Origin of the sequence: Shewanella marinintestina, from assembly GCF_023283845.1 — a bacterium.
In the GTDB taxonomy this organism is placed as follows: Bacteria; Pseudomonadota; Gammaproteobacteria; order Enterobacterales; family Shewanellaceae; genus Shewanella; species Shewanella marinintestina.
Genome location: NZ_JAKILC010000004.1, coordinates 57,672 through 115,342, shown reverse-complemented (window position 1 = coordinate 115,342; position 57,671 = coordinate 57,672). Strand labels below are relative to the sequence as shown.

Annotated in this window: 47 protein-coding genes, 1 tRNA gene and 1 pseudogene (2 of these 49 cut by a window edge); 26 read left to right on the top strand and 23 right to left on the bottom strand. The window is 43.2% G+C overall.

Features of this window, described 5'->3' with window-relative positions:
• Positions 1 to 730, top strand: the final stretch of a protein-coding gene (locus L2747_RS05895; RefSeq protein ID WP_248998160.1) for an aldehyde ferredoxin oxidoreductase. Its footprint begins 1,490 nt before the window's first position; the window shows 730 of its 2,220 coding nt (coding positions 1,491-2,220); its start codon lies off the left edge, out of view; its stop codon occupies positions 728 to 730.
• Positions 731 to 734: 4 nt separating this feature from the next.
• On the top strand, positions 735 to 1,253 hold the full coding sequence (locus L2747_RS05890; RefSeq protein WP_248998159.1) for a hypothetical protein: 519 nt from the start codon (positions 735 to 737) through the stop codon (positions 1,251 to 1,253).
• A 239-nt stretch (positions 1,254 to 1,492) separates the two neighbouring features.
• Here L2747_RS05890 and L2747_RS05885 read toward each other — a convergent pair whose 3' ends face one another.
• Entirely contained in the window at positions 1,493 to 2,425 is a 933-nt protein-coding gene (locus L2747_RS05885; protein ID WP_248998158.1) for a LysR family transcriptional regulator, read from the bottom strand.
• A gap of 151 nt (positions 2,426 to 2,576) precedes the next feature.
• Here L2747_RS05885 and L2747_RS05880 point away from each other — a divergent pair, with 151 nt between their 5' ends.
• The 5 genes from L2747_RS05880 (at position 2,577) to L2747_RS05860 (ending at position 7,876) form a co-directional block, all read left to right on the top strand.
• Entirely contained in the window at positions 2,577 to 4,547 is a 1,971-nt protein-coding gene (locus L2747_RS05880) for an alkyl sulfatase dimerization domain-containing protein (protein WP_248998157.1), read from the top strand.
• Between the two features lie 48 nt (positions 4,548 to 4,595).
• Positions 4,596 to 5,093 (top strand): hypothetical protein, encoded by a 498-nt coding sequence (locus L2747_RS05875; RefSeq protein ID WP_248998156.1) that lies wholly within the window; start codon positions 4,596 to 4,598, stop codon positions 5,091 to 5,093.
• Positions 5,094 to 5,120: 27 nt separating this feature from the next.
• The gene (locus tag L2747_RS05870) at positions 5,121 to 5,618 is read left to right on the top strand and encodes a magnesium transporter (protein ID WP_248998155.1); all 498 of its coding nucleotides are present in this window, start codon (positions 5,121 to 5,123) and stop codon (positions 5,616 to 5,618) included.
• A 4-nt stretch (positions 5,619 to 5,622) separates the two neighbouring features.
• Positions 5,623 to 6,612: an efflux RND transporter periplasmic adaptor subunit gene (locus L2747_RS05865; RefSeq protein WP_248998154.1), complete on the top strand. Its 990-nt coding sequence runs from the start codon at positions 5,623 to 5,625 to the stop codon at positions 6,610 to 6,612.
• A gap of 67 nt (positions 6,613 to 6,679) precedes the next feature.
• Positions 6,680 to 7,876, top strand: a complete 1,197-nt coding sequence (locus L2747_RS05860; RefSeq protein WP_248998153.1) for an OmpP1/FadL family transporter — start codon at positions 6,680 to 6,682, stop codon at positions 7,874 to 7,876.
• A 313-nt stretch (positions 7,877 to 8,189) separates the two neighbouring features.
• On the opposite strand, the gene L2747_RS05855 is transcribed toward L2747_RS05860, so the two are convergent.
• Positions 8,190 to 8,274, bottom strand: a tRNA-Leu gene (locus tag L2747_RS05855).
• 338 nt (positions 8,275 to 8,612) lie between these two features.
• Between L2747_RS05855 and L2747_RS05850 the strand changes: the two genes are divergently transcribed.
• Complete coding sequence (locus tag L2747_RS05850; RefSeq protein ID WP_012153859.1) at positions 8,613 to 8,747, top strand: DUF3149 domain-containing protein; 135 nt, start codon at positions 8,613 to 8,615, stop codon at positions 8,745 to 8,747.
• 101 nt (positions 8,748 to 8,848) lie between these two features.
• On the opposite strand, the gene L2747_RS05845 is transcribed toward L2747_RS05850, so the two are convergent.
• Together L2747_RS05845 and tcdA are read right to left on the bottom strand one after the other, a co-directional pair.
• Complete coding sequence (locus L2747_RS05845; protein ID WP_248998152.1) at positions 8,849 to 9,466, bottom strand: superinfection exclusion B family protein; 618 nt, start codon at positions 9,464 to 9,466, stop codon at positions 8,849 to 8,851.
• A 184-nt stretch (positions 9,467 to 9,650) separates the two neighbouring features.
• Complete coding sequence (gene tcdA, locus L2747_RS05840; protein ID WP_248998151.1) at positions 9,651 to 10,472, bottom strand: tRNA cyclic N6-threonylcarbamoyladenosine(37) synthase TcdA; 822 nt, start codon at positions 10,470 to 10,472, stop codon at positions 9,651 to 9,653.
• A 382-nt stretch (positions 10,473 to 10,854) separates the two neighbouring features.
• On the opposite strand from tcdA, the gene L2747_RS05835 reads away from it, so the two are divergent.
• A complete protein-coding gene (locus L2747_RS05835) occupies positions 10,855 to 11,913 on the top strand; it encodes a porin (RefSeq protein WP_248998150.1) in 1,059 nt (352 codons plus the stop codon).
• Positions 11,914 to 12,464: 551 nt separating this feature from the next.
• On the top strand, positions 12,465 to 13,529 hold the full coding sequence (locus L2747_RS05830; protein ID WP_248998149.1) for a porin: 1,065 nt from the start codon (positions 12,465 to 12,467) through the stop codon (positions 13,527 to 13,529).
• Positions 13,530 to 13,638: 109 nt separating this feature from the next.
• Here L2747_RS05830 and L2747_RS05825 read toward each other — a convergent pair whose 3' ends face one another.
• Both L2747_RS05825 and L2747_RS05820 read right to left on the bottom strand, forming a co-directional pair.
• Positions 13,639 to 14,298 carry a thiopurine S-methyltransferase gene (locus L2747_RS05825; protein ID WP_248998148.1) on the bottom strand — a complete coding sequence of 220 codons (660 nt, stop codon included), beginning with the start codon at positions 14,296 to 14,298 and terminating at the stop codon, positions 13,639 to 13,641.
• 261 nt (positions 14,299 to 14,559) lie between these two features.
• Positions 14,560 to 14,901, bottom strand: a pseudogene (locus tag L2747_RS05820) (hypothetical protein).
• A gap of 247 nt (positions 14,902 to 15,148) precedes the next feature.
• Here L2747_RS05820 and L2747_RS05815 point away from each other — a divergent pair.
• Positions 15,149 to 16,984, top strand: coding sequence for a protein kinase domain-containing protein (locus L2747_RS05815; protein ID WP_248998147.1), 1,836 nt, complete (start codon positions 15,149 to 15,151; stop codon positions 16,982 to 16,984).
• A 4-nt stretch (positions 16,985 to 16,988) separates the two neighbouring features.
• Here L2747_RS05815 and L2747_RS05810 read toward each other — a convergent pair whose 3' ends face one another.
• Positions 16,989 to 17,606 (bottom strand): FxsA family protein, encoded by a 618-nt coding sequence (locus L2747_RS05810; protein ID WP_248998146.1) that lies wholly within the window; start codon positions 17,604 to 17,606, stop codon positions 16,989 to 16,991.
• Positions 17,607 to 17,890: 284 nt separating this feature from the next.
• Between L2747_RS05810 and cutA the strand changes: the two genes are divergently transcribed.
• The 7 genes from cutA (at position 17,891) to L2747_RS05775 (ending at position 29,373) form a co-directional block, all read left to right on the top strand.
• Positions 17,891 to 18,214, top strand: coding sequence for a divalent-cation tolerance protein CutA (gene cutA / locus L2747_RS05805; RefSeq protein WP_248998145.1), 324 nt, complete (start codon positions 17,891 to 17,893; stop codon positions 18,212 to 18,214).
• Entirely contained in the window at positions 18,211 to 20,031 is a 1,821-nt protein-coding gene (locus L2747_RS05800) for a protein-disulfide reductase DsbD (RefSeq protein WP_248998144.1), read from the top strand. Before cutA ends, L2747_RS05800 begins: the two co-directional genes overlap by 4 nt.
• A gap of 237 nt (positions 20,032 to 20,268) precedes the next feature.
• A complete protein-coding gene (locus L2747_RS05795) occupies positions 20,269 to 21,927 on the top strand; it encodes a cation:proton antiporter family protein (RefSeq protein ID WP_248998143.1) in 1,659 nt (552 codons plus the stop codon).
• A gap of 67 nt (positions 21,928 to 21,994) precedes the next feature.
• Entirely contained in the window at positions 21,995 to 25,234 is a 3,240-nt protein-coding gene (locus tag L2747_RS05790) for a glycoside hydrolase family 2 TIM barrel-domain containing protein (RefSeq protein WP_248998142.1), read from the top strand.
• Positions 25,235 to 25,389: 155 nt separating this feature from the next.
• A complete protein-coding gene (locus L2747_RS05785; RefSeq protein WP_248998141.1) occupies positions 25,390 to 26,811 on the top strand; it encodes a solute:sodium symporter family transporter in 1,422 nt (473 codons plus the stop codon).
• 356 nt (positions 26,812 to 27,167) lie between these two features.
• Positions 27,168 to 28,322, top strand: a complete 1,155-nt coding sequence (gene galK, locus L2747_RS05780) for a galactokinase (protein ID WP_248998140.1) — start codon at positions 27,168 to 27,170, stop codon at positions 28,320 to 28,322.
• A 22-nt stretch (positions 28,323 to 28,344) separates the two neighbouring features.
• The gene (locus L2747_RS05775) at positions 28,345 to 29,373 is read left to right on the top strand and encodes an aldose epimerase family protein (RefSeq protein WP_248998139.1); all 1,029 of its coding nucleotides are present in this window, start codon (positions 28,345 to 28,347) and stop codon (positions 29,371 to 29,373) included.
• A gap of 61 nt (positions 29,374 to 29,434) precedes the next feature.
• On the opposite strand, the gene L2747_RS05770 is transcribed toward L2747_RS05775, so the two are convergent.
• Both L2747_RS05770 and L2747_RS05765 read right to left on the bottom strand, forming a co-directional pair.
• Positions 29,435 to 29,851, bottom strand: coding sequence for a hypothetical protein (locus tag L2747_RS05770; RefSeq protein ID WP_248998138.1), 417 nt, complete (start codon positions 29,849 to 29,851; stop codon positions 29,435 to 29,437).
• Between the two features lie 679 nt (positions 29,852 to 30,530).
• The gene (locus L2747_RS05765) at positions 30,531 to 33,044 is read right to left on the bottom strand and encodes a S8 family serine peptidase (protein ID WP_248998137.1); all 2,514 of its coding nucleotides are present in this window, start codon (positions 33,042 to 33,044) and stop codon (positions 30,531 to 30,533) included.
• A gap of 450 nt (positions 33,045 to 33,494) precedes the next feature.
• Between L2747_RS05765 and L2747_RS05760 the strand changes: the two genes are divergently transcribed.
• Together L2747_RS05760 and L2747_RS05755 are read left to right on the top strand one after the other, a co-directional pair.
• On the top strand, positions 33,495 to 33,920 hold the full coding sequence (locus L2747_RS05760) for a curlin (RefSeq protein WP_248998136.1): 426 nt from the start codon (positions 33,495 to 33,497) through the stop codon (positions 33,918 to 33,920).
• Between the two features lie 14 nt (positions 33,921 to 33,934).
• The gene (locus tag L2747_RS05755; protein WP_248998135.1) at positions 33,935 to 35,446 is read left to right on the top strand and encodes a curlin; all 1,512 of its coding nucleotides are present in this window, start codon (positions 33,935 to 33,937) and stop codon (positions 35,444 to 35,446) included.
• Between the two features lie 112 nt (positions 35,447 to 35,558).
• Here the strand turns inward: L2747_RS05755 and L2747_RS05750 are convergent, their stop codons facing one another.
• The 6 genes from L2747_RS05750 to L2747_RS05725 form a co-directional block, all read right to left on the bottom strand.
• On the bottom strand, positions 35,559 to 36,224 hold the full coding sequence (locus tag L2747_RS05750) for a helix-turn-helix transcriptional regulator (RefSeq protein ID WP_248998134.1): 666 nt from the start codon (positions 36,222 to 36,224) through the stop codon (positions 35,559 to 35,561).
• Between the two features lie 278 nt (positions 36,225 to 36,502).
• Positions 36,503 to 37,264, bottom strand: a complete 762-nt coding sequence (locus tag L2747_RS05745; RefSeq protein ID WP_248998133.1) for a CsgG/HfaB family protein — start codon at positions 37,262 to 37,264, stop codon at positions 36,503 to 36,505.
• 3 nt (positions 37,265 to 37,267) lie between these two features.
• Entirely contained in the window at positions 37,268 to 37,654 is a 387-nt protein-coding gene (locus tag L2747_RS05740; RefSeq protein WP_248998132.1) for a curli assembly protein CsgF, read from the bottom strand.
• A 10-nt stretch (positions 37,655 to 37,664) separates the two neighbouring features.
• On the bottom strand, positions 37,665 to 38,060 hold the full coding sequence (locus L2747_RS05735; protein ID WP_248998131.1) for a curli production assembly/transport protein CsgE: 396 nt from the start codon (positions 38,058 to 38,060) through the stop codon (positions 37,665 to 37,667).
• Between the two features lie 304 nt (positions 38,061 to 38,364).
• On the bottom strand, positions 38,365 to 39,036 hold the full coding sequence (gene ssb / locus L2747_RS05730; RefSeq protein WP_248998130.1) for a single-stranded DNA-binding protein: 672 nt from the start codon (positions 39,034 to 39,036) through the stop codon (positions 38,365 to 38,367).
• 32 nt (positions 39,037 to 39,068) lie between these two features.
• Positions 39,069 to 40,436 carry an MFS transporter gene (locus L2747_RS05725; protein WP_248998129.1) on the bottom strand — a complete coding sequence of 456 codons (1,368 nt, stop codon included), beginning with the start codon at positions 40,434 to 40,436 and terminating at the stop codon, positions 39,069 to 39,071.
• Positions 40,437 to 40,701: 265 nt separating this feature from the next.
• On the opposite strand from L2747_RS05725, the gene uvrA reads away from it, so the two are divergent.
• The 6 genes from uvrA (at position 40,702) to L2747_RS05695 (ending at position 49,070) form a co-directional block, all read left to right on the top strand.
• The gene (uvrA, locus tag L2747_RS05720) at positions 40,702 to 43,542 is read left to right on the top strand and encodes an excinuclease ABC subunit UvrA (RefSeq protein WP_248998128.1); all 2,841 of its coding nucleotides are present in this window, start codon (positions 40,702 to 40,704) and stop codon (positions 43,540 to 43,542) included.
• Positions 43,543 to 43,561: 19 nt separating this feature from the next.
• Positions 43,562 to 43,894, top strand: coding sequence for a hypothetical protein (locus L2747_RS05715; RefSeq protein ID WP_248998127.1), 333 nt, complete (start codon positions 43,562 to 43,564; stop codon positions 43,892 to 43,894).
• Positions 43,895 to 43,949: 55 nt separating this feature from the next.
• On the top strand, positions 43,950 to 44,909 hold the full coding sequence (locus tag L2747_RS05710; protein WP_248998126.1) for a M28 family peptidase: 960 nt from the start codon (positions 43,950 to 43,952) through the stop codon (positions 44,907 to 44,909).
• Positions 44,910 to 45,137: 228 nt separating this feature from the next.
• Positions 45,138 to 46,997, top strand: a complete 1,860-nt coding sequence (locus tag L2747_RS05705) for a DEAD/DEAH box helicase (RefSeq protein WP_248998125.1) — start codon at positions 45,138 to 45,140, stop codon at positions 46,995 to 46,997.
• A gap of 181 nt (positions 46,998 to 47,178) precedes the next feature.
• Positions 47,179 to 48,003, top strand: a complete 825-nt coding sequence (locus tag L2747_RS05700; protein ID WP_248998124.1) for a tetratricopeptide repeat protein — start codon at positions 47,179 to 47,181, stop codon at positions 48,001 to 48,003.
• 233 nt (positions 48,004 to 48,236) lie between these two features.
• On the top strand, positions 48,237 to 49,070 hold the full coding sequence (locus L2747_RS05695) for a tetratricopeptide repeat protein (RefSeq protein WP_248998123.1): 834 nt from the start codon (positions 48,237 to 48,239) through the stop codon (positions 49,068 to 49,070).
• A gap of 57 nt (positions 49,071 to 49,127) precedes the next feature.
• Here L2747_RS05695 and L2747_RS05690 read toward each other — a convergent pair whose 3' ends face one another.
• From L2747_RS05690 to metB, 8 genes are all read right to left on the bottom strand, one after another.
• Positions 49,128 to 50,090 carry a DMT family transporter gene (locus L2747_RS05690; protein ID WP_248998122.1) on the bottom strand — a complete coding sequence of 321 codons (963 nt, stop codon included), beginning with the start codon at positions 50,088 to 50,090 and terminating at the stop codon, positions 49,128 to 49,130.
• Positions 50,091 to 50,160: 70 nt separating this feature from the next.
• Positions 50,161 to 50,409: a cysteine-rich CWC family protein gene (locus L2747_RS05685; RefSeq protein WP_248998121.1), complete on the bottom strand. Its 249-nt coding sequence runs from the start codon at positions 50,407 to 50,409 to the stop codon at positions 50,161 to 50,163.
• 449 nt (positions 50,410 to 50,858) lie between these two features.
• The gene (locus L2747_RS05680) at positions 50,859 to 51,911 is read right to left on the bottom strand and encodes a c-type cytochrome (protein ID WP_248998120.1); all 1,053 of its coding nucleotides are present in this window, start codon (positions 51,909 to 51,911) and stop codon (positions 50,859 to 50,861) included.
• A gap of 10 nt (positions 51,912 to 51,921) precedes the next feature.
• Positions 51,922 to 52,515, bottom strand: a complete 594-nt coding sequence (locus L2747_RS05675; RefSeq protein ID WP_248998119.1) for a c-type cytochrome — start codon at positions 52,513 to 52,515, stop codon at positions 51,922 to 51,924.
• 68 nt (positions 52,516 to 52,583) lie between these two features.
• Entirely contained in the window at positions 52,584 to 52,964 is a 381-nt protein-coding gene (locus L2747_RS05670) for a hypothetical protein (protein WP_248998118.1), read from the bottom strand.
• A gap of 178 nt (positions 52,965 to 53,142) precedes the next feature.
• Complete coding sequence (metF, locus tag L2747_RS05665; protein WP_248998117.1) at positions 53,143 to 54,033, bottom strand: methylenetetrahydrofolate reductase; 891 nt, start codon at positions 54,031 to 54,033, stop codon at positions 53,143 to 53,145.
• 201 nt (positions 54,034 to 54,234) lie between these two features.
• A complete protein-coding gene (locus tag L2747_RS05660) occupies positions 54,235 to 56,628 on the bottom strand; it encodes a bifunctional aspartate kinase/homoserine dehydrogenase II (protein ID WP_248998116.1) in 2,394 nt (797 codons plus the stop codon).
• 15 nt (positions 56,629 to 56,643) lie between these two features.
• On the bottom strand, positions 56,644 to 57,671 hold the 3' portion of the coding sequence (metB, locus tag L2747_RS05655; RefSeq protein ID WP_248998115.1) for a cystathionine gamma-synthase. It continues 133 nt past the right edge of the window; only the last 1,028 of its 1,161 coding nucleotides appear in the window; its start codon lies off the right edge, out of view; the stop codon is at positions 56,644 to 56,646.

Below are 57,671 nucleotides of genomic sequence, written 5' to 3'. Positions count from 1 at the left end.
TAAAGGCGTAAAAGTCTTTAACCGTTCAATGGTAGGTGGCACCCATCACGCTAGCGAAACAGCAGGGCAAGTAGGAGCATTACTCAATACAGTCTTTAACCGTGATCCTCAGTGCCACTCTCACATCAACCTAGTTAACTGTGGTCTGCCTTACGGCAAGATCTCAGAAGTTGCCGATAAAATGTGGGGCGCAGGTGCTTTTGACCCAGTCAAACACTACAAACCTATGAATATCCCCAAGGCTAAGTTCGCTAAATGGTGTCTAGTAAAAAACGTACTTCATGACTCATTAACCTTGTGTAATTGGATGTTCCCTTTGATCGTCTCACCAGACGTAAAGAAAAACTATCAAGGTGATAGCTCGATTGAGGCGCAAATGTTTAGCCTAGTTACTGGGATCCAAACTAGTGAACAAGAGCTAGATGACAAAGCTGAAGGTATTCTGCAGTTGCACAGAGCACTGTCGGTATTACAAATGCAGGAAATAGATCAGCGTAATAAACATGACGTACTAACTGAGTGGGTTTACGACCTTGATCCGGATAAAGTATTTGGCGATGAAGGAACGATCAAGATGAGCCGAGAGGATATGCAGTTAGGCCTTGACCTATTCTATGCCGAAATGGGCTGGGATCAAGCAACTGGTACACCGACTAGAGCAACTTTAGAGAAATTCAAGCTTGGTTATGTTGCAAACAAATTAGAAAGCCTCGGCTTATTACCTGCGTAAGCCTATGGAATCTTTAGTCGATTTTATCCGCCTATTGAGTCAACACGGCCGTCTCGCGACGGCCAATCAATTGATTGCCATTGCAGGGTTGGAGCTTGAAATAAGTGATGTAAATACAGAGTACCAGCAACTAATTGAAGATGAAAAATACCAAGATATTCTGCTTATACAGGGGGAGCTCGATAGCTATTTTTATTCCGATAGGTACATAGTTAATAGCTATGCGCAGCAGTGGTTAGGTGTCAACGAAGATAAACTTAATGCAACTATGGCAGAATATATAAGACGTTACTCTGCTCTAGGGGAGTTAGTACCGGAGGATAACTTTATCCACGCACCTTACAACCTAGCACAAGCGGATCTAAAAACTCTGCCTCAGCAGTTCATAGCTATCGCAGAGTTTGCCGATATTGGCTACCAGCAAGGAGATAATGGTATCGGGCATTACTTCTCAACGGAAAGCATCAAACCAAGCTACGCTAAAGTCTTAGCCAATCACGACCCATTTGAATGGTCAGTATAACGAGTCAACTGTCATCCCGAGACTAGGCAGAAATGCCTAGTCTATAAATATCGAACACACGAGAATACTCGAGATTTCCCTCAAAACCTCAATTTCAAGCATAAAAACTGCCTCATTAATTACTAATTAATGCAAGAGCATACCTTCCCACGATTTCTATACTTTATTTTCAATCTCTATTATTAATCATCAGTACTCACTCAAAAGCCAATACGTTCAGTGTCAATCAGCACATTGGCTTACTCTGGCAAGTTGTCTTGCAAGTAGTTAGTGATCTTATTAGATATGCTCAATAGCTCTTCACGCAGCCAAGTGTGGGCGGGATCCTGATTGAGTTTTTTCAGCCATATAAGGTAGTTAGTGACTTTTTTATATTCAAAGGGAGGCCGAAACACCTGCAGCTTTAACTGTTCTTTGAACTGCAGCGCTAACGACAGCGGAACCGCGCTGATATAATCCGACTGGCTAACAACCAATAAGTTACTGAATAATGAGCGTCCATGATAAGCCACCTTACGCTTAGACAAATCCAAGTTTGTATAGTGGCTCAAACTGTAGAGGTGGTTGCGGGTTCTTTCCAAAATAGCATGGGACTCCTGCATGTACTGCTCCACTGTAATGCTCCCTTGTATTCTTGGGTGTTCCTCACTGCAGATCACCACAAACTCACTATCAAACAGTTTTAGGCTTTCAATATTGGGGTGGTCAAACGGTAAAATATCAATCATCAGGTCAAATTTTTGCTGCAGTAACACTTCATAAAACCCTTCGTCGTTATCCATTTGATCAAAAACTTCTAACGATATTTCTTTATTCTCAATTAACGAAAACTGCTTTAACAACACACCTTGTAAATGCTCTGGGGCGGTTATCACAAACCTACGGTGAGAACTGGATGAATCGAACTTCCAAAAAGACGTGAAAACACCATTAAGCTGATTTATCGGTGCTTGGATCTGTTGATATAAGCTAATTGAGTAACTGGTCGGGACTACCCCACGCCCTTTCCGAATAAAAAGATCTTGACCAATCTCCTCCTTCAACCTGCTTAACATAGTGCTGACTGTCGACTGATTGGTGTTCAGGTTTTCTGCCGCTTTACTCAAACTGCCATCTTCCATGACCTGAGAAAACACCGCGAGCAAATTAAAGTTTGGAATATCGTTTTTCATCTGCAGTCCAAGATCTTGAGTTTAGCTAGGAGTTGCCAATACATCGTAATTTCGATATTACGAAATCGTAATAGCCTATATATCGAAGACTACTCCCCAATTAACATTAAGTAAAAGAAATTCACATCAATTCAAAACACTGAGGTATTACATGACTTCTTCACTGAAAAAACTTTTACTTTCTGTCGCGATAAGTGCTGCTTTAGTTCCTGTATCAGCATCATTTGCGACCCCAACAACTGAAGCGACATCAACTAACGGTCAATCGCTGCAAACAAGCTCAGCGGCTCACTATCAAAATATTGACTTCGAAAAGCGCTATAACAATGGCGTATTGTTTGAACATGAATCAAACCTATTCTGGGGTAAAGGCGAGCGCATCAAGGTGCTTTCAAAAACAGGCGATACTCTTGCTTACGTAGAAGATTCTCCCCTTGTTCATGACGCACTGACAAAGCATGGTCGTAAGATGGACCAAGCCATTGTCCAAGTCGATGATAACGTATACCTAGGCTACGGTTTTGGTCTAGATACCCCGGTTATGATCGAGGGTGATGATGGCATTATTATCGTCGACCCAGGTGAATCAGTTCAAATGGCAGCGTCTGTAAAAGCGCAGTTTAGGAAAATCACCGACAAGCCAGTGAAAGCCATTATTTACTCTCATAATCACATTGACCATATTTCAGGCGTTCGAGCATGGGTCACCGATGAAGAAGTGGCATCAGGTGAGGTCAAAATCATTGCTCAAGAAGGACTAACCGCAGCCGTGGCTAACTGGTCATCTAATCTAGGCACACTATTTGGTCACCGTACCTCTTACACCGGCGCAAAACATGTGGAAGAAGGTGAACATGGCACGGTGAATGATGGTTTAGGGCCTCGCTTCATGCAAGGTGATATCTCTTTCATAGAGCCAAACGTGACCCTGAAAGATCGATTAGACATCACCATTGCTGGTGTGGAACTGCAAATCGTCAATGTGCCTTCAGAGACAAAAGATGAGGTCGTGGTTTACTTACCTAAGCAAAAAATCCTGCACGCTGCTGAAGTATTACAAGGTGAGAACTTTCCAAACTTGCACACTATTCGTGGCACCAAGTTTCGCGACCCAGCTATGTGGTTCAAAGGCATAGATGTGATGCGCCAATTTGATACCGAAGTGATGATCAACTCTCACGGCCGACCAGTAGAAGGTAAAGCGGCGGTAGCCAATGTATTAACAGCATACCGTGACGCCATTCAGTTTACCCATGACCAATCTATTCGTTACATGAATAAAGGCATGACACCGGACGAGTTAGTTGAAGTCGTGAAACTGCCTAAGCATCTAGCAGAGCACCCTTGGTTAGGCGAGCACTATGGCACAGTTGCTCATGCAGTACGCCAGATTTATGTTGGCTATGTAGGGTTCTTTGAAGCCGACCCATGGCAGCTAGAGCCAATGGCATACCAGCAACGCGCCAAGGCATTTGTTGAGCTAATGGGTGGCAGAGACAACATCATCACAACGGCAAAAGCGGCAATTGACGCTGAAAACTACACCTTTGCAGCAGAGATATTGTCGTACCCCATCACCATCAATAAACAAGATACTGAAGCACGCGAATTGAAAGCTAAAGCCTACAAAACATGGGCTGCGGATCAAGTGAACATCAACTGGCGTAACTGGGCACTTAATGCCGCTGCAGAATTAGAAGGCACACGCGACTTTTCTAACATGATTAGCTTCGCTTCCGTCGATGTATTAACCGCGCTGCCTAGCGAACAAATTTTCGACATGATGACGGCAACGTTAATTGCAGAGAAAACGCTCGATGTTGAAATGGCAATGACCTACAACTTTGCCGACACCAATGAGTCGATGACTATCGAGATCCGTAATGGTATCGCTCAGCTACATACAACGCCTTATACCGGCGCAGATGTGCAGATTGAAACCACTCGTGAAGTGTTAAACCAAATCCTGATTGCTGGCCCTAAGTCGCAGCAGGTGATTGGTAAGAACTTGAGCTCAGGCAAATTCAACTTTGCTAATGGTGACATACAAGCCTTTGGGTTATTCATGAGCTACTTCGACAAGCCGATGACGCCTGAAGAGTTGAAACTAATCGTTCGATAATACGTTAACCCGAGGGGCTACTTAGCCCCTCCGTTTTAGGTGGTCACTATGTCTCGTCTATTACTAATGCTTATATGCTTGCTGCCGTTTTTCGCCAATGCATGCGGAGTGCATCAAAATACAGGTTTATTCCTTATTACGGAGCCCGGATCGCTCCCTGTATTTGAACGCACCGTAAACCAAAGACAAAACGGCATGCTCAGCCACTCAACCCGTTCTGAAAACGTCATGGCAGACCATTTCATCAATGCACTAACAGACAACGGTCAACAAATACCTTTTAGTCTATTTCAACCGGTAAAAGGCCATTACAGCAACGTATTGTTTGCTGAACAAGCCAAATTACAAGACCGAGAAACACGACCTTCGTCTGCAGAGCTTTTATTGATAGCTGAATTAGACGTGCTTGAAGCGTTAGCCATTAAACAGCTTAGTTGGACAGATGCAAAGACCCTCGGTTTAGTGCGCATCAATGGACAAGCCCAAGACATAGCAATGCTCGAACGCTGGTTAGCAACTCTATTTTCATCGACTCGCGTTAATTAATGCATATTGCATTTGCTAAGGAATCTTATGAAAACCATTTTATCCAAAATCGCTACCATCTTATTGGTACTTATCAAGTTCTTGTCTTTTATGGCATTGATGCTCTGCGGTGCTTATCTACTCGCGCCGATGGGACTCATTAACTCTAAAGATATCGATATGAGCCTTTTTACCAATACTCCAAACGACACCATGATGGTGATCTTTAACTCTGAGTATTTCAGCGGCTACCTATTCTCAGTAACTATTGCTCTTGTGGTCTTTGTCTTATACCTACTTTGGTCACTGCATGAAGTTGCTGTTCACCGAGCTGAAAAAAAGCGCAGTTCTCACGTTCAATTGGTGTTTGCACTGTCATTGTGTGGCCTATTTATTCATAAAGCCTGGTGGGTGTTAGCCATCATCATCGCGTTTGCTAACTGGTCGCAAATTGGCGACGCGCTAAGCGGCGTAATAAGAAATAGCCGTAATAAAAGCAATGACTTAAAAGCTAGCAACAATGAACTTCACAAGGTAGAGGAATAACACTATGAAAGAAGTCATGATCCCTTACATCTTAATTATGTGGATCCTTGTTTCGACAGGCGTCGTCAAGTGGACCTTACGCAACGGCTTTTGGATTGTATCTGGCGGAGTATTTATTCTGGTGATATTAGGGGTACTTTCCCGCCTTTGGGCTCCCGTTGATTTGACGTATTCCTCAACCATTAAGGCTCCACATTCCGTGATGTCACCTTTATTTGGAGAGGAAATCGATGAGGTCCATGTTGTGCATAATCAAATCGTCAAACACGGCGATATTATTTACTCTCTTGTCGACACTAAATCTAGCGCAGAAGTTGCGAAAATAAAGTCTTCAATCGTTACTCAAGAAGAAGCTATTGCTCAATTTATTAGGGACTTAGAGCGCACAAAAACATCGCCAGAGATATTCAAAAAACGTGATGTTGAGTATTACCAGTCGCAACTGCGTATTGCCGAGGCGACGCTCATCTCGCTTCACGCTGATTTAGATAAAACCCATTTTGAGCAAAGTCGCAAAACAGTGCGTGCCCAATTTGATGGTCAAGTTGCGGTAGTAAACGTCGCTGATGGTAGCCGCGTCGGTAATATGCATATTTACAACACTGGCAAAAAGTTTCTTGAAATGCGTATACCCGATCAAACTTTTCGCTACGTTGAAAAAGGCCAATTTGCAGAGTTTTATGTCGATGCTTATCCAGGTGAAATATTTCGCGCTCGCGTCCACAGTTTTACCGCAGGCACAGGCGAGTCGTCGATTTCACCAATCCAAGGTCCGCAAAGCGTTAGGCAACATGTTGGCGCGAATACCAGTAGTCATGGTCGTACTGTGATCCTCGAAATTTTTGAGCCAGATGGCAAGGTTATTCCTATTGGTGCTACGGGTTCAGCTTGGATTGCAGCTAATAAACCACATCCATTTTTTAGCTTCATTGATGTCATTGGTGCAGCAACCGTGCGTCTTCACTCTTACAAGTCTTACTTGAACGCAATGTAACTGGCTCACTCGCCTCTAACCCGAGGCGAGTCTCCTCAAATTTGCTGACTATTTATTAAGGTTATTTATGAATACCAAAATTACCGTACCGTTAGTACTTTCACTGTTGGTCGCCCACAATGCAATGGCTGGCGCTTACATGTTCCCTGAGCTCGGTGGGGTTAATGTCAGTACTGCGGGCGCAGGCGCTCAAGCACTGGCAGAAGGCGCTGAAACCGCTTTTGCAAACTCTGCGGCAATGACAAAGCTCACAGAACCTACCTTGGCATTTAACCTACAAGGTATGGCGTCAGATATTCAGTACACCGACACGGGATCCGATGGCATATTTTCTGGTGGAGAAGCAACAACTCAAGCAGGAACCGCAATGCCTGCAGGAGCCATGTATTATGTCACGCCAATTAATGAGCAGTGGAGCGCAGGTATCGCGTTAGTATCTACCGGCGGCTCAATAATTGATTACGGAGCTGACTTTTCAGGCGCGCTGTTATTACAAGATGCCAAACTCATCACCGCACAGCTAAACCCAAGTGTTGCTTACAAGGTTAATGAGCAATTATCACTGGGTGTGGGGCTTGTGGCTGAATACGGTAAACTAGAGCAAAACTTTGCAGGAACAGACAAGTTTCAAACCGAAGCGACTGGCAGTGATCTCGACTTTGGTTATACGCTCAGTGCCTTCTATGAGTTTAGCGATAATCACCGACTCGGTTTTTCATATCGTTCTGAAATAGAACACGATATGGATGGCAATTTAACCATAGCCCATCAAGGGCTAGACTCCTCGGTTGGTATTATTATGCCAGCCAATGCATCCTTAAGTGGTTACCACAATGTCACCGATAAAGCCGCTTTGCTATGGAGCTTAGGTTGGACACAATTTAGTACGATTGAGACCACCAATATTGCGCTGGATCAGCGAGTTATCGAGATCCAAAGACAGTGGGATGACACGGTAACGGCAAGCTTAGGCGGTTATTACCGACTCAATGAGAAATGGCGATTAGAAGGCGGTGTATCTTACGAGTCATCACCACAAGATGACCCTACGATGCAGTATCCCGATGTCCCCACCGGCGAGCTTTGGAAATATGCCATAGGTGCAACGTACGACATCAACCAGAGCTGGCGTATGAACATTTACTATGAGTATCTTGATGTTGGAACGCCGAGTATTGAATTTCAGTTAGCGAACTCAACACTCAGAGGAGACTACTCTGCAGCAATCCATTTCTTTGGAGTGATGACTAACTATCGGTTCTAGCCCTTAGTTTGCTAACCAATAACTGACTGGCAATTTATTGCTAGTCAGTTTTAGATACGCTTAATACCAATTATCAACACGACATCAATGTCGCACAATATTACTGCGTCACTGTGGCAGAAGATGACTTAAGTCTATTTATCCTTTTGCGGTAACATAACTGCTTCGACTAATTATAATTTGGCAAGGTTTACTCGCTAATATCGCTAAAGCAAATGTGGGGATTGGTAGAAGGATACTTAACTAGGTTGCTAAAATAGCCAAATTTCAGGCATAAAAAAACCTGCTCGATGGCAGGTTGCTTTGTTGATAATGGTACCTGAGGACGGACTTGAACCGTCACTTCTTTCGAAATCGGATTTTGAATCCGACGTGTCTACCAATTCCACCACTCAGGCATTATCAATAACACTTACTTAAATCTGCTCGACCTCAGTAAGTGAACGGAATTATACCTACAGAGAAACGAATGGCAAGTACTTTGAATTGAGTTTTGTATCAACTGAGCATTTTTCATGCTCAACAGTCAGGAAGCGCTTACTATCCGTGCAAATTGCTTAGATTTGGATTAATCGTTATAGACATCAAAAATTAGCAAAACGTGATCTACACCATATTCATTAACAACAAACGCCCAATTAATTAATAACCGAGTTCGTTTTTGACTCAGATCAAAAAACAACCGACTGTACACGGGTATTGTTACTAGGAATTAAAAAGAAAGAGGATTTCGCAAATGGCATTCTGGTTAGATTTGATGTTTGGCAACCCAATTGGATTGCTATCAATGATTGTTATCTTTAGTACTATTGGCATCATTTCATATCTGATGTGGATGTTCTATACCAAGTCTGCGGATCCCGAGAATTAACACTGAGTTGTTCTTTCTAATGCAGGGGGCTTATTGCCCCCATTTTTTTGTCCGTAAATTTAAGAGCTACACCACTTAAAGCTAAGTATCCAATAAGCCCATTAAGCAGCTTGCTTGCGTGGAGCGGCAAAACTGTTCACAAAATGTGGACGTGCTTTAATTAAGTTTTTCATCTCTTCAGCACTTGGTTCTCCCACAGGAAAACGCAGAACTTGGCGGTTCAAATGTGTACGGGCACGCATTGATATCTTGAAATCTGCAGTAGAAGCTTGAATTGCATAATTTTTCTGATTACCTAAACATTCCAAAATGCCAGCTTTTAATAAGCTATTCACAGCGGGTTCTTGTTCAGGCAAGGTCAAAATCGTTTCGCCTTGTAAGAAAAACTCTCTTAATAATGCTCTTTCAGTTGGATCCAATAATTTGACTTTCTCTTCGATGATCTCCACTGAACGCTTGTCGCTTAAGTAACTAATAGCTTCATCTAGGAAATAGCTTAAAATTTGTGTTAATAAATAAGCAGCGCCAATAATCAGCCCTAGTCCGATAAAGTGTGCATATTGCTGTGAAAAATCATGCAAACTTAATGACGTAAGCAAAGCTTCTGGGGCAAACAATAAAGCGCCACATGCCAATGCTTGCCACAGCATTGCTGTGAAGAAGAATTTTTTAGCCGACATCATTTTAAAAGAAGACAATTTAAAAGCTACGTTTTGCATACCCAATGTACCCAGTGTCAGAAATCTGTTCCTAGTCAATTAAAAGCAATAATGATGCCAATACATCATCTTCCAATTAATAATTTCACATATAGCTAAAACGCTAATTTAACGGGCATAAATCAAATATTAGGTATAAAAAAAGCGCCACTATAGCGCTATTTTTAACCACATCAATGCAAAACTACTTAGCGTTCGCCTTAGCGGCCAATTTGGTTAATACACGGCTAGTTGCAACAAAACCAAATGTACCTGTAACGACTGTCACAGCGCCAAATCCTGAAGCGCAGTCCATACGCATGCTGCCTTCAGCAGTGGCCTTAGTGCTGCAAACGCTACCATCAGCTTGTGGGTATACTAATTGTTCAGTAGAGAACACCGCTTCAATAGAAAAACGACGTGCTACATTCTTAGAAAAGTTATATTCACGCCTAAGCATGTTACGCACCTTAGCTAATAGCGGATCTTGGTAGGTTTTAGCTAAATCTGTAACCTGCACCTGAGTAGGATCCATCTGTCCGCCAGCACCACCAACGGTTACGATTGGCAATTTTTGACGCTTACACCAAGCAATTAGTGCTGTTTTCGCTTTTACAGCATCAATACAATCAACAACATAATCGATATTGCCGCCCGCTTTTTTACCTTGAAAATACTCTGATAGGTTTTCAGGAGTAATAAAGTCTTCTATTTCATTGACGATACATTCTGGATTAATCTGCTTTAAGCGATCAGCCATAACTTCAACTTTAGACTCACCTATGGTGTCTTTTAACGCGTGGGCTTGTCTGTTGGTGTTAGTTACACATATATCATCGAGGTCGATTAAAGTGATCTGCCCAATCCCACTTCTTACTAAAGACTCTGCTACCCAAGTCCCTACTCCACCAATACCAACCACCACCACATGGGCTGAAGCAAAGTAGCTAAGAGCTTGTTGGCCATATAAACGGCCGATACCAGCAAAACGATTTAAGTAAGCGTCAGATAAAGTGTGATTATTCAAAGTGATACTCAATGTAGGAAAAAACAGACAAAGTTATAAGCTCGATATGTAACTATTTTATCTTAAACCTGTGCAAAACTCTAAAATAAATCATCCGACAAAACACACATTTGTGAATGATTGGTAACCATGCCAACAACTAGACACCTGACTTGTTTTTCGCGTTGCATTTATTTTAAGTCATTGTTTAAAAGCGGTAAATACCGATGACTTTCATCACGAAAGATCTGCTAATCATGATCTAGATCACTAACTACTTTTATGTTTCCGTGCAAAAATCTCGCCCGACAAATACAGCTTCAGCTTGTTGGCCTATAAATCCGGGCTAACAAATATTGATAGCCTGCAACTATAAATAGCGATTCGCTACAGGAAGATGAAAATGAAAAAAACTGTTCTGTCTGCCACGATTGTTTCTGCACTAGCCGCCACTTCTTTTACAGCATTAGCTGATGGCCCAAATTTCTATGGTCGTGCTGATCTTGCAATTACAAACTCTGATATGGGTATTGCAACTCAAAATCAAAAATCTGGCACCATCATTGAGAACAACTTCTCATGGTTAGGCGTTAAAGGTACTGAAGCGATCAATAACGATCTTGAAGTGGTTTACCAAATGGAGTTTGGCGTTAGCAACTTCGATAACTCAGGTAACACTTTCTCTGCACGTAACACTTTCTTAGGTCTTAAATCAGCTACTGCCGGTACTATTCTTGTTGGTCGTAATGACACTGTATTTAAAGCTGCTGAAGGTGGTTTTGACCTTTTCGGTAACTCTAACTCAGATATCGATCTTTTAGCTGCTGGCCAGTCTCGTAGCGCTGACGGCTTCACATATTACTCGCCAAAGATCGCTGACCTAGTCACACTAAATGCGACTTATTTGATGGACGACAACTACGCGCAAAAAGTAGGCGATGAAGTCATCGACGCTGACAATATGTATGCACTTAGTGCAACTATTGGTGATAAAGCACTTAAAGCACAGAACTACTATGTGTCTGCAGCTTACAACGACAGCATTGATAACGTAAAAGCTTACCGTGGTGTTGCTCAAGTTAAACTCGGCCAAGTAATCTTAGGTGGTTTCTACCAAAACAGTGAACACGTTGATAGCAAGTACGCCAATCTAGAAGGTGACACTTACTTCGTAAACGCGGCATATGTTATGGGTAACCTAAAACTTAAAGCTATGTACGGTAGCGATGATTCTGGTTTAGGTAAATACGTTAGCCGTTATGTTGGCGACGTAAATGGTGGTCTAGAAACTGTTAGCGACGTTGATCTACAGCAATTCAGCTTAGGCGCTGATTACCGCTTAAGTAAAAATACTTTAGTATATGGTCACTACACGAAGTACGACGGTGACATTAAGCTAACTGGTGTTACACAAGATCTAAGCGATGACATCTTCACTGTTGGTATGCGTTTCGATTTCTAAGTTGATTGAAAGGTAAACCTGCACAGTTTGTGCAGTTCGAATTTTGCATATAAAAAACAAAGGCAGCTAAGGCTGCCTTTTTAATGCCTATTTTTTAAGCATCTTTAGCAAGTCTAGATAAACAAAGGGTCTACAACAAAAAAGTAACATTTATACTGGTTATTAGGCTTTTTCCGGCCCAATTGCTTACTGGTCAATTTATCTACACACATTCAAACCAAAAATCAACATTTACACAACCTTAGTAAGTCCTTAAAAAGTAAAAGCTATTATATTTACAAGCCGCATAAATACTACTTTAGAGATAGTCTTAAGTGTTTATTTTTACAGATATTCCCAATTAATCAGTCAAAGTTCCCCAATCGTCACAAAAAAGTATCAATAAAGGCCTTGAACCCCGAAAACATGATCTAGTCCACAATCTTAATGCCATAAAACTGTAATATTTAGCCCCACAATTGTTATGAGCTTGGATGCAAGTAACAAAAACAAAAGTTTATGTAAAAAACCATAAGAAACGAATAGGAACTTAGGTTCTGGGAGCAAATGAAATGAAAAAGACACTAATCTCTGCATCAGTGGCATCAGTTTTAACCCTAGCTTCTTTCGGCGCGCTAGCCGATGGTCCAGGCTTTTACGGTCGTCTAGACCTAGCTGTTACAAACTCTGATCAAGGTGCGACTCTTCAAGGTGGCACTCACGGTGTTGAAGTAGGTCAAAGTGGTACATATTTAGAAAACAACTTCTCTCACATCGGTGTTAAAGGTAGCGAAAGCCTAACTAGCAACATCGACGTTATCTACCAAATGGAATTCCAAGTAGAAAATACTTCATCTTCTAGTGATGTATTTAAAGCGCGTAACACTTTCCTAGGTCTTAAGTCTCAAGCTGGTACTGTACTTGTTGGTCGTAACGACACTGTATTTAAGCAAGCTGAAGGTGGCATCGATGCATTCGGTAACACTAACGCAGATATCGACCGTCTAGTATCTGGTCAAACTCGTGCTGCAGATGGTATCTGGTACTACTCTCCAAAGATCGCTGACCTAGTTACATTGAACGCGACTTACCTAATGACTGACAACCAAGATGCAGACACTGGTTCTGAAGCTCAGTACGCGTTAAGCGCAACTCTTGGTGACAAGAAGTTCAAAGCACAAAACTACTACTTCGCAGCAGCTTACAACAAAGGCATTTCAAACATTGATGCATACCGCGCTGTAGCTCAAGCTAAGTTTGGTGACTTTAAAGTGGGTGGTTTCTTCCAAAATTCAGAAGGTGTGATTACTTCTGGCGATAAGAAGAATAGCAACCTAGACGGTAACACTTACTTTGTAAATGCTATTTACAACCTAAACGGTGTTAACTTGAAAGTTCAATACGGTGTTGATGAATCAGGCTTAGGTTCTTACTTTAAGAAATCTGGCGGTGTTCACTTAGATACATCTGATGTTAACGTTCAAAACATCACAGTAGGTGCTGACTACAAGATCTCTAAATCAACTATGGTATATGGCCACTACGCTATGTACGAAGGCGATTACAAAATCGCTGGTGCTAAAATTGATCTAGAAGACGATAGCGTATTCACTGTTGGTATGCGTTACAACTTCTAATCGATTGAGTCTGTAGACTCTGCGATTTTAAGCCATAAAAAAGCGACCTAAGGTCGCTTTTTTATTTTCGCTATTGGCTATTTTCGATAGTTCACTTTTAGCGGCTTAACTAGACTTTACGGGTTAACTTGTACACACTTTCAGTTAGCCAAGACACCTGCTTTTTAACAAAGCGCGGATTATCACTAAGTACATCCTCGCTTGCTAAGCATTCAATCTCAAAATCATCGCTAAGATTTGCATTAATCCAATCATCAGATACAGCAAACGGCGGACCATTTAATTCTGCTTGTGGGTAATCTAAAGTAATAAGTAAACCTACACTGTTAGCCGGAATAAGCTTAGCCAGCTGTTTAGCGTAAGCAATACGCATATCTTCAGGCCAAGCAATCAATGCGGCGCGATCATAGAAAGCTTCAATATTTGGTAATGTTAGCGCATCAAGAGTGAAAATATCGCCTTGATAAATAGTAACCTGCTCAGTTGAGAACTTTTGGTGTTCGCCAACTTGACTAACTTCTAGGGGTAAGCCGTTTTCTTGGTAAAACTGCTTTACAGCTAGCTCATTTAGCTCGCAACCAACAACATCATGGCCTTGCTCTGCGAGAAAACACATATCCAATGATTTACCACATAAAGGTACCAACACCTTGCTAGTGGGGTTAAGACCTAATTGTGACCAAAACTTAACTAATAACGGATTAACTGCATCTAAATGAAAGCCTATCTGCTGGGCATCCCACTTTTCATGCCAAAAACTTGGTTGCATAATCGAAGTCCTAACGAAAAAACTTAGCTAAATTAGGTATGACTGTGCGCTTGAAGGGAACTGGGAAGAGAGTAAAGCCTCACTCCTAAACAAGTGATACTTCAAGACTTGGCATACCGCTATGGACATTACTGTATAGACAGAGCTAACCATAAGCAAAAGAATAATCTAATGAATAACCGTAGCAACCCGCTAACCAAGTCTTTAAAGGATAGGTGCTTTCATCTGTTTACTCATTTTGAGTACTCAGAATCAGTAAATCTAAATATTCAGTGTTTGTTGGACCTTTCTAAGCCAGATGCAGTTTTCACATTCACAATTACGTCGAGATAGATGATGCGGCGTTAAACTTGAATCAATAAAATCAACCGCGACCAATAATTGCTGTCTCAAGTCCTCTACAGACTTTCTTTCAACGGCAATAGTTTCATCGTTATGGTTCATCCAAGTACACTCCATGCCTTGATGGCAATTAATGCACTCCATATCCGTTGGGTTAAAAAAACCTGCATGCGGACAATAATTTAATTCCATCGACTACAAAATACGCCGTCTTGGATACTCAAGTAATTTTATTAGTTCGGATTTATCTAGTCCTGACATAAAGCCACCTCGGGTTGATATCTAAGCCTTTTCTTTGGCTTATACCATTTATACTAGCACTGCGTTTAAGATTACCTTTGTCTTATTCTGGTAGATTTGATATGCATCAATATCTAATCCAAAAATATTAGTTAGGTGTCACCAAAATCGTATTTTTATGCCCTCGAACAAGCACCATCCAGTCAATCTGCTTGGACTTTATTATCTCTAATTGATTTAATGGAATTAAATAAAGAAGGGGACTCTATTGCAAACACCTGAACTGCAGCATTTTTACATCTCAGAAGAGCAATCTATCTATCTACTGGGTGCTAATGATGCACGTAAACACAAAGCTTGGATCCGTCTGTGTAAGCAACAACTTGGCCAGCTTGGTTATACGGATATAGAGCTAGTGGGTAAAGGTGCATACGGCTTTGTATTTGCAGGCATCAATCAGCAAGGTGATGCTCATGTGTTTAAATTCTCCCGTCTAACCTTACCGCAGCATATTCAAGATAGGCTCGAAGAAGAAGCCTTTATGCTATCGCAAGTAATCCACCCCAATGTGCCACCAGTGATTAAGTTTGAACACGTCGGTAAGCAAGGGATTTTAGTGATGGCTAGAGCGCCAGGGGAAGATCTAGAACAGCTGTGCGTTAGAGTTGGTGCTCTCCCCGTAGCAATGGTGATGAATATTGCCCGACAGCTCGCCGCAGTTTTGCAGTACCTTCATAATGGCCGTCCGCTTATCCACGGTGATATAAAACCCTCTAATTTAGTCTACGACATTAATACAGGTCACCTGTCATTAATTGACTGGGGCTCAGCAGTATTTGCTCAGCGAGACATTGAAGGTAATCCGGTTAATGGCAGCGTGATGGACTTAATGTCGAGCGATCATCAACATACCAACGCACGCATGGGGGATGTTTATTTTATCGGTGATGAGCAACTCAATGGTGCGCTGTCTAGTCCACGATTTGATGAACAAGGCGTTGCCGCAACCTTATATGCTCTAGCTTCAGGGCAAGCTAGCCGTTTTGGCAGTAAAGTTATTCCTCCCACCAGCATAGGCTTACCAGTTGAACTTGCACGCACCTTAGATGCCATGCTCAGTGAAGATCCTGCACAACGGAAAAAAGCGGGTGACTACTTTTTAAAAAGTATGGCCCACAGCCATAGATTGCATTTACCTGAAGTCAACCATGGCCCGCTCATACCTGAAATACCAATATGGAATCTGCCACGAGATAAAGAGGTCGAAACCGTTAGCTATAGCTCGCGTAAAGCTTTCTTAAAAGAACACAATAGCGATGACCCCATTGCTAAAATGGACGATCTGCAATTAGAAAAATACTACCGCAACTTTATGGCTGGCATGGGGGATACAGAAAAAGGTTTTATTGCTGCGGTGGGCCGCCTAAGTCAATATGCCATTGTCGGCGGGCTAGCAATTCACTGGCGCGAAACGGGTGTATTTATTGATTCTAACCTAGCGATTTACAAGGCTGAACAAAAGCACGCTATTACAATTGCCGTTAATAACATGGTGACCTTAGCCCGTGGGATCCGTCGTATTGGTGTATTTAAGGCTTGTTTCTTTAATGCACGCGACACGTTGCATATTGAAAGAACAAACAGCTCACAGCCCTTTGTTTGTGGCAGTGATCAACAACTGCCTTTTGAAGTCGGGGACGTGCCGTCATTGGAAGATAAATCGCGCTTACATTCTTACTTTGAAGATGGTCGAGATCCAGAAGAGAATTTAGAGCTCCCCAAAGAAATTATGACTGAGCTTGGCTGGATAAACCAAATTCACCACACCGGTTGCATTATTTTTGAGGTCCTGCCTAATCACATGAAGATCCACAGCTATTTACGATTGCTCAACCCCAGAAAACAGGCAGCCTTTAGGGCCAGTCTTGACAGGATCTTATCTCATGTCGATAAGATCCAAGGTAAAGGAGTCTCGGGTTTTATGAAACTCCCCTATAAAAACACCCGAAAATTTAACCTAATAGAGCGCAGAGCAGACCGCTTTTATCCGCGCAATCCTAAGCAATTAGAACATGAAAAACCGGACAAGATCACGGCCAGATAAAGTGTTAAGGTTTTGGTTGTTTATCGTCAGCAGCTTTATCAGTGTCATCACTAGCCTTTTCACCTTCAAAGGTTGTCCCTTTTACTTGATGACTCTCAGGGCGTTTATCACTTGGGTCGTCTTTACGCTCAAAATCACCATCAAAGGTATTACCTTGATCAAATGGCGACTGACCTCCCTGACCAAATGGGTTTTGTCCTTGCGGTCCCATTCCTGGGCCAAAGCCCGCGCCAAACCCTGACTGGAAACCACCATTAGCTTGCACTTTTAGCTGCATACGTTGGTAGAAAAACTTCGCTACGGGAATACGTGTAAATGGCGTTAATAATACTAGGCCAATAAAGTCAGTCACAAAGCCTGGTATAAGCAATAAAAGCCCAGCAACCGCTAACATCATGCCTTCAACAATTTCTTGTCCTGGCGCCTCACCACGAGCCAATTTTTGCTGAACCTGCATTAACGTACTAACACCTTGGCTACGCACTAGCGAAACCCCGACTACAGCCGTAAAAATCACCAATGCAACAGTTGTCCAACTACCGAGTACTTCGCCCACGCGGATCAGTACTGATAGTTCCATCACAGGAACGACAACAAATATTAATAACAAAATAAAAAACACACTGACCTCACATTTTTTGCTGGTGATGAAAACTAAATTGGGGTTACTCGGTCTATTTTCAAGCCGTAGCTTGATGGGCTGAGTTAATTAACAAAAATAATTGCCTCAAACGTGCCCTTTAACCCAGTAATTGTAAGCAAAAACTACTGGCATCACTATTTTAGCAATGCCTTAATGCAAGGCTAAGTTAAAACACGTAAAGTAACAATTAGCTTTATTATCAGCCATTGTAACTTATTTGGCTTAATACAATTTTAATCTGTTGGACAATAGAAATAGTTTAAATGCAAAACCAATTTTTGTTAGTTATCACAACATGCCCTAGCGCCGAGCATGCTAAAAATCTTGCCCGGGAGCTGGTCAAAAACAAACTTGCCGCCTGCGTACAGATCTCACAAGCGATTACGTCCGTATATGAGTGGCAAGGTGAGTTGTGTGAAGAGCAAGAGTTTAATTTGCAAATTAAATGCTTAGCGCAGCATTACAGTGCCATAGAGCACACACTCTCTACGCTGCATCCTTATGATGTACCCGAGCTAATTGCGGTCCCTATTACCCAAGGACTGCCAGCCTATTTTGATTGGATAAAAGAAACTACACAGCCATGAAAAGAATCATTAACCTGTTTTTAGCCTCGTTATTGCTATTAACTCCTTTGGTCCATGCAGAGGGGATTTTCAGCAGTAATAAGTTTGACTTTTTAAAGGGTGAGCCCGAGCTCATGCCGGTTGATCAAGCCTTTGTTTTCGATTTTAAACAGCAAGGCGAACAAGTCAAAATAAGCTGGGTCATTGCCGACGGTTACTACATGTACCGCGACAAACTGAAATTCGAAACGAGTGACGGCGCCGTGCTGGGTGAAATAGCCCTACCTCAAGGTAAAATGCACAATGATGAGTATTTTGGCGAGCAACAAGTCTATTATTCTTATGTTGATATTCCTGTTGCAATTAAACAAGCCGCTACTGGTGCCAGCTTAAATGTCACTTTTATGGGTTGTGCTGAAGGCAAACTCTGCTTTCCACCGACCAAACGCACAGCGGAGTTAACCGCTGTCGCAGCCAATGACGGCACACTTCCTCAAGCTGATACGGCTCTTGCTACTGACAATACAGCGACAGAAAACAGCGCCCCAATTACTCAACAAGACAGCTTAAGTGCCATGTTATCGGGCGATAGCCTGATTTGGACCTTGGTAATATTCTTCGGTTTAGGTATTGGCCTTGCCTTAACACCTTGTGTATTCCCTATGTACCCTATCTTGTCTGGCATTATTGTCGGCCAAGGGGAAAAGCTGTCTACCGCTAAAGCATTTACGCTTTCAATGGTATACGTTCAAGGTATGGCAATTACCTACTCTCTAGTAGGTTTAATCGTTGCCTCTGCGGGGATGAAATATCAAGCAGCCTTGCAACACCCTGCTGTGCTTATCGGCCTAGCAATACTGTTCTTTGTGCTTAGCTTATCGATGTTTGGCCTATACGATCTTAAACTGCCATCGAAGTGGCAAGAAAAGATGAATGCATTTTCGAATAACCAAAAAGGCGGCAACGTGATTGGTGTATTCGTAATGGGGATAATTTCAGGCTTAGTTGCCTCGCCTTGCACCACAGCTCCCCTATCAGGCGCACTGATTTATGTGGCGCAAACCGGTGATCTATTGCAAGGCTTTTTAGCACTGTACGTACTGAGTATGGGTATGGGCCTACCGTTACTGATTATCGGCACTTCAGGCGGTAAGTTGTTGCCAAGAGCAGGTAGTTGGATGGATATCATCAAGACTATTTTTGGCTTCTTACTGATTGCGGTATCAATCGTGATGATAGGCCGAATTTGGCCAGACTTTATCTCAGATCTGTTATGGTCAATCTGGGCTATTACTTTAGTCGGTTACTTGATGCACCAAAACAAACTCAGCGAATTTAACTGGAAGCAAACCGTGCGTTCAGTACTACTGATGTTAGCGTTACTGGGTAGTTTCTCTTACGGTATGCAAGCGGTCATGACCAAGCTTGGCTTTAATACTCACACCAATGTAGCCACTAATAGCACTGCTGAAAATCATGGTTTTATCCGTATTAAGTCACTTCTCGACCTGCATACTGAAGTTGCAGCTGCAACAGCACAAGGCAAGACGGTAATGGTCGATTTCTATGCTGACTGGTGCGTCGCCTGTAAAGAGTTTGAAGCGATCACATTTAAAGATCCACTCGTCATCGAACGCATGGATCAAATGGTATTACTACAAGCTGATGTCACCAAAAACGATGCGGTTGATATTAAGCTGCTGGAGTACTACGACATACTCGGTTTACCTACTTTGTTAATGTTTGACGAAAACGGCGTGATTCGTGACGACCTGCGGGTTACAGGCTTTATGCGACCAAAAGCATTTGCAGAGCACTTAGATCACCTAGTGAAATAACTGTGGTTAAACAAGCATTAGCGAAATAGCACTTATGCCGTTACTCAGCTGATGACGACTTATCACTGAATAAAGTATTAAAAGCCCCAGTTCATTAAATGAACAGGGGCTTTTTTGTATCTAGATAGTACTTTAATAAAAAGCGTTAACAAACATCACTTTTGTTCACATTTTTCAGCTCAACTTCATAAATTTCTTATACAATGGTGCATCATTCCATATTTAAAAAGGAGCATCATGGAACCCGCCATACTCATTATCACCTTAGCCTGCGGCATGTTAGTTAGCCGTGTGGGACTGCCCCCATTAATTGGCTATTTAGTTGCGGGATTTGTACTGTTTCTATTTGGTATCGACGAGTCCAGCTTGCCAATGCTGGAACAACTTGCCAACCTAGGTGTGACCTTATTGCTGTTTGCCATCGGTCTAAAACTCGATCTACGCAGTTTATTTAAAGCAGAGGTTTGGGCTGGTTCGAGTTTACATTTACTCGGCTCTATGCTGTTCTTTATTCCGCTACTAAAGTTGCTTGGCTTACTCGGTTTAGAGCAGCTAACCGGGCTAGAGCTTAATCAATTAGCATTACTCGCATTTGCATTGAGTTTTTCAAGTACCATTTTTGCTGTAAAAATTCTCGAAGATAAAGGTGATATGCAGTCGCTTTACGGCCGCGTAGCCATTGGTATCTTGATTATGCAAGATATCTTCGCTGTTGCATTCTTAACAATATCAAAGGGCGACGTCCCGTCTTACTGGGCACTGTGCCTATTGCTGCTACCGCTTGCAAAACCATTAATCTACAAAGCTTTTGATCGCGTAGGTCATGGCGAATTATTGGTGCTATTTGGCTTGGTCATGGCGCTTGTTATGGGCGCAGGCTTATTTGAACTCGTAGGCTTAAAGCCCGATTTGGGCGCTTTGATTATCGGTATTTTGCTGGCTGGTCACCCTAAATCATCAGAACTTGCTAAGTCACTGTTTTACTTCAAAGAGCTATTTCTGGTCGCCTTCTTCTTAACTGTTGGTCTCAATGGTTTACCCACATTTTCCGATATTGGTGTCGCGGCGATTTTAGTGCTGGTTGTGCCGATTAAGCTCATCTTATTTATGTACTTGTTAACCCACTTTAAATTGCGTTCACGTACGGCGTTACTGAGCTCCTTTTCTTTAGGAAACTACAGTGAATTTGGTTTAATTGTGGCTGCAGTAGCGACATCAAAAGGCTGGCTACCACCGCAATGGATGGTAATTTTAGCCGTAGCCTTAAGCTTTAGCTTTTTGTTTGCAGCGCCGTTAAACACCGCATCAGGACGACTTTATCAAAAGTATCAAAGTCGACTTAAACGGCTAGAAAAACACCCTCTTCACCCTGAAGACAGACCTATTCCTGTCGGTAATCCGCGCTTCTTAATTTTAGGTATGGGTCGTATCGGTTCAGGCGCCTACGATGAACTTCGAGCTCGTTACGACGGCGAGATCTTAGGCATTGAGCATAAACAAGAGTTAGTGGATTTTCATATCAACGAGGGACGTAATGTTGTACAAGGCGACGCCTCGGATACTGACTTTTGGGAAAAATTAGATAGAGCACCTAACTTAGAACTCGTGTTACTCACCATGCCTCATCACGTGGGTAATCAATTTGCGGTAGAACAGCTGAAACTACTTGATTATCAAGGCAAGTTAAGCGCAATTGTAAAGTATAAAGAAGATGCTCAGTCCCTCAGTGAATCAGGGGTACATAGCGTTTACAACCTCTATGAAGCTGCCGGTGCGGGTTTAGTTGAACACTTGGTTAAAGAGCTACTGACTCCGAGTGGTAATGCGCCAGACAACCCTGATGCCATTAACCATAAAAATGAGGCGGAGCCATTAGAAGCTAGTCAAAAAGACTGATTGTATACATTATCCTTTTTATAACGTATGTTATTGGCATCGAATATAAGATGACCAATAACATACGATGTTTAATAAAAATTATAAGCAAAGTCTCGTTGCCTGTACCTTTTTTACAAGCCTTTTAGTCGCTCTATATATTAGCTCCATTAGCCATGTTCAAGCGAAAGGTGAACGTTGGCAAAACCATCAGTTGTTTGAACAAAATAAGCTGCCACCACATGCCAGCTTTTTTGCCTATACCAACCTTAGCCAAGCATTAAAAGATGACTATCGAACTAGTGCTAATTTTTATGACCTTAATGGCCGCTGGCAATTTCATTATGCAGCCAACCCTTTTAGCGTCCCTAAAGACTTTGCCCAAATCGATGCCAACCTCGATGACTGGCAAAGTATTCAAGTCCCTGGTAACTGGGAGACCCAAGGCTTTGGTCATGCAATTTACCTCGATGAGCGCTACCCGTTTACAACTACTTGGCCTGATGCGCCTGAAGAGCATAACCCTACAGGTAGCTACCGCCGCGAAATACAATTACCGCAAGAATGGCTAGACAAACAAGTGTTTTTGCATATTGGTGCGGCGCGTTCAGCACTCACCATCTATGTAAATGGAGAGGAAGTCGGTTACAGTCAAGGCGCTAAAACGCCCGCGGAATTTGATATTACCTCTTACCTAAATCCTGGTAATAATCTGCTAGCACTAAAAATTATTCGCTGGAGTGACGCCAGTTATCTTGAAAGCCAAGACATGCTTAGGGTCAGTGGCATTGAGCGTGATGTGTTCCTGTATGCTACAGAGAAACAAAGGGTTAGTGATATAGATGCCGAATACCAACTCTCTAAAAACTTAGATAAAGCCAACATTAACCTCAAGCTGAAACTTGAAAACCATAACCCCTCTCAAGCAAGTAACCAAGGTTATCATCTCAGTTATCAATTGTTATCACCACAGGGCAAAACCGTCAGTCAAGGCGCTAGAACATTTGCTGTGATAAACAAACAACAACTTGAGAAAATAGACTTTACTGTTACTGGGCCACAATTGTGGAGCGCTGAAACACCTCATCTATATCAGCTTATTGTTAGCCTTAACGATAACCAAGGTGAATTGCTACAAGCCAGTAGTCAATATTTAGGTTTTCGCCGAGTCGAGATAAAAGATGGTCAACTGCTTGTTAATAATAAGGCAATCACCATACGCGGAGTCGACAGGCATGAAACCGATCCTAATACGGGTCATGTCGTTAGTCGAGCCAGCATGGAAACCGACATTCGCCTACTGAAGCAAAACAATATCAATGCAGTGCGCTCTAGCCATTATCCTAATGATCCATACTGGTTGAGACTCACCGATAAGTATGGCCTGTATGTTATCGATGAAGCAAATATCGAATCACACCCTCTCGCTATCGATAAAAATACCCAACTTGGTAACGAAATGAGCTGGCTGCCAGCACATCTGTCGCGGGTAGAGCGTATGGTCGAGCGCGATAAGAACCATCCTTCTATTATCGTCTGGTCTCTGGGTAATGAAGCTGGAGAAGGTAAACTATTCGCTGCACTCTATGATTGGATTAAGCAGCGCGACCCTAGCCGCCCAGCGCAATATGAGCCTGCAGGGCAACATGCTTATACCGATATTGTTGCCCCCATGTACCCTTCAATCGAACGCATTAAAAAATATGCCGAGACTCACAAAGACAGACCACTGATCATGATTGAATATGCTCATGCAATGGGGAATTCTGTCGGCAACTTACAAGACTATTGGGATGTAATAGACAAGTATCCGCAGCTGCAAGGTGGCTTTATATGGGATTGGGTAGACCAGTCATTAGCCTTTACGAATAAAAATGGTCAACGCTACTGGGCATACGGTAAAGACTACCACCCAGATATGCCCACTGATGGTAACTTTCTCAATAATGGTTTAGTCGATCCAGACAGAAACCCACACCCTCACTTATCTGAGGTAAAAAAGGTATATCAACCATTTAAATTCAGCGATTTTAACCACAAACAACAACGCATCAGTTTTACTCTTACAAATCGCTACGACTTTATCGACACCCGTGGTCTACAACTAAAATGGACACTGCAGCAAGATGGCCAAGCAATAGCAAAAGGACTGGCTCGATTACCTGAAGTGCTAGCAGGAAAATCAGCAGCGATTAATTTTAGTTTACCGAGTACAGCAACTGCTCCCCTAGTGCAAAGCCCGCAATTTGAATACCAACTGTTACTCGAAATAAAAGTCGATACGCCGCAGCCAATGCTGCCTAGCGACCACTTGATCGCTTTCGAGCAATTCACCCTACAAACTCCTACATACTCGTCACTAGAGCAGCATTCAACAGGCAAAAGTGGAATCCAAGCTAAAGCGACACATTGGTTATTAGTTAATGGTCATACGCAATATCAGATAGATAACACAAGTGGCTGGTTAACCGATATTCGCGTTGATGGCGTTACTCAACTTGATGGTCCGTTAATGGCTAACTTTTGGCGTGCGCCGACCGACAATGATCTTGGCAATCAAATGCCTAAATGGGCTGGGATCTGGCAAGACGCTGCAGCAGAGCTAACGTTAAATAAGATAAGCCTGATTGAGGATAAAGCCTCGACGCTCGAAGTGACGCATCAGCACCCTCAACTTAGTTTTACTTTAACAACCCGCTACCAAATAACTCAGCAAGGTAAGCTGTTTGTTAGCAGCCGATTTACCCCTGCTTCGAAAAAGATCGCCGACATGCCACGCTTTGGTTTCCAAGTAAGACTGCCTTTTGCTATGCGCTTTATGCACTACTTTGGCCGTGGACCTGAAGAAACTTATGCTGATAGAAAGTCTGGTAATGCTCTTGGCTGGTATTCACTACCAATAGAGAAAGCCTTTCACCGATATTCTCGTCCACAAGAAACAGGACAGCGAACCGACGTACGATACGTCGCTGTTACCAATAGCAAAGGTACTGGTTTGTTAGCACAAACAGCGATGAAAGATGAGTACCTACAAACTAGTCTATGGCCATTTGCACAAAAAGATATCGACTTTAGAACTGGCGATGCCGAAGGCTCTGCTTCAGGATTAGTCCCAGTTACCGCTAACCACGGCGCAGAGATCCCAGTGCGCAACTTTGTCACTTGGAATATTGATTACAAGCAAATGGGCGTTGGCGGTGACACATCATGGGGCAGACCTGTACATACGCCTTATCGTATTGCGCCAAAGCCTATGGAATTTAGCTTTAGCCTCACGCCAATCTCAACCACAAAAAACATTCAGCAGCAGGCGAGACTCCAGCGGTAACCTAGGGCTACGAACTTTAGGCAATAGCTGGTCGCTTATCCCTAAACATTACCTATGGATCAAATTTTTGTCGAGATTATAGTTATTTATTAACTACAGCGAATAAATAAACAGAGTAAAGAAAGTAAAACTAAAAATAACAGTGAAGGATCAACATGGAACAGACTATTCAACTGATTATCTTTTTTGGGCTAACAAGCCTAGTAGGCTTAATTACTTATTTAAAGTGCCGTAAAATCACCCGTGATAGCAGTGACAGTAAAGACTACTTTCTCGCTGGCGGGGGATTAAGCTGGGTTGTTGTTGCCGGCTCTTTAATGATGACCAATATTAGCGCCGAGCAAATAGTGGGCATGAATGGCGCTCAAACCTTACTTGTTGCTTGGTGGGAAATTGCAGCAGCGATCGGCCTTATCATTCTAGCTAAATGGCTTATTCCCATTTATTACAAATATAACTGCACCACGACTACCGAACTTCTGGAGCGCAAATACCAAGATAAAGGGATCCGTGCCATGGTATCGATACTTTTTATGCTCGGTTATGCCTTTATTTTGCTTCCCGTCGTGCTCTACACCGGCTCATTATTTATGAAGTCGATGTTTGGCCTATCTATCTCTGTCACCTTTTTAGCAATCATCTTTGCTGTTGTGGGCGCAGTTTACGCCATCTTTGGCGGCCTAAGAGCCATTGCAATTTCAGACAGCCTAAATGGAGTAGGCCTACTCGTAATGGGAGTTATAGTGTCATATTTGGCACTCAATGCGGTGAACTGGGACCTGACAGGGATCCCAATCGAGCGCATCACACTTGTTGGTGATACTCAATCAGACATCCCATGGCACACCCTATTAACAGGGATGATCTTTATCCAAATATTCTATTGGGGTACCAACATGGTGATCACCCAAAGAGCTTTAGCAGCAAAGTCTATAAAAGAAGCGCAAAAAGGTCTTTATGCAGCGGTTGTCATGAAGCTCATTATTCCAATCATTGTTGTTCTTCCAGGCCTTGTAGCCTTCAAGCTCTACGGAGATGTCGGCGATGTGGCTTACGGCAAGCTCGTTGGCGATATTTTACCAAGTTGGATGTCAGGCGCATTTGCAGCCGTTATGGCCGGTGCGGTATTGAGCTCATTTAACTCATGCTTAAATTCTGCAGCAGCCCTTTATACTTGCGATATCCACCAAAACTATGTCAATTCTAACGCCGATGTACGAAAAATAGGTACCCGAGTCGCATTGGTCTTTACGCTGATTTCATTATGCTTGGTACCTATATTTGCCCAATCAAGCAGCATTATATCGCTGCTGCAACAGTTAAATGGTCTCTATTCAATGCCAGTACTCGCGGCATTTATCTGCGCCCTCGCTTTTAAAGATGTAAATGCTAAAGCAATTAAAATAGGGCTAGTATTTGGCGTGGTCGTCTATGCAGTATTTACCTTTGTTTGGAGTCCGCTGCACTTTATTCACATGATGGCCATTACTCTTGCAGCAACAATTTTAGTCACCCTAGCACTGAGCAAGCTTATTTTTGGTCCGCAAACAGCAAGCGGTCAGCTAATCAGTGACTAAGCTCCTTATTAAGGCATGTTTGATTGCGAACTTTAACCTAAGGTATCAACTGACACCTTAGGTTAAAGCTTTAGCATTAGTGCCAAATAGTTATGAGCTGAAAAACTCAGTTACACAAGTTACAAAGTCATGATATAAAACAATAGATGGATATTTAGCACAAAAAAGATATGACACAGGGAAATGCTTAAAGCGCTTATCGCTCTGAGCCACTTTTCTACCGTGGACTTATTCAAGCAAGTTTAGGTGTACCGCTGTTATTAATTTGGTCGTCAGAATCAAACCGCAGCTAAACCAATCAGTTTACAGCAATGTTTTTGTACTGAACGCAAATTTTAACATTCGGAATTTAAATTATGTCCAACCCCTCTCAGCGAGCAAACAAATTGTTTGTGCAAACTTTCGGCACCCAAGCAGATGAGCTTTATTGTGCCCCTGGACGCGTTAACCTTATAGGTGAACATACCGACTATAACGATGGTTTTGTTTTGCCTGCGGCCATCAACTTCCATACAGCAATTGTTGTAAAACGCCGTGACGATCTACGTTTTCGCGCAGTGTCTGATGCCTATCCAGGCGAAATTGAAGAATGGACTTTTGGTGAAGAAGGCAACCCCGTTGCAAATCACTGGTCAAACTATTTAAAAGGCTTTACTGCAGCAATGGCCACATCAGGCTTAGCCCCTAAAGGGCTCGACATTGCAGTTGTTAGTAATGTACCAATGGGCGCTGGTTTATCATCATCAGCAGCACTTGAAGTGGCCTTTGGGACCGCCGTGAATGACTGTAGCCAAATAAAGCTGTCTCCGCTTGCTATTGCACAACTTGCACAACGTGGTGAAAACCAATTTGTCGGCTGCGCCTGCGGCATTATGGATCAAATGATCAGTGCTCTTGGCGAAAAAGACCATGCCCTATTAATTGATTGTCTAGATCTAGACAGTGAAGCGGTGAATATGCCGGACAGTCTGAGCCTTATTATAATCAACTCAAATGTACAGCGTGGTTTGGTAGAATCTGAATATAACCTTCGCCGCGAACAATGCGAACAAGCCGCCGAACACTTTGGGCTTGAATCACTGCGAGATTTAACTTTAGCGACACTCGAAGCCGGCAAGTCAGAACTCAGTGATGCTTGTTATAAGCGGGCTAGGCATGTCATTACCGAAAATAGACGTACCCAAAATGCCGCATGGGCATTGGAGTCTAATGATATTGCCAAGCTCAGCCTATTAATGGCCGAATCACATAATTCAATGCGTGACGACTTTGAGATCACTACCACTGAAATCGACTATCTTGTTGAGATAGTATCGGAAGTTATTGGTGATCGTGGTGGTGTGCGTATGACAGGTGGCGGCTTCGGCGGCTGCGTTGTCGCGCTGGTCGACCACGAACTCACCGACGCAGTTGTCGCTACCATTGAACAGAAGTATGCAAACAAAACGGGGCTAGAAGCCAATATATACCTGTGCTCAGCTAGCGACGGTGCTCGACGCATCGATAATTAAATTACGTTTAATAGGACTAAACATGGTACGTATTCGCCCTCTCGAAGCCTGGGATGACCCACGCGGTGGACAAATTGAACGAGTGCTTATGGATAATGGCACAATTGCGGTTGAGGTATTAAGTCTAGGCGGAATTATTCGCTCTTTATGGGCCCCCGACCGAGATGGCGAACGTGCAAACTTAGTATTAGGCTGTGATAATGCCAGCGACTACTTAGCTCAAGATGCCTATTTAGGCTCTGTTACAGGGCGGTTCGCAAACCGGGTAGCTAAAGGTCAATTTACGGTTGAGCCCAATCATTTTCAGCTTAATGTTAATCAAGCAGGTAATTGCTTGCATGGTGGCATAGAGGGGTTTCATCGAAAAGTTTGGCAGCTTGGAACCCTACCCGATGGCGTGCGTCTTAGTCTAAAGAGCCCTGATGGTGACATGGGCTTCCCTGGTAATTGTAATGTGCAGTTAGATTACCGCTTAGTAGGTAATAACCTTTATGTTGAGATTTTAGCCAGCTCAGATAAAGCTTGCCCAATCAGCATTTCACAGCACAGTTATTTTAATCTTGATGCCAGCGACTCAACTCTTGAGCATCAGTTACAGGTTGATGCGAAGCAATACCTAGCTACGGATGATAGCGGGATCCCCGTTAGTATTTGCGATACTTTCGCTAGCAGTCTAGATCTATCATTACCGACCAACTTACTATCACTAATTGGTCAAGAAGAGTTTACGACAACATCTGGTATTGATCACTGCTACTTACTACCAAAAACAGAATCAAAGTTACAACGATTTGGCAAGCTAAGCTCTCCATTAAGCGGACGTAGTTTGACCTTATATACTAATCAGCCCGGCGTGCAAGTATATGGTGCTAACCACTTACAGGGGACGGTAGGTAAAAATCAGCAGGTGTTGCAACAATACCAAGGTGTGTGCATGGAGCCTCAGCAAATACCCGATGCGCCGAATCAACCTAGCATTGCAGGCAACTCATTAATAGCCCCAGGTGAGCTCTACCACCACATTAGTCGTTATCAGTTTGAATGTGATTAATCTGAGCAGTAAAATATACGGATAAAAAAACAGCGCCTAGTAGGCGCTGTTTTTTATTAAACTAATCGTCGTAATCGTCTGACCAATCGTCATCGTAGTCATCGCCATCGGCAGATGCTAACTCTGGCTCATCGTCATCTTCAGCAGGTGCTGCTTTGGCCTTTTTTGGCGCTGCCGCACTTTTTGGGTTATTTGCTTCAACCCAGCCCTGATGCTTAGCCATAAACTCTTCTCTTGCGGCAAACCAAGCTGCACCGAAGTTTTTCTCAACTTCTGCAATGGCTTGATCATCAAGTTCATGCAGATTAGGCTTAACGATATCCTCTGCATACTCGATGATTGCTTCGCGAGTTGCGTTATAGAAGTAAACACGCCCTGCAGAAGCATCTGGAAACTGTTTATCATGAATTAGAATGGTATTACCACGAGCTGTTCTTAGCTCACCGTACCAAACTGTTTTTTTTGTCGTCTTATACATATATGTTAATGCCCTTAAATCAACACATACAAACTAAATAAGAGGTAATTTGCGCTAACATTTACCTCCGTTTTCCCTATATTTTTTCATCAGGGACAGAAGCGGTATTTTTACAGATTCTTGCCGAATATCAATAGTTGAAAATGCGAAATATGCCTCTCAAAGTTGAAATAAATCACATAAATTATTCAGCTCTTATCGAATTTAGTTCAAAGCAGCGGTTATTCAAGTTTTTCGTTATCAATAAATGCAAAAAATCACTGCAATAGTTAACAAAGCTCACAACATCAACCGTTTAGGTAACAAGTACCAATGAAAGACAACAAGCAAAATTTCTATCGAAAAAGTACTATCACTATAGTGTTAGTGCAATATGACAAGCGTATGTCAGTCGCTTAGGCAATGAATAAAATTTCAACATTCAGCAGAGAGAATGGCACAAAACGTAATACCGTAAAAAGAGAGGTTTAGGCTTTTTAGTCGTGAAAACAAAACCAATATTGGCTAACAATTTAGATGCGGTGATTAGAGTAATATATCCGCAGGTTTAAACTGCATTATTTCTATGCCCAAAATATCATTTCAAAAACTAACTAACACTCAATTGCAGTGTTATCGCTGTTATAAAAGTAAAAAAAGCGGCCCTAAGGCCGCTTATTGATTAGCTACATTTATAGAGTTAGAAGTTCACCGTCATTGGATCAGAACAAAGGCTAGATGATGCTTCACAAATCTTATATTCAACTGATGATGAAGCACCAGAGAAACGGTCACGATAACGGCCATCATTGCTTGTCGTTGCAACTGCGACGCCGTCACGGTAAACCACGACATCATCACCCGCAGCACCATCCCATGTTAGATCAACAAGCGCACTACCACGACGAGATAATTTAGCCCGCACTACACCCGCTGTAATGGTATGTTCAAATACTTCAACATCCATCATTGCGCTATCGCTATTACCCTCAGCATCTGTAACCATCATAGAAACAGTATAAGTTCCTGCTGTTGCGTAAGTATGTGCTGGGCTCATATCTGTCGATACATTGCCATCACCAAGATCCCAGCTGTAACTAACGATATCGTCATTGACGTCACTGCTTGAATTAGTGAAGGCAACATTTAGACCGTCTACTGCATAACTAAAGCCTGCAATTGGGGCTGCAGGTGCAGCTTCTCCAACACCAGAAATCACTATACCCCAACTGTTAAGCGTTCCTGTATCGGCACCAACGTTATCATTAACGAACAAGCTCCAAGTACCTGTCGCGATTTCGCCATTAAATGCACTTAGATCCCAGTTCTTAACAATATCATCTGCACTGCCACCTTCACGGTTATGTAATACCACTTCAGTACCCGCTGGCGAAGTCAGTGTTACCACTAAATCACCAATCCAAGTGTGTGAGATATCCACATTGGCATCAACTCCAAACACTTGCACATCATCAGCAACAACTATCGTGCTTACAATACCTGCAGGGTCATTATCTGGAATAGCTGCAGAATCAGTATTTGAGTACGTGAAATCCTGTAGACCTTCAGGCAACACAGTCAATGAAACCGACTTCTCTTTAACAGTACTTCCATCATCACCAGTAACGGTAATGGTGTAATCTCCCCAAGGAGTGCTCGCATCTGTAGCAACATTTACCATAAAGGTATCGTCAGCCATTACACTATTACTAGATAGCGTCACACCTGCAAGCGCTGGCGATACTGCAACTGAAAGTGCGACTGTACCATCCCAACCAGCAACACTGCCTACGCTATAATCGTAACTCGTTGAACTACCGGCTTCGATAGTTTGCGAGGCGGGCGTAACGCTAAAGCGGTACCCAGGATCAGGATCCGCAAGATCAAGTGCATTGGCGACATTCAGTCGAGTACCTGCAACCGTCTTACCCGTTAGGTCTGCATTTACATCTCCTGAGTCCATTAATAGCTGCTTCATTGCTGTTGCAGACAGATCTGGGTTAATTGACCACACCAATGCTGCTGCACCTGCAACATGTGGCGTTGCCATTGAAGTACCTGAGAAAGTTGAATAAGTGTTGCCCGGCGTAGTTGATAAGATAGCTGAACCAGGCGCGCCCATATCAACACTAGTTAAGCCCCATTGAGAGAAGCTAGACATTGCATCGTTACGATCTGTACTAGCAATAGCCATTACAGCATCAGAGTCATAACTTGCAGGATAACTTGCACTAGCATCATTGTCGTAAGCTCCGTTACCAGCCGCCGCAACAAATAAGATCCCAGCATCACCGCCTGACTCAATTGCATCTTTTAACGCTTGGCTAAATCCACCGCCTCCCCAAGAGTTGTTTGTCGCTTTAATATCAACGCCATGGTTCACTTTTAAGTCAGTCATGTAATCAATACAAGCTATCGCCCCTTCAGTTGAACCTGAACCGCTTGCATCTAAGAACTGACAACCGACAATACTGACATCCCAGTTAACACCAACAACACCGACGCCATTGTTACCTGATGCACCGATAGTACCCGCTACATGGGTACCGTGACCATTGCCATCCATTGGGTCACCGCTATTATTGTTAGCATTGAAACCATGGATATCATCCACGACCCCGTTGCCATCATCATCAATACCGTTACCAGGGATTTCATTTGGGTTGGTCCACATATTAGCTTGTAGATCAGGGTGGTTATAATCGACACCGGTATCGATGACACCAATCACAACTGAACTATCACCCGTTGTTACATCCCAAGCTTCCACTGCATCGATATCAGCATCAGCTGTACCGCCGTCTTGCCCTGTATTGTTTAAACCCCAAAGCGAAACAAAATCAGGGTCATCAGGTGTACCAATCGCCTTAATCACATAGTTAGGTTCTGCGTACTTTACTGCTGGATGACGGCTAATGATTTTAATCGCCTCACCAACATTAGAGCCTGCACGAAGCGTTAACTTTGCCAGCTTGCCATCAAGCAAATTAGCAAAACGGTCATCGATGCCATTAGCATCCATATCTCTCATTGACGCACGTACCAAACGTTGGGCAGATTCTCGCTCGCTCTTAGTCGCATTGTCTTTATAAACAACGATTAACGAGTCTTTAATATATTCATGTTGCGTTGGTGTTTTTGCCTGCACTGGCGTAGACGAAACAGCAATCACTCCTGCGATCGCTGCTGCTAACGGTGTTAATTTTTTAAACATAAACTAGTCCCTTTTAATCCTTTAAGTATCCCCGAACCGGTACTGCAAAAAACAAACACGCTATGCGTAGTCACAAAACTGACTGATAAAAACGTGCAGTAATAACCCGGTATTTGTAACCGTTAGAATTGTTGCCACAGAGAGTGTCGATTTGAAAGATGGCTTAATTCATTTAGCACTAAACTACTAATCCCATGGCATTAGGCTTTTGACGTTAAAAGCATAATGTAAAGCTTAAACAGCTTTATTTTCAGCAAGTAAGATACAGCTGTAGTTAAGGTAGAACATTTACTAACCGCGCAAATAAGTAGACCTTTTTCTGATTGCGACAAAAAAGTAGCAAGGTAACTTGAGGAACTTATCTGGCGAGTAACGTTGTGCAAACCCGCTCACCAGCAAGCAGCAAAGTGGCTTAGGTTTACTTTGCAACGATGAAAAAAGGAGCGTTAAGTGTCCGTTTTCAAAACCCTGGGGATCATCACCGCCCTTGTCCTTTATTCAGTCGGCAGTTTTGCTGCTGAATCTGAGTTCGAGAACAATGAGTTACCCATAACACTACAAACACTTCTCGAGAGTTCAGGCCGTAGCAATGTCATTAACCTTGTGCAGGCCGGTGTGTTAAACCAAGCGACGCTAAGTCAGATGGGTGAAGGCAATATCACCGAATTACTTCAAATAGGCAGTAATAACCAAGCTGAAATCATCCAACTTGGCCAAGACAATGAAGTAGAACTCTTACAGTCTGGTGCAAATAACCAAGCTTTTATTACCCAGATTGGCGATGACAATTTAGTACAAATTAATCAACTGGGAAGTGCCAGTTTTTCAATTGAACAAATTGCAGATGGTGCTGCAATGACAATTACTCAATATTAAACAGGGAGAGTCATATGAGATCACAAACAACTAAAACAATGATTGCGCTGGCGATTACAGCAAGCCTAGGCATTAGCAGTAGCGCTTTAGCAGATTCAAGTAATACTGCAGAAATCACTCAAACGACAGCAGCTTCAGGAGCCGTTGTAGGCCAAGATGCGACAGTTCGTCAAACAGGAGATCTAAACGTAGCTAAGGTTAAACAAACTGGCGATGCGCAAGAAACAAACGTGACTCAAGATGGTGTGTGGCAAGAGGCTTACGTAAACTCTGCTGGCGAAGGAAATACAATTGATATAGACCAAACTGAAGACTGGCATATAGCCAATGCAGACATTACAGGTAATGACAATTCAATTACTGTAAACCAAAGCGGATTCTTTAATGAAACTGATATCGATCTCTCTGGTGACGGCAATGAAGCAACAGTAATGCAAGCAGGTGAGCAGAACGGTGCAGTCGTTGAGTTAATCGGTGACGAAAACACGAGCTACGTTGAGCAAGACGGCAACGGTAACTTTGCCACTTTCCGTGTAGAAGGTGATGCTAATGACGGTGATATTACTCAGTATGGTGATAACAACGTGGCAGGTTTTGTGTCATTGGACATCACACCTAACATGGGTAATAACAATGATGTTGAAGTTTATCAAGAAGGTAATGACAACCTAGGTGCGGTTAAAGGTGTTGCAGGCGACAACAACAACTTCATCGTATCCCAAGAAGGTGACGACAACACAGGTTTTGTCTATGAGCTTACTGGCTCAGACAATGAAATTGAAATCGAACAAGTTGGCACAAGTAACACCGCTTATTTAGCGCTTGCGACTGGTGATGATAACGACATCGAAATAGAACAAGATGGGTTATCTAATACTATCGGCGATACACTGATCGCTGAAATTCAAGGTAGCGACAACATGATTCGTATCGAACAAGATGGCGATAATAATGGTGCGGAATTCCAAGTTTTTGGTGACGAAAATAGTCTAGTTCTAGACCAAGAAGGAACTGGCAACTTTGCAACCATAGGTCAATATGGTGACGATAATGATGTTTCAATCATGTCTGACGGTGATGACAACCAAGCCGTCGCTTTCACAGAATTAGATGATAACGGCATCGAAATTGCGCAAGAAGGTAATGAAAACTTCGGTTACGCTGATGTACTTGGTTTCGGTAATGACGTTGATATTGAGCAAGATGGCGATCAAAACGAAGCGTTAGTTTCGGTTGTTGGTTTCGATAATACTGAAGTAGAAATGACTCAAGAGGGTGATCTTAACCTTATCGACCTGATTATTGTCGGCGACGAGAATATCGCTACTATCGCTCAAACAGGTAACGGAAACTGGGTAGGTGGTGAAAGTGTTGAAGCCTTTGAAGTCAACGGTGTAGATAACAGCCTAAACATCGCGCAAACAGGCAACGATAACTTAGTTATGGGCTCACAATCAGGCTCTGGTAATGTTATTAGCGTTACTCAAACCGGTGATTTCAATACCGCTACAGTGATGCAAAATTAAGAGTTAACTCAAAGAGTCACTACCAAAAAAGGGAGCTTAAGCTCCCTTTCTTTTTACTTATCTGATGCGCTAGTTTTATTAACTCTCCAATCTTAGCTGAAGAGCTAAAGCTTTAGGAACACAACTCAAACTGACTTTGGTACGTCTGCGCCCAACGCAATAGTTCAACTCGGTTACGAGATTGGGTTTTTCTAAAAATAGAAGATATATGCGCCTTTACTGTATGTTCACTAATGCAAAGCTGATGGGCAATTTCTTTATTACGCGCACCGCTTGAAACCAATTGAATAATCGTTCTTTCTCGCCCCGTTAGCATTTGCAACATCACAACCGTATCTTGTAATACCTCACCGCCACTATCTAACCGCTTGACCAAATGATTAAACATCTCGCTCAGTAATAATCTGTCATACCAAAGTTCATTGGCTACCATTTTACGCAAGCCATTTAATAGCAAGTCCATGCCCTGATCTGCGTACAATAAGCCTTTTATACCAAGTAGCATTGCAGCTTTGGGATCTAGCGTACCCCGCTCAACTTGATATAGAGCGATTGGAAACTGTGAAACTAGCCGCGCCGCAACTAAGGGGATCCCTTTACTATCAAGTGCAGTGCCTTTCTGGGCAACCAAATAAAAGCGATTACACTCTTTGGCCATAACCAAATCTGATGGCTTCTTGATCACTCGGGTTTTTAGCCCTATTGATTCAGCCAAAATAGCTAAATGACAAGGTGATGCAACCTGATGAATAAACACTAACTCATCGATTTTACTCATTGAATTCTCTCCATGAATTTGACCGAGACAAACAGAGATAGACATAAAGACACTCTTCCTTAGTATCTATGACTGTAAAACGGCAATAAGCTTGCAACATTAATATAACATTGCGAAGTGAATAGCTACATAAAGCGACCTTCACAACCAATTTATCCGCAAATAAATTAATACTCGGTAGAAAGGACTGGATAATGAATACAAAATAAAACTTATTGGTAGTAAAAAAGAAGGGTGGAACCCGCCCTTCTCATGGTGCAGATAACGATAATACTAACTTAAGCTGGTGACCAATATCCCATGGCAACGCCTTTATCAACCAGTTCAGATACAGCTAACTCAATGGCTTGCAATACGCAAAACTGCACGGGTTCGTTGGTGGTAAACCCGACTTCAGCCTCAGCTAACCGATTCAAACTAGTGAATCGAATTAGTCCAGCACGCATCTCTTGGGAAAAAACTCGCTTAGTTGTTGATACCGACATCATCACTTTCCCTGTATGCACATCTACGGCGCGTAAATAGATAGTGACTTGGTCTTCACGGTACAGCTCTGAGGCACCGATCCCGTAATACTCAACACCTGCTCCGCCTGTGCTAATGTTAGTTTCATAGCTAATAATTCCGCCCTCTAAAAGCAGGCGAGCATTGGTTAGTTGCGGTACTTCTTCTTTACTGGCTTTTGCCGGCTGCTTCTTAGTAATCTTGCGCTCCGTCAGTAAGTTTTGTAGTCCCTCTCTTTCTACCGGTGTAAACCATTTAGAATCGAGTAAGGTTTGCACTAGCATCGAAGTCGCGCCTTGGGTGACGGCTGTAGAAAAAGAGCTTACATTCTGTTGGGGTTTGTACTGGCCTGTTTGATCTCTAAACGAGTACACGGCGACTGGGATTGGATATTTAGGTCCAGGTTTCGCCATTAACGCCTGCATGGTTTCGCTAGTGGGATTAAGTTTTGCTTGGCTAATATTTAGCTCTGGCTTAGGAATTAGACTACAAGCCGACAAGCCGATAACGGTCATAATAGTGAGAATATATTTCATCGGTTAGCCTCCATATGTCGGCATTTCGATAACAGTCACTTCACCGGTCAATAGGTTAGTAATGGTCAACATTACTCCACCACCAATGGATGCGACTTCAATTCTAAAATCCCCAGTATCATAAGTGCCGTCGGTGATCTCTCCACTCGCCACGCCACGTGTAATCGTGTTCATAATGTTTCGCTCTAGCGACTCTTTAAAGCGGCTAACAAAATCTTTCTCTTCAGAACTAGCAGTATGGTCGTTTTGAGCATTAGCTTTATTTAGCAAATAAGAGCCATTTAGCGCTGAACCGCCAAAACTGGGGTTAATAGGGGTGTAAACCAGTTCGGTTGCATGGCTAGATCCAGCAAAGAGTAGCCCAGCAACAATTAACATCCTGTTATTCATTGTAGTTATCCTAATATCCGTCAGAACTATCGGCTAACTCACCAGTAATGGCATTCGCCCTAACACGTGCTAAGTGATCAATAGTGAGTAAAATCGCTTGCTCTGCTCTTTCTTTTATCGGGCTAGCTCTACGCCCAAAGTGAGTCTTGTAAATCGTAATGCCATTAACTTCAAGCGTAAGCAAGGTGCCAGCTTGAGGAAATACAGTTTCATATAAGGTCACGTTAAACCCTTGTGTAAACGGTAAATCACGCCAATAGCTTGAATAGTAAAAACTGAAATCTTTACCAAAACGGGTGAGGGTTCTATCAATAACTAAACCACTAATTTCAATATCAGCATCTTGCGCACTAATAGGCAGAGAGCAGCAAAAAACCAGTAACAATATTGAAATTCTTGCGCGCATATCCAATACAACCCTAGAGTAGATTTCTAGTCTAAATGTTAGATAGCCAGTACTAACCAAGGCCTCAACATTTCTCGACTTTCTACCCTAACAGCTATCGGATTAGTTTTGACGAATGAGCAAAGAGGTTTAAGCCCAAACAATCAAACATGGAAAAAAGGCGTAATACTTTTGGGTATAATTATGTTCACAATAAATTAGCGCTTTGACTGCTTTTATTGAAATACAGGTATAAAAAAGCCCAGCTAATTAGCTGGGCTTTCATGTCCAGTTAAATCCTATTACCATTTACGGCTCAATGGATCTAGAACGGGATATCGTCATCCCAGCCATCATCCAAGTCAGGAGTGAAGTTCTGCTGTGGCTGCGGAGCTGGGCGCTGTTGTGGCGCTTGCTGCGGAGCTGGAGCAGCTTGTGGCTTAGGCGCATAACCACCTTGTTGAGGTGCTTGCTGCTGCGGTTGTGACTGCTGCTGATAACCACTTTGTTGAGCTGGAGCTTGTGGCTTCGGCTGATAGCTGTTTTGTTGTGGTTGCTGTTGTTGCTGTGAGCCGTAGCCACCGCCTTGTTGCTGTTGCTGACCACCATAGTTCTGGTTGCCACCTTGCGATGGAGCACCCGCATTCTGGTTACGGCTACCTAGCATTTGCATGCTACCACTTTGATCGACAACCACTTCAGTGCTGTAACGATCTTGACCACTTTGGTCTTTCCATTTACGAGTCTGTAGTTTGCCTTCTAGGTAAACTTGAGAGCCTTTACGTAAATACTCACCAGTGATTTCAGCTAGTTTGCCGAACATCACAACACGGTGCCATTCAGTACGCTCTTGCTGTTGACCTTGCTGGTCTTTCCAAGACTCACTTGTCGCCACGGTAATGTTGGCTACGGCATTGCCATTAGGCATGTAACGTACTTCAGGATCTTGTCCTAAATTACCGACCAAAATTACTTTATTGACACCACGACTAGCCATTGAAATCTCCTGGAACGTATATTAAATTTTCACTAATCGACAGAGCGTAACACAGCTCTGGCTTCTCTCAAATCGAAATGGTCATCTACTTTTAAATAAGCGACCTTTTCCTCAAGTACAACTATCGCCTCAGACACACCGGTAAGTGCCGACAACTCAGTTGCCATGGTCACTGCGCTCTGTTTATCGGTAACATTCGCCTCTAATGTGTAACTCTTCAAAAGCACTGGATTTTTCATACCAAAGGTCAATAAAAACCAAATAACCATCAAGCCTAAAGCAACGGCAAAAACCCCAGATGCCCCCAGTAATTCATAGGCACCACCACCTAATAAACCACCACAAAAGGCACCTAAAAATTGGCTGGTAGAATAAACACCCATTGCCGAGCCTTTATCACCAACGGGACAGAACTTGGCGATCAAACTTGGTAACGAAGCTTCTAGGTAATTAAATCCGGTAAAAAACAGCACTACAGCAATGCTCAAAACCACCAGGTTATCGGCAAACATCGCCATTGAACCAAGGGCGGCCATCATAATCAGCAAAGCAACTTGAAACATACCTTTAGTATTATTGCGCTTAACCCCAATAATAATCAGTGGCACCATTAAAAAGAACGCGCCCATAAAGGCCGGAAAATACAGCATCCAGTGCTCTTCTTTAGCAAGACCCGCATCGACTAAATCCAGCGGCAAGGCGACAAAAACTGCAGTCAAGACTAAGTGCAGGATGAAAATACCCGCATCAAGTCTAAATAACTGTGGATCCATTAACATGCGCTTAAGCTTTTCTGGCGCAGCGACGGTATCACCTTTTGGTGCTTGCGATATTGGGTTAGGCACTAAGACTTGCACAATTATCATGCCTAGCAAAGCAAGGCCTGCCGTCATAAAAAACAGTCCAGACAATCCGAGGTGCTGCGCTACAATGGGACCTACTAGCAGTGATAAGGCAAATGAAAAACCGATACACATACCGATAATCGCCATCACTTTAGTGCGTTGTTCATCACGGGTTAAGTCTGCAGCAAGTGCTAGCACAGCAGCGGCAATCGCCCCCATACCTTGTAAAGCACGGCCAGCGACTACGCCATAAATAGTTTCAGCATTAGCGGCAACTAAACTACCTAATGCAAAGATTAATAATCCGGCTAAGATGATAGGCTTACGGCCAAATTTGTCAGATAAAATCCCCATTGGGATTTGAAGAACCGCTTGCGTTAAACCATACGCGCCAATAGCAATACCAACCCACAAAGGTGAAAAACCTTCGAGGTGTTGGCCGTATAGTGCAAACACAGGCATGATCATAAACAAGCCCATCATGCGCAAGCCAAATACACTGGCTAAAGAAAATGCGACTTTTTTCTCAGTCTTGGAAAGTCCTTGGTTGGCCATGCCCCCGCCCTGATCTGTGAACTTGAAATAGGCCGCGGAGTTTATCACGAAGTTTTTCATAGCCCAAAAGTAAAAACTGAAGATGTATACTTGAACCATGTTTTAAGTGACTGGTTCTCAAAGCCCCGATATCAAGGGGATTACCACAGTTAACGTGGCAAAATCTTAGTTCTCTCCTACAATTGTTAGCCAGTCTTGGCTATTTACATAGCCAAATTTGTGAGATACTTAACCACTTTTTTCGGCTTTGAGATCTGAACGCTAGATGGAAAATATTGAAGTACGTGGTGCTCGTACCCACAATCTTAAAAACATCAACCTGACCATTCCCCGCGACAAACTTATCGTGATCACGGGACTTTCGGGTTCAGGCAAATCTTCTCTAGCGTTTGATACGTTATATGCAGAAGGCCAACGACGTTATGTTGAGTCTTTATCTGCTTATGCGCGTCAATTCTTGAGTTTGATGGAAAAGCCAGATGTTGATCATATTGAAGGTTTGAGCCCTGCAATTTCTATCGAACAAAAATCAACATCTCATAACCCGCGCTCAACCGTGGGAACCATTACTGAAATCTACGATTATTTACGTCTGTTGTTTGCCCGCGTGGGTGAACCTCGCTGTCCAACTCATGGAGAGCCCTTAGCCGCGCAAACCGTAAGCCAGATGGTCGATAAGGTACTTGAACTGCCAGAAGACAGCCGTCAAATGCTGCTCGCTCCAGTTGTTAATAACCGCAAAGGCGAACACGTTAAGCTATTAGAGAGCTTATCAGCACAAGGTTATATTCGCGCCCGTATCGACGGAGAGGTCTGCGACTTAACCGATCCGCCAGAGCTAGACCTGCACGTAAAGCACACCATTGAAGTGGTTGTTGACCGATTTAAAGTGCGTGGAGATATAAAGCAGCGCCTAGCAGAGTCATTTGAAACTGCGTTAGAGCTTTCCGGTGGTATCGCCAAAATTGCCAGCATGGATCCAGCTGAAGGCAAGACAAAAACTGAAGAACAAGTGTTTTCGGCTAACTTTGCTTGTCCAGTTTGTGGCTATTCAATGGCAGAACTTGAGCCGCGCATTTTCTCGTTTAACAATCCTGCAGGTGCTTGCCAAACCTGTGATGGTTTAGGCGTACAGCAGTTTTTTGATCCAGAGCGAGTCATTACTAATACCGAGCTTTCGTTAGCCGGCGGCGCCATTCGAGGCTGGGATAGACGTAATTTCTATTACTTCCAAATGCTCACTTCGCTTGCTGACCATTACAAGTTTGATATTGAAAAACCGTTTGAGCAGCTAAGCGATGAAGTACGTAAAATCGTACTTTACGGCTCAGGCAAACAAAGCATCGCATTCAAGTACATTAACGACCGCGGCGATGTCGTTGTTAGAAATCACCCATTCGAGGGCATTCTAAACAACATGGATCGTCGCTATCGTGAAACTGAATCCAATGCTGTACGTGATGAGCTAACCAAGTTTATTAATACTCAGTCTTGCCAAAGCTGTGGCGGTTCACGCCTACGTGAAGAAGCACGTAACGTGTTTATTGAAGAGCTCAATCTTCCTGTTTTGACTCAGTGGTCTATTGGCGAAGCCATGGATTACTTCGACAAACTAGAGCTAACCGGTCAACGCGCGCAAATTGCCGAAAAAATCCTTAAAGAGGTACGCGACCGCTTAGGTTTCTTAGTCAACGTTGGCTTAAATTACTTAAGCCTTTCACGTTCAGCTGATACGTTATCAGGCGGTGAAGCGCAACGTATTCGTCTTGCCAGCCAAATTGGTGCCGGCCTTGTGGGTGTGATGTACGTGCTAGATGAACCATCAATAGGTCTACATCAGCGTGACAACGAGCGCTTACTACAAACTCTTATCCACCTGCGCGACTTAGGCAACACTGTAATAGTGGTTGAGCACGATGAAGATGCTATTCGCATGGCAGATCACGTGATTGATATCGGCCCAGGTGCCGGCGTGCACGGTGGCCAGGTGATTGGTGAAGGTACACTGCAAGACTTACTGAACTGCAAAGAGTCCATCACAGGTCAGTACCTGTCTGGTGAAAAGCAAATTCATATCAAGACTGAACGTACTGAGTATGATCCAACTAAGCTAATCGAGCTATTTGGCGCTTCAGGTAACAATCTTCAAGATGTTGATTTGCAAATTCCTGTTGGCTTATTCACTTGCATTACAGGTGTTTCTGGATCAGGTAAATCAACACTGATTAACGATACTTTCTATAAGATTGCACATATGCAACTTAACGGTGCGACCGTTGATGAGCCCGCACCTTATAAGAAAGTGGTTGGTATGGACCATTGCGATAAAGTAGTCGATATCGACCAGAGCCCAATTGGCCGTACACCACGCTCGAATCCGGCAACCTATACAGGTATTTTCACGCCAATCCGTGAGCTATTTGCTGCAACTCAAGAGTCGCGAACTCGTGGTTATCAGCCAGGTCGTTTCTCGTTTAACGTTAAAGGCGGTCGCTGTGAGGCTTGCCAAGGCGATGGTTTAATCAAGGTAGAAATGCACTTCTTACCGGATGTTTACGTGCCTTGTGATAGCTGTAAAGGTCAGCGTTATAACCGTGAAACCTTAGATGTACGCTTTAAAGGCAAGAATATTCACGAAGTGCTACAGATGACCGTTGAAGAAGCGCGTCCGTTCTTTGAAGCGATTCCAGCTGTTGCCCGTAAGCTACAAACCTTAATGGATGTAGGTTTGTCTTATATTCGTTTAGGGCAAAGTGCTACCACTTTATCTGGTGGTGAGGCGCAGCGAGTGAAGTTAGCTAAAGAGCTTTCTAAACGTGATACGGGTAAAACACTGTATATTCTAGATGAGCCAACAACCGGCCTACACTTTGCTGATATTCAGCTGCTGCTAGATGTATTGCATCGCCTTAAGTCTCACGGCAACACTATTGTTGTTATTGAGCATAACCTTGATGTAATTAAAACTGCTGACTGGATTATCGATCTTGGTCCAGAGGGTGGCTCTGGCGGCGGCACAATTTTGGTTGCAGGCACGCCTGAAGAGGTTGCAGAGCATACTGAGTCGCATACAGCGCGTTTTTTAAAACCTCTTTTAGGCAAGTAATTAGAGTTTAAAAAACAAAATGCATTTTAGTAATATTTTATTAAGTTTAGGCCTTGTGTTATCACTTGGCCTACTGCTCACCGCCGTCATCGACCCGCTAATTGGCAATTGTTCTATTCATAAAGCTCGAGTGATAAGTAGTGCTGCCGAATCAAGCACTATTGCGCTATCCAATGGCACTGTTGCTCGAGTTGATGTCGGTAACCTAAAAGAACAGTCTCTGATCAAAGTAGGAGCTAAACGCCGGCTTTTCTCTCGGGTTAAGGTTTATAAAGTTAAAGCAACCGATCTCCCTCAAACCACAAAAAACACCATGCAGGTGAGTAAAATATTGTCGCCATTTCAGTCCTAACCCGTTAACTTAAAAAAGTTAAAACTATTTAAGTTAACGACAAAGGGCAAAATGGATGCTGCGCACACTGCTATTGATAGCCACCTCAATAATACTTACCTCATGTGCTTCTTCCCCAAGTTGCAATAAACACCCCACGCTAACTTGGGCGAATACCACAAGTATCGACGCCGATATACGTCAGCTAACCAGAGCGGAAATGGCAGGTCGCAAAACCGGAACAGCCGGAGCGGCATTAACTCGATCCTATCTAGAAAAGCGTTTTAAGCAAATAGGAATTCAGCCTTGGCAAGGCCAATATCAACATCCATTTAATTATCGTAGCGGCTTTAGCGACAAACTAGGGATCAATATGATTGGGGTAGTACCAAGCACTACTGATAGCAACCGATGGCGTATTGTCATTGCCCATTATGACCATTTAGGCGGACAAGGAAAACGCTATTACCCCGGCGCAGATGACAACGCATCGGGTGTGGCGGGTTTACTACAATTAGCTGAGCGCGCAACAAAGCAAAGCAGTGAAGTAAACTTGCTATTTGTCGCCACCGACGCCGAAGAACCAGGCCTCTATGGTGGCTATGCATTAGCTGAACAATTAGGCATAAACAGCACAGTACCACAGATTGCTCAGATTGAATTGGCCATAAATCTCGATATGATTGGTCGTCCTAATCGCCATAAAGCTATCTATATTGAAGGATCGAGACGTTTTAAGAAGTTTGCCGCAATACGCAAGCAAATTACCCAAGAAAACCAGCTTTGTATTCGAACCCAACAGCCAAAAACATTCGATGGTTCAGTCATTGCAACCGACTTTTTGCGCGCCTCCGATCACTACCCTATGCATAAGGTAGGGATTGCCTGGCTTTACTTTGGCGTCCCCGTTCACCGTGACTATCACCAAAAAACAGATACAGTAGATAAAATAGATATCAACTTTATTGCCGCAGTTAGCGAATCAGCCTATCAACTGCTAAAAATAGACAGCTTACTGCTACAAAATTATCACTAACGTGAACAATGACTTACTTTTTTAACATCGTAAGCCCTTAATTGGCCTGCTATTTGCTTTAAAACTCAAGTAATTTTGAGGATTAATTGGTATTACCAATTGTAAGCTGCTATACTAGTCGGCTTACTGATACGTTTTCGGTGCGGGAAGTCGACACGGGGTTGATTTTCTGTCTATTACACTTAAGCACATACTTTTGTGCTCTGCTATTCCACAAGGCTACAACCCATGTCATCCAATGAAAAAACTTTCCGCGAACTCGGTCTTGCCGAGCCTTTGTTGCGTGCTCTTGACGAGTTAGGTTACGAAAAACCAACTCCAATTCAGGCAGCAAGTATCGAGCCTCTAATGGCTGGTAAAGATATTTTAGGTCAAGCGCAAACTGGTACAGGTAAAACTGGTGCTTTTGCACTACCTCTACTAAACAGCATTGATCCAACTACCAATGCTCCACAAATCCTAGTACTAGCGCCAACACGTGAACTTGCAGTTCAAGTTGCTGAAGCGTTTGGTAGCTACGCAAAATTCATGAAAGGTCTACACGTTCTGCCAATTTACGGCGGACAAAGCATGCACCAGCAGTTAAATGCATTGCGTCGTGGTCCTCAAATCATCGTTGGTACTCCAGGCCGTGTTATGGACCATATGCGTCGTGGCACACTTAAGCTTGATACGCTTAAAGCTATGGTTTTGGACGAAGCTGATGAAATGTTGAAAATGGGCTTCATCGATGATATCGAATGGATCCTAGAACACACGCCTAAGTCTCGCCAATTAGCACTATTTTCTGCAACGATGCCAGAGCAGATTAAGCGTGTTGCTAACAAATACCTAAATGAACCACAGCATGTAAGCATCGCTGCGACTCATACAACGGTTGAAACAATTGAGCAGCGTTTTGTTCAAGTATCACAGCACAACAAACTAGAAGCACTTGTACGTGTTCTAGAAGTAGAGAAGACTGAAGGTATCATTATCTTCGTTCGTACTCGTAACAGCTGTGTTGAACTAGCTGAAAAGTTAGAAGCTCGTGGCTATGCGTCTTCACCACTACACGGTGATATGAACCAGCAAGCGCGTGAGCGTGCAGTTGACCAACTTAAGCGTGGCCAACTAGACATCATCATCGCAACTGACGTTGCGGCGCGTGGTCTTGACGTTGAGCGTATTGGACACGTAGTTAACTACGATATCCCATATGACACTGAAGCTTATGTTCACCGTATTGGCCGTACAGGTCGTGCTGGTCGTTCAGGTATGGCGATTCTTTTCGTTACACACCGTGAAATGCGTATGCTACGCACTATTGAACGTGCAACTAAGAGCCGCATTTCACCAATGGACGTACCAAGTCCAGAGACAGTGACTGAACGCCGTCTTTCTCGTCTAGGCGAGCAAGTTGCTGAAATCATTTCTCAAGATCTTGAGTTCATGAAGGGTGCTGTGGCAACTCTTTGTCAAGAGCTAGAAGTTGATACTGATATGCTTGCTGCAGCACTACTGCACCAAGTTCAGAAAGATCGTCCACTGCAATTACCTGCAATGAACGAACGTCAACGTGATAGCCGTGATGACCGTAACTCTCGTGACCGTAATGATCGCAACGACCGTGGCCCACGTGATCGCAGCGACCGTCCACGTCGTGAGTCTCGTCCAACACCTGCAAACTTAGGTGCTGCTGATTCTCTTAAGGATAATCCAGACGTTAAGATGTGCCGTTACATCATCGATGTAGGTCGTGACAATGGCGTTGGTGTAGGTAACATCGTTGGTGCAGTCGCTAACGAAGCAAACATCGACAGCCGTTACATTGGTCAAATCCAGTTATTCGACCAAGTAACCGCAATTGACTTGCCAGATGGCATGCCAAAAGAAGTTCTACAGCACCTTAAGAAAGTACGTGTTTGTGGCCGTCCACTAAACATCCGTGAAGCTGCTGGCGAAACTTTTGCTAATACTTCTGGTGGCGATAGCCGTCCACCACGTCGACCACGTAACGACCGTCGCCCAGCAAGTGGTGAGCGTAGTGATCGTCGTCCTTCTGGTGATAGAAAGCCGCACCGTAAAGGTCCAAAAGACGCTGAATAAGTCTTAATGTTAGGAACTGCAGTTCCATAACAAAACCTAAAAAGGAGCCTAGTGGCTCCTTTTTTGTTATTAACATATCTGGAAAATAGTGATAAAGCCTAAAACGTAGTTCTTTTGGCTGATAGATGATTAAATTTATTCCCCTTATAGTAATGATTGTTATTTAACCAAGGAAAGGTTTATGAAAACATTACTCACTATGATCATTGTAGTATCACTAACATTACTACTCTCCCCATCAAGCCAAGCTAATTCATTAGAGCCTTGCGCAACCAAACAATGTAAAGAATATTTTGATGCTTATAAAATCTATACTCGCAGAGGACACTCAGAGGCAATGGCAACGTTGGCAGAGCTCTATTTTGCAGGTTATGGAACTGCACAAAATACAAAATTAGCTTTGAAGTGGTTTCGCCGAGCAGCGAAATTCGGCAGTGCAAGTTCACAATACAAAGCTGCTGTGATCTATTTAAGAGAGCCGGAATATTTGGATGTCGATAAAGGGATTAACTACCTAGAGAAGTCTGCAAAAAAGGGCTTTCCAGCAGCCTCTTATATGCTTGGGAAAATCTATTACGGTAGCTCTATTGCAGAAGCTGATCATGAACTGGCGGACAAATACTTAAGCCAAGCTTTCACTGAGGGGTACCCTAGGACTCAGGGCTTTATTCAACAATTAATAGAAATTGATGGCCTAAGTAAACTTCCTCAACTGACTCAGATGTATCAAAATTCATTAATTAAAACGGACACAAGTACCACCAAATTCCCGACCGGTGAAATGGAAACCATAGAAGTTACAGCACCGGATATAACGGCCTATTTCAATACACAGCTCGCACGATTAAATAACTCTATACCCGATACCTCTAGCGGCACTGGCAGCAAAATTGCGGGCAGAACTTGTGCCGACATGTGGGGTTGCAGTGGCGAGTATGATGAACAAAAACAAAGGGACTTTTCATTTAGCGATTGGGGAAAAATAGCAGCTATTTTTTATCCTTAGTACAATAACTAGGAAGATTAGTTGACTACACCAATGCATATGCTCGATTGAAACACAGACACTTTGTCAGCTCTTGGGTGAGATAAATATTGCAGAAAAAGTACAAATTGCATTAATTAGCTTTTCCTGATAAAAAATATTAATAGCATTAGACGCTCACTATATGACCCACATAAGTGATTGATTAATGTCGAACGATGCTGTTTACGGAGCCAATTTGATATGGAGTTCAAATGAGAAACTTATTGCTAGCCTTGTCTATTGTCGTGACAAGCACTTTACCAACCTTTGCATCAGCTTCTACAACGTTAGAACCGTGTATGGAGTCTCAATGTGTTGAATACTTTAAAGCGTATAAAATACTCACAAAACGTGGCCATTCTGAAGCAATGGCGACCTTAGGTGAACTTTATTACGCCGGTTACGGTACGGAAAAAAATACTAAGCAGGCATTAAAATGGTTTCGGCGGGCAGCTAAGTTTGGTGTCACAACGGCACAATACAAAGCAGGTATTCTCTATCTACAACAATCTGATTTTCAGGATATAGATAAAGGAATCTCACTTCTTAAGAAAGCATCTAAGATAGATTTTTCTCCCGCATCACTCGCATTAGGCAAAGTCTATCTCAATGGCGGCTTTGTCGTTCAAAATCTTCCGCAAGCTGATAAATGGCTATCAAATGCTTTTAACCTCAATAACCAGCAAGCAATCCAACTAGCCCATCAACTCAAAGCTTCAGAGAATACTGAAGACCTCGCACTACCTATATTGTATGCTCTAGTCGATGAGCAACAAGCGACAAAGGTTAGTGCAGGCTCACTTGCGCCAGTCAATGAAATGGAAACCATCACCATTACTGCACCACAATACACCGAGTATTTTGATGCAGAGATTGCTCGACTGAATAAATCAATTCCTGATACCTCTAGCGGTACAGGCTCGAAAATTAAAGGTATGACATGTGCTAAGTCTTGGGGATGCAGTACCGAGCAAGATAGCGATAGGATCCGCGATGTACTTTTATCTGATTGGGGACTAGAAACCTTACAGTTTCGTCTAGAGTAACTCGCTATAAAAAAGGAGCCTAACGGCTCCTTTTTTATATATACAAACACACTAACTCTAAATCACAGTAGCTTGTTTCAACGCTCTATGCTTTTGCCAAATAGGCGATAACTGCACAACAATTACTGACGCTATAATCAATACAATTCCGCTAAAGGATAACGGATCAATAATCGCCCCTTTGATTAAGTCGCTCCACCAACCCAAGCTCACCACAATCGCAGTTAAGGTAAAGCTAATCACTGGAGTCAATGCCAACATCGCACTTACCTGTCCCGTAGGCCAATACTTCATTGACTGACCAAAGCAGCCATACGCAATCAAGGTATTAATCGCACAAAAAATAGCAATAGCCCACTCATTTTGATCCATTGAGGCAAACTGACTCAAATCGCTAAAAGGTGCCATGGCAAAAATACCAAACAAATAGATGAACAGCAGAATGTTATTTGGAGACAATCGTTTAATCATCGATTTTTGGATTAGCGCGTAACTTGCCCAAGATAAAACGGAAAACTGAACAATCAACACACCTTTCCATACATCTGAGGGCCCAGCAGAAAAGCCTAGATAAGGATGAAAGAACATCAACATACCTAACGCTAACGTCGCAAAGCAGCTTAGCTGTATCGCATTAAGCTTTTCTTTAAAAAATAACATGCCACCGAAAGCTAAAAAGAACGGCGCGGTTTGAAAGTTTAACTGAGCAGAACCGGGCGCTAAATACTGCAAAGAATAAACAAAAGACACATAGTTAAAAATTAAAAACATCCCTGCTAAGGTCAACTTAATCCAAGACGTTTTATCTAAGTCTTTAAACTGCTTAATGCTGCCACTAAGGCATTGGATGGCAAAACTCACCACTAACGCGACTAAAAATCGAAACCAAGTTAAGGTAACTGGATCGATAAACATCCCCGATAGTTTAAGTGCGATGGGTAATAGCCCCCAAAAAAGTACTGCAACTGAAATAAAGATAAATCCGAGTTTGAACTCGGCACGCTGAGTAAGCGTATCCATGGTAGGTGGCTCATTGAAGATATAACAAGATCGCAGATAGTGCCTGAATCAGCTGCCTTGGTCTAGAGAGCTAGTCGATTCTTTTATATAAAGTCTGCTGCGCGGTGATATCAGCCTGCAGCGACACTAGACATGACTCACAAATACAAGTAGTTCCGTTCAATTTAGCCAATTTATCGCTTTCCAAAACTTGTGCTAATAAGCGCTTATCTGGAAATGTTTGTTTACTGCACCAGCACTGTTCAATGCTATTGCCGACTCTCGCGCCACAAAGATTAAATCCTTGGCATAAAGGGCAAAGCTTTGTTTTATCCGTCATTGACAACCTCAAATTCTTAACGGTCTGCGGGGTGGTTACCCCCTCAATACACGCTACGTTTATCGCAAACTGTTCTGTATTGGAACGCCCCTGATGGTGCGTATATATCTCGCAGGCTCGGCAAAAGCAATGCTTCGCCGTTAAGGTGTTAAATTGGTAGAGAGAAAGCTTATCCGCCCCTTTCTAACACTTAATACCTTCAAGTGATACAAAGGCTACCACAGCACCTCTTCTGCGGCACATCGTTCAATCACAACGACGTAACTAAACCAAGCCTTTGGGTAAGCTCAACGCTAATTGGACAGCGCCACAATAACAACTGGCTTTATGAGTATGTTGCACTTCATTCTCCCCACAGCAGCAATCACTATTCTTACTAAAAATGTCATCAAAAAATAAAAAGGGGCGTAATCACGCGCCCTTAAATACACCCTAACAATTAATATTGATTACTGTGCTTTATTAGGATTATTTGGATAAGCCTTACTACCGAGAACAGCCTGCCCAGCAACACTCTGACCATAGTAACCTTGGTGTTGATGGTATTGCTGTTTAAGCTTAGTTATATCACCTTTAAAACGCGGGTCTTGTGGGCGTTCTTGCGAATTAATATAAGCCGCCACATCCCAAGCTTGTTGATTAGTTAACTGAATGCTCTTACCAAAAGGCATATTCTCATAAATGAAATAAGCAGCAGTATTCACTCTATGCATGCCTGCCCCCCAGTTAAAGCTTTGAGGTCCCCATAATGGTGGTAAAGAATAGACTCCCGCAGTTTCATAACCTTGACCATCTACATTATGGCAAGACTGACAATGAGCTTGATAAACCTCTTTACCACGCTCAGGTGAGTAAGCTTGCTCTGGTTCAGGGATCTTAGGATAGGCTTTACCCGGCAATTTAGCACGCTGCTCTAGCGTCATCGCCGCTTTCACAGCCGCAGGCATAGCAAAGTCATCACGCTTACCACCTTTTAGTAGCTCATCATCACTAAGCGCTGGCACGGGCCATGAAACACCGACTTGGTCCATTAAGCCACTCATGCCCAGCCAATAAGAGTAGGCAGACAAAGCCACGAGCTCTTCACTACCAGACGCCGGCGGCTTACCATTCATCGAATAGGTAAAACAGCCCTGAAGGCGCTCTTGATAACTATTAACTTTATCGTTTTTCTTACGATACGCAGGGTAGGCAAAATAGGCGGCCCATAATGGCGCGGCATTAGCTTTACGGCCCGCATCCATATGGCAATTTGAACAATTTAGATTATTGCCAACGTATTTATCTCGCATCTGCTGCGAGTTAACAAACAATTGATATCCCCGACGCACTTTGTCACCAAATTCCCCCTCAGGAATAGTGCTCAATGGTCGAGGCTGCAAATAAGTCTGCCCCTCTTTTTTCGCGCTGGCATCAAGCTCGGCTTGTTTGTCAGGCAAGGTTTCAGCTTTAGACGTAAAACTGGCAACAATAAGCAGCAAACTAATGTGAGTCAATTTCATGGTTAGCTCCCTATTTTATAGTCGAAAAGTACTGTGCTAATGCTTCAATTTCAGCAGCGGTCAACTTGCCTGCAATAGTGCCCATGACAGCATCTTGATCACCGCCTCTAGTGCCTTGTTGCCAGGCAATTAATTGGTTTTTAATATACGACGCTTGTTGACCAGCTAAGCGAGGGAAATCACCAACACCAACACCAGATGGGCCGTGGCAAGTCACACAAGCCGGGATCATTCGTTCCCAGTCACCTTGATATACCAACTGCTCTGTCGGATCCGTATAACTGACCTTCTCACCTCTTAAATGCGGCGTAACAACAGGAACATCCTGCGTGGAAAAGTAGTCTGCAACTTCTTTGATTGCTGGTCCTTGCAGTGTCATAGCCATTGGCGCCATGGTGACATTTTGTCGTTTACCCGTTTGAAAAAGCTTCACTTGCTGAGCAATATAGTCAGAGCTGAGGCCAGCGAGTCTAGGTCCTAGAGGCTCGACACCTTGGCCTTGTGGACCATGACAACTGCCACACAATACTGCAGATGGCGGCATAGCGGCATAGGTTGACCCGCTAGATATCAGCAGAGCCAATATTATTAATTTGCGTTTCATTGTTTGACCTCACTTTTTGAGATAGCACTATTACCTTGAGCATAAAAATAAGCATGAATAAGATAAATTTAGGAGAAATTAACTTCATAAGCCAGTGCTCTGCACTCAAGTCTCGCCTTGCATGATGCGAAAGGGTCCTCTTTTGAACACTCCATAATCACAACGCCATTACCGCCAAGTTGCTGCACCTTATACTTAAGAGCACCAACCACTTTAGAATAAGAAGGCGCTGGACTATTAAGTGTTTGGCAGTATGACGCGCTTACATCTCCAAGCATCTGAGAGTCATAGTTATACACTTCTTCTGCGGAGTATTCGATGACCTTGCTGATTTCATAGGAATCCACCACGTAATCAGGTGTCAAATTTGTATTAAACCTGACTCCTTGGCACGCTGTAAGACCTATTACAGTGACAAAAATAATAAAACATTTTAATTGATTATCCATAATCTACTCTGTCCAAAAAAACCTCAACACAAACAACCGTATCAACTAGTCACTATAGGCTCAACTAAATGTAAACTTTATATATCGTGACTTTAGTTTTATTTGCACGGCAAATAAGCATAAAAAAACCAACAGCTCAAAAAGCTGTTGGTTTTAATTACGAACACTATCTATAAAATTACTTGCCTGGGCGTACACCTAATGTATGACAAATGGCATACGTAAGTTCAGCGCGGTTAAGGGTATAGAAGTGAAAATCTTTTACGCCTTCACGAGACAACACTTTAACCATATCAATAGCCACGTTGGCGCCGACCATCTGGCGGGTAGTAGGGTCATCTTCTAGCCCTTCAAACTGACGATGTAACCAGCTTGGGATAGACACGTTAGTCATAGCGGCAAAACGCTTAGTCTGATTGAAATTAGTGACAGGTAAAATACCTGGTACAATTTCTGCGTCAATGCCTGCCGCCGCACAACGGTCACGAAAACGTAAGTATGACTCTACATCAAAGAAAAACTGAGTAATGGCTCGATTAGCACCCGCATCAATTTTTTTCTTCAGATGAATAAGGTCTGCCTGTGCATTGCTCGCATCAGGGTGCACCTCGGGGTAAGCAGCCACAGAAATATCAAAATCAGCAACAGAGCGAAGTAGGCGCACAAGATCATTAGCAAAGCGTGTTGGCTTAGGGCTACCATCCGGTAAATCACCGCGTAATGCTACTATGTCACGAATACCGCTATTCCAGTAATGCTTAGCTAACTCTTTTAACTCTTCATCACTTGCGTCAACCAATGTAAGGTGCGGCGCAGCTAATAAGTTGGTCTCGTTTTGAATACGCTCAATCACGCTATGAGTTCTATCACGAACTCCTGAGTTAGCACCGTAAGTAACTGAGACAAACTTTGGGTTAAGCGGCTCCAAGCGACGAATCGAGTTCCAAAGCAAAGTTTCCATCTCTGGAGTTGAAGGCGGGAAAAATTCAAAAGAAACGTTAATGTCACCATTTAGCTCAGATAAGCTCTGGTTTAGTGACGTAGCATGTTGTGCGTGATGAAAACCCATTTCTACATTCCTCAACTTCAGCATTAAATTTTTGTTAGATAGACGTTTGGACGTCTATATGTCCATATACTAGAGAAACTGAGATTGAAGTCAAGCCTAAAAAGCAGGCAAATGAGTTTTTTTCCTAAAACAATCCTTTCCGATAAATAAGCCAATAAAAAAGGACTCAAATGAGTCCTTTTTTATTGATTAACATGAAAATTATTCTTGTAGCAGATCTCGGCAAATATGCGCGAGGTCAGATTGCACCGCAGCTGCAGTCACTAACCGCCCTGCACCTGGCCCCCTGATAATCAACGGATTTTCTTGATAGAACTCGCTGCGAATAACAAATACATTGTCGCCAGGAGTGAGGTTGGCATATGGGTGACTATTATCAACCCACTGGATCCCCACCCCCGCTTTCAACTTGCCATCCACTTTATCTAGAGACGCCACATACCTAAGGACTTTATCTTGTTCTGCAGCAGTCACAAACTGCTGTAGCATATCGTCATCAAGCTCATTAATGCGTGTTAAGAACTGTTCTAATGACAGTTCAGCCAAAGCCGCTGGCACGAGCGATTTAAGTTCAATATCTTCTAGCTCAATTTCAAAACCAATTTCACGCGCTAAGATAAGAAGCTTACGCTGCATATCTCGGCCCGATAAATCATCGCGAGGATCGGGCTCAGTGATCCCCAAGCCCTTGGCTTCAAGTACTAGCTCTGAGAATGGCTTTTTGGCATCAAAGTTTTCAAACAACCAGCAAAGCGTGCCAGAGAAAATACCACCAACAGCTTCGATACTGTCGCCACTATTATGCAAATCATTCAGCGCATGCTGTACTGGCAGGCCAGCACCACAACTAGCGTTATAGCGCCAAAATAAACGGCGATTATCTAATTGTTGCTTTAGCTCTAAATAAAACGGCAATGGACCGGATCCCGCTAACTTATTAGCACTTACCACATGAATACCACGAGCAAAAAACTCTGGATATTGCAAGGTCAAGTCGGCACTTGCACTAATGTCGAGCGCTATAACTTCATCACATTCAAGCTGATGTAATTCTTCAAATAGGCTGTCGTACTGCCAAGATTTAGCATCGTTTTCAAATACAGACTTCCAAGTATCAAGTTCAATCCCGTCATCGCTAATGAGGGCCTTTTTTGAACTCAGTAAACCAACCAGTTCAACGCTAGCTTCTAACTCTTTATTTAACGCAGCCTGAGCATTAGCAAACAATTCAACCCAAGCCTCGCCAATATTACCCACACCGAGCAGTAATACACCGATACGTTTCCGCGGACCCGCACAGCGACGATGCACTTTTTGGGTCAGCAAATTGACTTGGCTTTGTGGCACTAACGTCACAAGACTCATTCCGTCATTAAATAACGGTCTAGCATTGCGGCTCAGTAGACGAGCAAACCCACGGCGATAAAGGTTAGCATCAGCACTAACTAACGCGACAAGTCCGAGATTGTCAGTAACTTTAATGTCACTTACACCTAGCGCTTCAGCATTGGTTTCCAATAGCGCTAGAACCTGTTTTTGGTTTTCTAGCGTTACGGTAAACTCAACACGCTGTTGACCAAGCTCCCAATGCGCAAGCGGACTGAGCCCAGCCTCTTCTAGCAAGGCTATAAACTGTTTAAAATCGCTATTTAGATGCAGGTTAAACAACGCCACGCTATTTAGGTTCGTCACTACCGGTGCACTCGCTGACGAGCTTTTAGGTGCAATTAAAGTAAAGTCAGTATGAGAAGCATAACTGGAACGAACCGCTAGGCTCACTTTAGTATCAAACAGCGGCTGTAAAGTACGATTATGCAGTACTGGCGAGCCTAAATGCGCCAAACGATTAGCTTCAGCTAACGACAAGCTGCTTAGTAGTTTAGCGTCATTAATTTTATTAGGATCTGCGTTAAATACACCTTCAACGTCGGTCCATATTGTCACACGCTCAATATCAGCCAAACTAGCGATTAACGTTGCGCTAAAGTCTGAACCATTGCGGCCAAGCAGCAAGGTATCGCCACGCTCATTGGCGCAGATAAATCCGGTAATGATTAAACGCTCATTAGGGTGTGCTTCAATCAATGCTTGCACTCTAGCACGTGACTCTTGCAGACGAATTTGCGGCACAGCGGCTTCATCAGCAATTAATAATGTGCGCGCATCAACGTCTGATGCCGCAACACCAGATTCGCGTAATAACGCCGCTAACAGACGTGCAGACCAACGCTCACCAAAGCTCACCACTTGGCTACTTTGGTAATCATTAATCTGCCCTAAAGACAACAAGCTAATAAGTTGCGATTGGTCTGTCGATAAGCGCTCGCGTAATGAACGCGCTTGCTCATTCGATAGCAATTGCTCAATCAAGTTTTGCTGGAAGCTAATAAGCGTTTGCAGCTCCTCTTGCCACAACTGTTTAGTTGAGCTTAACTCAAGCAACTTATATAAAAAGTTAGTGCTTTTACCCGCAGCAGACACCACAACCAAGTCATCGCTATGGCCGTGCGTCAGTAAGATATGAGCAACGCGACGGTAACAATCTGCATCAGCCAGACTAGAGCCACCAAATTTATGTAAGTGACAGCGTGCCATCGTATACCCCTTTAATTAACAAGCAGCCGCAGCATTTAGCGCAGCTTCAATATCAGCAACAAGATCGTCAGCATCTTCGATACCAACAGAAAGACGGATCAGCGTATCTTTAACCCCTGCTTCAGCACGAGCCTCTGGCTCCATCGCTCTGTGGGTCATGGTTGCCGGCACAGCCACTAAGCTTTCCACGCCACCTAAGCTTTCTGCAACTGAAAAATAATTAAGATTTTTTAAGAATGCCACTAACTCTGGCTCGCCACCTTCAAGCTCAAAGCTCAACATAGCGCCAAAACCTTTTTGCTGTTTTGCAGCAATCTTGTGACCAGGGTGATCTTTAAGCCCTGGATAATAAATCTTTGATACCGCTTTATGGTTGACAAGAGTATCAAGAATTCGCTGCGCATTCGCCTGATGTTCACGAATTCGCACTGCAAGTGTGCGAATTCCGCGCAAAGTGAGATAGCTGTCAAATGCAGAGCCGGTTAAGCCTAAAGTATTTGACCACCAATGCAGCAATTCACCGACTTCAGGGTCTTTTGCAACTACGGCCCCGCCAACTACATCGCTGTGGCCGTTAATGTATTTAGTGGTGGAGTGAATAACGATATCAGCCCCCAGTAAAAGAGGTTGCTGTAAGATTGGCGAAAGAAAAGTGTTATCAACCACCACAAGTGCGCCCACTTCATGACTTGCAGCACTGATGGCCTCGATATCAACCACCCGCAGTAGAGGGTTTGATGGTGTCTCTAACCAAACCATCTTAGGTTTTTGTGCAATGGCTTGATTCAGAGCTTTCGAGTCAGTTTGATCTACGACTATCAACTTAAACTGGCCTTTTTTGGCAAGATTAGTAAATAAACGGTAACTGCCACCGTAACAGTCGTGTGGGACAATAATAAGATCATCTGGGCCGAGTAAACTAGTAGCTAAAGTAATGGCAGCCATTCCGGTACAAGTCACCACTCCTGTTGCACCTTTTTCCAGTTCTGCAATTGCATCACCTAAAATTGAACGGGTTGGATTGCCTGAGCGGCTATAGTCAA

Coding starts and splice junctions, on each gene's coding strand:
- L2747_RS05890 (WP_248998159.1), top strand. CDS start 735: ATGGAATCTTTAGTCGATTTTATCCGCCTATTGAGTCAACACGGCCGT.
- L2747_RS05885 (WP_248998158.1), bottom strand. CDS start 2,425: ATGAAAAACGATATTCCAAACTTTAATTTGCTCGCGGTGTTTTCTCAG.
- L2747_RS05880 (WP_248998157.1), top strand. CDS start 2,577: ATGACTTCTTCACTGAAAAAACTTTTACTTTCTGTCGCGATAAGTGCT.
- L2747_RS05875 (WP_248998156.1), top strand. CDS start 4,596: ATGTCTCGTCTATTACTAATGCTTATATGCTTGCTGCCGTTTTTCGCC.
- L2747_RS05870 (WP_248998155.1), top strand. CDS start 5,121: ATGAAAACCATTTTATCCAAAATCGCTACCATCTTATTGGTACTTATC.
- L2747_RS05865 (WP_248998154.1), top strand. CDS start 5,623: ATGAAAGAAGTCATGATCCCTTACATCTTAATTATGTGGATCCTTGTT.
- L2747_RS05860 (WP_248998153.1), top strand. CDS start 6,680: ATGAATACCAAAATTACCGTACCGTTAGTACTTTCACTGTTGGTCGCC.
- L2747_RS05850 (WP_012153859.1), top strand. CDS start 8,613: ATGGCATTCTGGTTAGATTTGATGTTTGGCAACCCAATTGGATTGCTA.
- L2747_RS05845 (WP_248998152.1), bottom strand. CDS start 9,466: ATGCAAAACGTAGCTTTTAAATTGTCTTCTTTTAAAATGATGTCGGCT.
- L2747_RS05835 (WP_248998150.1), top strand. CDS start 10,855: ATGAAAAAAACTGTTCTGTCTGCCACGATTGTTTCTGCACTAGCCGCC.
- L2747_RS05830 (WP_248998149.1), top strand. CDS start 12,465: ATGAAAAAGACACTAATCTCTGCATCAGTGGCATCAGTTTTAACCCTA.
- L2747_RS05825 (WP_248998148.1), bottom strand. CDS start 14,298: ATGCAACCAAGTTTTTGGCATGAAAAGTGGGATGCCCAGCAGATAGGC.
- cutA (WP_248998145.1), top strand. CDS start 17,891: ATGCAAAACCAATTTTTGTTAGTTATCACAACATGCCCTAGCGCCGAG.
- L2747_RS05800 (WP_248998144.1), top strand. CDS start 18,211: ATGAAAAGAATCATTAACCTGTTTTTAGCCTCGTTATTGCTATTAACT.
- L2747_RS05795 (WP_248998143.1), top strand. CDS start 20,269: ATGGAACCCGCCATACTCATTATCACCTTAGCCTGCGGCATGTTAGTT.
- L2747_RS05790 (WP_248998142.1), top strand. CDS start 21,995: ATGTTTAATAAAAATTATAAGCAAAGTCTCGTTGCCTGTACCTTTTTT.
- L2747_RS05785 (WP_248998141.1), top strand. CDS start 25,390: ATGGAACAGACTATTCAACTGATTATCTTTTTTGGGCTAACAAGCCTA.
- galK (WP_248998140.1), top strand. CDS start 27,168: ATGTCCAACCCCTCTCAGCGAGCAAACAAATTGTTTGTGCAAACTTTC.
- L2747_RS05775 (WP_248998139.1), top strand. CDS start 28,345: ATGGTACGTATTCGCCCTCTCGAAGCCTGGGATGACCCACGCGGTGGA.
- L2747_RS05770 (WP_248998138.1), bottom strand. CDS start 29,851: ATGTATAAGACGACAAAAAAAACAGTTTGGTACGGTGAGCTAAGAACA.
- L2747_RS05765 (WP_248998137.1), bottom strand. CDS start 33,044: ATGTTTAAAAAATTAACACCGTTAGCAGCAGCGATCGCAGGAGTGATT.
- L2747_RS05755 (WP_248998135.1), top strand. CDS start 33,935: ATGAGATCACAAACAACTAAAACAATGATTGCGCTGGCGATTACAGCA.
- L2747_RS05750 (WP_248998134.1), bottom strand. CDS start 36,224: ATGAGTAAAATCGATGAGTTAGTGTTTATTCATCAGGTTGCATCACCT.
- L2747_RS05745 (WP_248998133.1), bottom strand. CDS start 37,264: ATGAAATATATTCTCACTATTATGACCGTTATCGGCTTGTCGGCTTGT.
- L2747_RS05740 (WP_248998132.1), bottom strand. CDS start 37,654: ATGAATAACAGGATGTTAATTGTTGCTGGGCTACTCTTTGCTGGATCT.
- L2747_RS05735 (WP_248998131.1), bottom strand. CDS start 38,060: ATGCGCGCAAGAATTTCAATATTGTTACTGGTTTTTTGCTGCTCTCTG.
- ssb (WP_248998130.1), bottom strand. CDS start 39,036: ATGGCTAGTCGTGGTGTCAATAAAGTAATTTTGGTCGGTAATTTAGGA.
- L2747_RS05725 (WP_248998129.1), bottom strand. CDS start 40,436: ATGGCCAACCAAGGACTTTCCAAGACTGAGAAAAAAGTCGCATTTTCT.
- uvrA (WP_248998128.1), top strand. CDS start 40,702: ATGGAAAATATTGAAGTACGTGGTGCTCGTACCCACAATCTTAAAAAC.
- L2747_RS05715 (WP_248998127.1), top strand. CDS start 43,562: ATGCATTTTAGTAATATTTTATTAAGTTTAGGCCTTGTGTTATCACTT.
- L2747_RS05710 (WP_248998126.1), top strand. CDS start 43,950: ATGCTGCGCACACTGCTATTGATAGCCACCTCAATAATACTTACCTCA.
- L2747_RS05705 (WP_248998125.1), top strand. CDS start 45,138: ATGTCATCCAATGAAAAAACTTTCCGCGAACTCGGTCTTGCCGAGCCT.
- L2747_RS05700 (WP_248998124.1), top strand. CDS start 47,179: ATGAAAACATTACTCACTATGATCATTGTAGTATCACTAACATTACTA.
- L2747_RS05695 (WP_248998123.1), top strand. CDS start 48,237: ATGAGAAACTTATTGCTAGCCTTGTCTATTGTCGTGACAAGCACTTTA.
- L2747_RS05690 (WP_248998122.1), bottom strand. CDS start 50,090: ATGGATACGCTTACTCAGCGTGCCGAGTTCAAACTCGGATTTATCTTT.
- L2747_RS05685 (WP_248998121.1), bottom strand. CDS start 50,409: ATGACGGATAAAACAAAGCTTTGCCCTTTATGCCAAGGATTTAATCTT.
- L2747_RS05680 (WP_248998120.1), bottom strand. CDS start 51,911: ATGAAATTGACTCACATTAGTTTGCTGCTTATTGTTGCCAGTTTTACG.
- L2747_RS05675 (WP_248998119.1), bottom strand. CDS start 52,515: ATGAAACGCAAATTAATAATATTGGCTCTGCTGATATCTAGCGGGTCA.
- L2747_RS05670 (WP_248998118.1), bottom strand. CDS start 52,964: ATGGATAATCAATTAAAATGTTTTATTATTTTTGTCACTGTAATAGGT.
- metF (WP_248998117.1), bottom strand. CDS start 54,033: ATGGGTTTTCATCACGCACAACATGCTACGTCACTAAACCAGAGCTTA.
- L2747_RS05660 (WP_248998116.1), bottom strand. CDS start 56,628: ATGGCACGCTGTCACTTACATAAATTTGGTGGCTCTAGTCTGGCTGAT.